At 72.3% G+C, this 56673-nt stretch carries 51 protein-coding genes and 1 pseudogene (1 of these 52 only partly in view); 28 read left to right on the top strand and 24 right to left on the bottom strand.

Annotation, left to right across the window (positions count from 1 at the left end; genetic code table 11):
* Both ABZT12_RS29895 and ABZT12_RS29890 read left to right on the top strand, forming a co-directional pair.
* Positions 1-700, top strand: a pseudogene (locus ABZT12_RS29895) (BTAD domain-containing putative transcriptional regulator); its annotated part reaches 17 nt to the left of the window's first position; the annotation flags it as partial.
* 144 nt (positions 701-844) lie between these two features.
* Positions 845-2053, top strand: a complete 1209-nt coding sequence (locus ABZT12_RS29890) for an MsnO8 family LLM class oxidoreductase (protein ID WP_356390295.1) — start codon at positions 845-847, stop codon at positions 2051-2053.
* A 102-nt stretch (positions 2054-2155) separates the two neighbouring features.
* Here ABZT12_RS29890 and ABZT12_RS29885 read toward each other — a convergent pair whose 3' ends face one another.
* Positions 2156-3472, bottom strand: a complete 1317-nt coding sequence (locus tag ABZT12_RS29885) for a hypothetical protein (protein WP_356390243.1) — start codon at positions 3470-3472, stop codon at positions 2156-2158.
* A 294-nt stretch (positions 3473-3766) separates the two neighbouring features.
* Between ABZT12_RS29885 and ABZT12_RS29880 the strand changes: the two genes are divergently transcribed.
* Both ABZT12_RS29880 and ABZT12_RS29875 read left to right on the top strand, forming a co-directional pair.
* Positions 3767-4624, top strand: a complete 858-nt coding sequence (locus ABZT12_RS29880) for a formylglycine-generating enzyme family protein (protein ID WP_356390241.1) — start codon at positions 3767-3769, stop codon at positions 4622-4624.
* A 29-nt stretch (positions 4625-4653) separates the two neighbouring features.
* Positions 4654-5943 carry a cation:proton antiporter gene (locus ABZT12_RS29875; protein WP_356390239.1) on the top strand — a complete coding sequence of 430 codons (1290 nt, stop codon included), beginning with the start codon at positions 4654-4656 and terminating at the stop codon, positions 5941-5943.
* Here ABZT12_RS29875 and ABZT12_RS29870 read toward each other — a convergent pair.
* The gene (locus ABZT12_RS29870) at positions 5937-6590 is read right to left on the bottom strand and encodes a hypothetical protein (protein WP_356390238.1); all 654 of its coding nucleotides are present in this window, start codon (positions 6588-6590) and stop codon (positions 5937-5939) included. The genes ABZT12_RS29875 and ABZT12_RS29870 overlap by 7 nt on opposite strands.
* 187 nt (positions 6591-6777) lie before the next feature.
* On the opposite strand from ABZT12_RS29870, the gene ABZT12_RS29865 reads away from it, so the two are divergent.
* The 3 genes from ABZT12_RS29865 to ABZT12_RS29855 all read left to right on the top strand — a co-directional run bounded on the left by ABZT12_RS29865 (position 6778) and on the right by ABZT12_RS29855 (position 10257).
* Complete coding sequence (locus tag ABZT12_RS29865) at positions 6778-9465, top strand: LuxR C-terminal-related transcriptional regulator (RefSeq protein WP_356390236.1); 2688 nt, start codon at positions 6778-6780, stop codon at positions 9463-9465.
* A gap of 103 nt (positions 9466-9568) precedes the next feature.
* On the top strand, positions 9569-9766 hold the full coding sequence (locus tag ABZT12_RS29860; protein WP_356390234.1) for a hypothetical protein: 198 nt from the start codon (positions 9569-9571) through the stop codon (positions 9764-9766).
* Between the two features lie 218 nt (positions 9767-9984).
* Positions 9985-10257 carry a hypothetical protein gene (locus ABZT12_RS29855; protein WP_356390232.1) on the top strand — a complete coding sequence of 91 codons (273 nt, stop codon included), beginning with the start codon at positions 9985-9987 and terminating at the stop codon, positions 10255-10257.
* A 41-nt stretch (positions 10258-10298) separates the two neighbouring features.
* Here the strand turns inward: ABZT12_RS29855 and ABZT12_RS29850 are convergent, their stop codons facing one another.
* From ABZT12_RS29850 to ABZT12_RS29840, 3 genes are all read right to left on the bottom strand, one after another.
* A complete protein-coding gene (locus tag ABZT12_RS29850; protein ID WP_356390230.1) occupies positions 10299-10637 on the bottom strand; it encodes an RICIN domain-containing protein in 339 nt (112 codons plus the stop codon).
* 978 nt (positions 10638-11615) lie between these two features.
* Complete coding sequence (locus ABZT12_RS29845; protein WP_356390293.1) at positions 11616-12419, bottom strand: SAM-dependent methyltransferase; 804 nt, start codon at positions 12417-12419, stop codon at positions 11616-11618.
* A gap of 230 nt (positions 12420-12649) precedes the next feature.
* Positions 12650-14080: an amino acid permease gene (locus ABZT12_RS29840; RefSeq protein WP_356390228.1), complete on the bottom strand. Its 1431-nt coding sequence runs from the start codon at positions 14078-14080 to the stop codon at positions 12650-12652.
* Between the two features lie 174 nt (positions 14081-14254).
* Here ABZT12_RS29840 and ABZT12_RS29835 point away from each other — a divergent pair, with 174 nt between their 5' ends.
* The gene (locus ABZT12_RS29835; RefSeq protein WP_356390226.1) at positions 14255-15001 is read left to right on the top strand and encodes a GntR family transcriptional regulator; all 747 of its coding nucleotides are present in this window, start codon (positions 14255-14257) and stop codon (positions 14999-15001) included.
* Between the two features lie 93 nt (positions 15002-15094).
* On the top strand, positions 15095-16567 hold the full coding sequence (locus ABZT12_RS29830) for an APC family permease (RefSeq protein WP_356390225.1): 1473 nt from the start codon (positions 15095-15097) through the stop codon (positions 16565-16567).
* A gap of 71 nt (positions 16568-16638) precedes the next feature.
* Here ABZT12_RS29830 and ABZT12_RS29825 read toward each other — a convergent pair whose 3' ends face one another.
* The gene (locus tag ABZT12_RS29825) at positions 16639-17118 is read right to left on the bottom strand and encodes an NUDIX domain-containing protein (RefSeq protein WP_356390223.1); all 480 of its coding nucleotides are present in this window, start codon (positions 17116-17118) and stop codon (positions 16639-16641) included.
* Positions 17119-17168: 50 nt separating this feature from the next.
* Positions 17169-18785 carry an apolipoprotein N-acyltransferase gene (lnt, locus tag ABZT12_RS29820; RefSeq protein WP_356390221.1) on the bottom strand — a complete coding sequence of 539 codons (1617 nt, stop codon included), beginning with the start codon at positions 18783-18785 and terminating at the stop codon, positions 17169-17171.
* Positions 18786-19016: 231 nt separating this feature from the next.
* Here lnt and ABZT12_RS29815 point away from each other — a divergent pair, with 231 nt between their 5' ends.
* Entirely contained in the window at positions 19017-20093 is a 1077-nt protein-coding gene (locus ABZT12_RS29815; RefSeq protein WP_356390219.1) for a hypothetical protein, read from the top strand.
* A 15-nt stretch (positions 20094-20108) separates the two neighbouring features.
* Here ABZT12_RS29815 and ABZT12_RS29810 read toward each other — a convergent pair whose 3' ends face one another.
* Together ABZT12_RS29810 and ABZT12_RS29805 are read right to left on the bottom strand one after the other, a co-directional pair.
* Positions 20109-20654 carry a hypothetical protein gene (locus tag ABZT12_RS29810; protein WP_356390217.1) on the bottom strand — a complete coding sequence of 182 codons (546 nt, stop codon included), beginning with the start codon at positions 20652-20654 and terminating at the stop codon, positions 20109-20111.
* 105 nt (positions 20655-20759) lie between these two features.
* On the bottom strand, positions 20760-21545 hold the full coding sequence (locus tag ABZT12_RS29805; RefSeq protein WP_356390215.1) for an aspartate/glutamate racemase family protein: 786 nt from the start codon (positions 21543-21545) through the stop codon (positions 20760-20762).
* A gap of 39 nt (positions 21546-21584) precedes the next feature.
* On the opposite strand from ABZT12_RS29805, the gene ABZT12_RS29800 reads away from it, so the two are divergent.
* Positions 21585-22838: a glycosyltransferase gene (locus ABZT12_RS29800; protein ID WP_356390213.1), complete on the top strand. Its 1254-nt coding sequence runs from the start codon at positions 21585-21587 to the stop codon at positions 22836-22838.
* 4 nt (positions 22839-22842) lie between these two features.
* Here the strand turns inward: ABZT12_RS29800 and ABZT12_RS29795 are convergent, their stop codons facing one another.
* A complete protein-coding gene (locus ABZT12_RS29795) occupies positions 22843-24165 on the bottom strand; it encodes a TerD family protein (protein WP_356390291.1) in 1323 nt (440 codons plus the stop codon).
* A gap of 309 nt (positions 24166-24474) precedes the next feature.
* Between ABZT12_RS29795 and ABZT12_RS29790 the strand changes: the two genes are divergently transcribed.
* The 3 genes from ABZT12_RS29790 to ABZT12_RS29780 all read left to right on the top strand — a co-directional run bounded on the left by ABZT12_RS29790 (position 24475) and on the right by ABZT12_RS29780 (position 28389).
* Positions 24475-24903, top strand: a complete 429-nt coding sequence (locus ABZT12_RS29790; RefSeq protein ID WP_356390211.1) for a DUF6643 family protein — start codon at positions 24475-24477, stop codon at positions 24901-24903.
* Positions 24904-25235: 332 nt separating this feature from the next.
* Complete coding sequence (locus tag ABZT12_RS29785) at positions 25236-25841, top strand: hypothetical protein (RefSeq protein ID WP_356390209.1); 606 nt, start codon at positions 25236-25238, stop codon at positions 25839-25841.
* 112 nt (positions 25842-25953) lie between these two features.
* Positions 25954-28389: a right-handed parallel beta-helix repeat-containing protein gene (locus ABZT12_RS29780; RefSeq protein WP_356390207.1), complete on the top strand. Its 2436-nt coding sequence runs from the start codon at positions 25954-25956 to the stop codon at positions 28387-28389.
* Here ABZT12_RS29780 and ABZT12_RS29775 read toward each other — a convergent pair.
* The gene (locus tag ABZT12_RS29775) at positions 28359-30701 is read right to left on the bottom strand and encodes a hypothetical protein (RefSeq protein WP_356390205.1); all 2343 of its coding nucleotides are present in this window, start codon (positions 30699-30701) and stop codon (positions 28359-28361) included. The genes ABZT12_RS29780 and ABZT12_RS29775 overlap by 31 nt on opposite strands.
* Before the next feature lie 291 nt (positions 30702-30992).
* Here ABZT12_RS29775 and ABZT12_RS29770 point away from each other — a divergent pair, with 291 nt between their 5' ends.
* Both ABZT12_RS29770 and ABZT12_RS29765 read left to right on the top strand, forming a co-directional pair.
* Positions 30993-31832, top strand: coding sequence for a DeoR/GlpR family DNA-binding transcription regulator (locus ABZT12_RS29770; RefSeq protein ID WP_356390203.1), 840 nt, complete (start codon positions 30993-30995; stop codon positions 31830-31832).
* 66 nt (positions 31833-31898) lie between these two features.
* Positions 31899-32372, top strand: a complete 474-nt coding sequence (locus tag ABZT12_RS29765; RefSeq protein WP_356390201.1) for an SRPBCC family protein — start codon at positions 31899-31901, stop codon at positions 32370-32372.
* Positions 32373-32501: 129 nt separating this feature from the next.
* Here the strand turns inward: ABZT12_RS29765 and ABZT12_RS29760 are convergent, their stop codons facing one another.
* Positions 32502-33626 (bottom strand): PLP-dependent cysteine synthase family protein, encoded by a 1125-nt coding sequence (locus ABZT12_RS29760; RefSeq protein WP_356390199.1) that lies wholly within the window; start codon positions 33624-33626, stop codon positions 32502-32504.
* 336 nt (positions 33627-33962) lie between these two features.
* Between ABZT12_RS29760 and ABZT12_RS29755 the strand changes: the two genes are divergently transcribed.
* Together ABZT12_RS29755 and ABZT12_RS29750 are read left to right on the top strand one after the other, a co-directional pair.
* Complete coding sequence (locus ABZT12_RS29755) at positions 33963-34286, top strand: hypothetical protein (RefSeq protein WP_356390197.1); 324 nt, start codon at positions 33963-33965, stop codon at positions 34284-34286.
* Positions 34287-34522: 236 nt separating this feature from the next.
* The gene (locus tag ABZT12_RS29750) at positions 34523-35080 is read left to right on the top strand and encodes an ATP-binding protein (protein WP_356390195.1); all 558 of its coding nucleotides are present in this window, start codon (positions 34523-34525) and stop codon (positions 35078-35080) included.
* Positions 35081-35383: 303 nt separating this feature from the next.
* Here the strand turns inward: ABZT12_RS29750 and ABZT12_RS29745 are convergent, their stop codons facing one another.
* On the bottom strand, positions 35384-35677 hold the full coding sequence (locus ABZT12_RS29745; protein WP_356390193.1) for an SHOCT domain-containing protein: 294 nt from the start codon (positions 35675-35677) through the stop codon (positions 35384-35386).
* Between the two features lie 200 nt (positions 35678-35877).
* Between ABZT12_RS29745 and ABZT12_RS29740 the strand changes: the two genes are divergently transcribed.
* The 3 genes from ABZT12_RS29740 (at position 35878) to ABZT12_RS29730 (ending at position 38067) form a co-directional block, all read left to right on the top strand.
* Entirely contained in the window at positions 35878-36453 is a 576-nt protein-coding gene (locus ABZT12_RS29740) for a TetR/AcrR family transcriptional regulator (RefSeq protein WP_356390191.1), read from the top strand.
* A gap of 124 nt (positions 36454-36577) precedes the next feature.
* A complete protein-coding gene (locus ABZT12_RS29735) occupies positions 36578-37162 on the top strand; it encodes a DUF4865 family protein (protein ID WP_356390289.1) in 585 nt (194 codons plus the stop codon).
* Positions 37159-38067: a phosphotriesterase gene (locus ABZT12_RS29730; RefSeq protein WP_356390287.1), complete on the top strand. Its 909-nt coding sequence runs from the start codon at positions 37159-37161 to the stop codon at positions 38065-38067. Before ABZT12_RS29735 ends, ABZT12_RS29730 begins: the two co-directional genes overlap by 4 nt.
* A 112-nt stretch (positions 38068-38179) precedes the next feature.
* Here the strand turns inward: ABZT12_RS29730 and ABZT12_RS29725 are convergent, their stop codons facing one another.
* The 4 genes from ABZT12_RS29725 to ABZT12_RS29710 form a co-directional block, all read right to left on the bottom strand.
* Complete coding sequence (locus tag ABZT12_RS29725) at positions 38180-39373, bottom strand: SPFH domain-containing protein (protein ID WP_356390189.1); 1194 nt, start codon at positions 39371-39373, stop codon at positions 38180-38182.
* A 10-nt stretch (positions 39374-39383) separates the two neighbouring features.
* Positions 39384-39635, bottom strand: a complete 252-nt coding sequence (locus tag ABZT12_RS29720) for a hypothetical protein (RefSeq protein ID WP_356390187.1) — start codon at positions 39633-39635, stop codon at positions 39384-39386.
* 119 nt (positions 39636-39754) lie between these two features.
* Positions 39755-40993, bottom strand: a complete 1239-nt coding sequence (locus ABZT12_RS29715) for an ROK family protein (RefSeq protein WP_356390185.1) — start codon at positions 40991-40993, stop codon at positions 39755-39757.
* A 48-nt stretch (positions 40994-41041) separates the two neighbouring features.
* Positions 41042-41692: an alpha-ketoglutarate-dependent dioxygenase AlkB gene (locus ABZT12_RS29710; RefSeq protein WP_356390183.1), complete on the bottom strand. Its 651-nt coding sequence runs from the start codon at positions 41690-41692 to the stop codon at positions 41042-41044.
* A gap of 67 nt (positions 41693-41759) precedes the next feature.
* Here ABZT12_RS29710 and ABZT12_RS29705 point away from each other — a divergent pair, with 67 nt between their 5' ends.
* A complete protein-coding gene (locus ABZT12_RS29705) occupies positions 41760-42893 on the top strand; it encodes a methyltransferase (protein WP_356390181.1) in 1134 nt (377 codons plus the stop codon).
* Between the two features lie 127 nt (positions 42894-43020).
* Here ABZT12_RS29705 and ABZT12_RS29700 read toward each other — a convergent pair whose 3' ends face one another.
* Both ABZT12_RS29700 and ABZT12_RS29695 read right to left on the bottom strand, forming a co-directional pair.
* Positions 43021-43638, bottom strand: a complete 618-nt coding sequence (locus ABZT12_RS29700) for an NAD(P)-binding domain-containing protein (RefSeq protein WP_356390179.1) — start codon at positions 43636-43638, stop codon at positions 43021-43023.
* A 232-nt stretch (positions 43639-43870) separates the two neighbouring features.
* Positions 43871-44605: an SDR family oxidoreductase gene (locus ABZT12_RS29695; RefSeq protein WP_356390286.1), complete on the bottom strand. Its 735-nt coding sequence runs from the start codon at positions 44603-44605 to the stop codon at positions 43871-43873.
* A gap of 125 nt (positions 44606-44730) precedes the next feature.
* Between ABZT12_RS29695 and ABZT12_RS29690 the strand changes: the two genes are divergently transcribed.
* A complete protein-coding gene (locus tag ABZT12_RS29690) occupies positions 44731-45330 on the top strand; it encodes a helix-turn-helix domain-containing protein (RefSeq protein WP_356390178.1) in 600 nt (199 codons plus the stop codon).
* A gap of 278 nt (positions 45331-45608) precedes the next feature.
* Here ABZT12_RS29690 and ABZT12_RS29685 read toward each other — a convergent pair whose 3' ends face one another.
* Both ABZT12_RS29685 and ABZT12_RS29680 read right to left on the bottom strand, forming a co-directional pair.
* The gene (locus ABZT12_RS29685; RefSeq protein WP_356390176.1) at positions 45609-46499 is read right to left on the bottom strand and encodes a class II fructose-bisphosphate aldolase; all 891 of its coding nucleotides are present in this window, start codon (positions 46497-46499) and stop codon (positions 45609-45611) included.
* A gap of 22 nt (positions 46500-46521) precedes the next feature.
* Positions 46522-47403 (bottom strand): SIS domain-containing protein, encoded by an 882-nt coding sequence (locus ABZT12_RS29680; protein WP_356390174.1) that lies wholly within the window; start codon positions 47401-47403, stop codon positions 46522-46524.
* A 128-nt stretch (positions 47404-47531) separates the two neighbouring features.
* On the opposite strand from ABZT12_RS29680, the gene ABZT12_RS29675 reads away from it, so the two are divergent.
* Positions 47532-48311: a DeoR/GlpR family DNA-binding transcription regulator gene (locus ABZT12_RS29675; protein WP_356390171.1), complete on the top strand. Its 780-nt coding sequence runs from the start codon at positions 47532-47534 to the stop codon at positions 48309-48311.
* A gap of 52 nt (positions 48312-48363) precedes the next feature.
* Here the strand turns inward: ABZT12_RS29675 and ABZT12_RS29670 are convergent, their stop codons facing one another.
* Complete coding sequence (locus ABZT12_RS29670) at positions 48364-48816, bottom strand: phospholipase (protein ID WP_356390170.1); 453 nt, start codon at positions 48814-48816, stop codon at positions 48364-48366.
* 180 nt (positions 48817-48996) lie between these two features.
* Positions 48997-50001: a LacI family DNA-binding transcriptional regulator gene (locus tag ABZT12_RS29665; protein ID WP_356390284.1), complete on the bottom strand. Its 1005-nt coding sequence runs from the start codon at positions 49999-50001 to the stop codon at positions 48997-48999.
* A 295-nt stretch (positions 50002-50296) separates the two neighbouring features.
* Here ABZT12_RS29665 and ABZT12_RS29660 point away from each other — a divergent pair, with 295 nt between their 5' ends.
* The 4 genes from ABZT12_RS29660 (at position 50297) to ABZT12_RS29645 (ending at position 55748) form a co-directional block, all read left to right on the top strand.
* Entirely contained in the window at positions 50297-51223 is a 927-nt protein-coding gene (locus ABZT12_RS29660; protein ID WP_356390168.1) for a sugar ABC transporter permease, read from the top strand.
* A 3-nt stretch (positions 51224-51226) separates the two neighbouring features.
* The gene (locus ABZT12_RS29655; RefSeq protein WP_356390166.1) at positions 51227-52174 is read left to right on the top strand and encodes a carbohydrate ABC transporter permease; all 948 of its coding nucleotides are present in this window, start codon (positions 51227-51229) and stop codon (positions 52172-52174) included.
* A gap of 75 nt (positions 52175-52249) precedes the next feature.
* Positions 52250-53590 carry a sugar ABC transporter substrate-binding protein gene (locus ABZT12_RS29650; RefSeq protein WP_356390164.1) on the top strand — a complete coding sequence of 447 codons (1341 nt, stop codon included), beginning with the start codon at positions 52250-52252 and terminating at the stop codon, positions 53588-53590.
* A 106-nt stretch (positions 53591-53696) separates the two neighbouring features.
* A complete protein-coding gene (locus tag ABZT12_RS29645) occupies positions 53697-55748 on the top strand; it encodes a beta-galactosidase (protein WP_356390162.1) in 2052 nt (683 codons plus the stop codon).
* Positions 55749-55820: 72 nt separating this feature from the next.
* Here ABZT12_RS29645 and ABZT12_RS29640 read toward each other — a convergent pair whose 3' ends face one another.
* A complete protein-coding gene (locus ABZT12_RS29640; RefSeq protein WP_356390160.1) occupies positions 55821-56414 on the bottom strand; it encodes a TetR family transcriptional regulator in 594 nt (197 codons plus the stop codon).
* Positions 56415-56673: the final 259 nt, after the last annotated feature.

Here is a 56673-nt window from a genome sequence, read left to right as displayed (position 1 = left end):
GGTTGGTCACTGCATTCGGCGAATTATCCGTGCGGGACGACGGGACCGGCCCGGCCGATCTCGGCGGGCCGAAACCGCGTCTGTTATTGGCCCTGTTCGTCAGCCAGGCCAACAACGTCTTATCGGTCGACGCCCTCATCGACGCCCTCTGGGCCGGCCGGCCGCCGCGGACCGCGAGAACCTCCAGGTCTACGTCTCCCGCCTGCGACGCGTGCTGGGCGGTCGGCTGACCCACACGCCGGGCGGATATCTCCTGCGGCTCGACCCGTCGGAGTGCGACCTGCTGCGGTTCGAGGAACTGGCCCGGATCGGCAGGCGGCGTACCCGTGACGGAGAGACGGAATCGGCCTGCGACGCGCTCGTCGGTGCCCTCGAACTCTGGCAGGGCCGACCGCTGACGGAGTTCGGCGACGTGCCGTATCTGACCGCGGCGGTGGACCGGCTCCAGGAAATGCAGGTGTCGGCCCGGGAGTAATGGGCCGAGTTGGAGAACGACCGTGGCCGCCACGGGCTCGTGCTCGACCGGCTCCAGGAACACGTCGTCTGCCATCCCCTGCGCGAACGGCTCGCCGCCGCGTGGATCACGGCGCTCGCGGCGACCGGCCGGCAGAGCGAGGCCGCGGCCCACTTCGACACCGTACGACGGGCGCTGGCAGGGGAGTTGGGGGTGGCGCCGGGGCCCGCGCTGACGGTGCTGCACCGGCGCCTCCTGGCGGCACCCGGGCCCGGCCGTCGTACCGGACCGGGCAATCAACTGCCCCGCGACGTGCCCGACTTCGTGGGCCGGGCCGACGAAGTACAGCGTGCGCTCGGGTACTTCCGCGCCCGTCGGGAGGGCGGGGTCATGGTCGTCTCCGGGCCGGTCGGCGTGGGCAAGTCCGCGTTCGCCGTCCACGTGGCCCATCTGCTCGCCGACACCTTCCCGGACGGCCTGATCATGACCGAGCTCGGCAACCGCCCACTGGGTTCGGTCCTGCGGGCGCTGCTGGACAGCGTCGGCCTGCCGGGGCCGCAGAACGTCGGACAGGCCTTGGCCCGGTGGCGCGCCTGGGTCGCGGACCGGCGGATTCTGCTCGTGCTGGACGACGCCGTGGGCCAGCAGACCGCCCTGGCGCTGCTGCCCGGCTCCGGTGCCAGCTGCACTGTCGTCACCAGCCGGTACCGGCTCAGCGGCCTGGCAGCCGTGGCGCGGGTGGAGCTCGCCCCGTTCCGGGAGGCGGAGGCGACCGAACTGCTCGGCCGCGTCGTCGGGTTCGGTCGGGTGATGAGTGAGCAGTTCGCCGTACTTCAGTCGCTGCACGAGGACCGGATCGACCTCGGCGTCGGCCGCGCGACCGGCGGCACGGACAGCGGCACCCTCCTCGACCGCGCCCTGCGCCGGCCGCCGCAGGCACGCGCGGAGTTCCCCCAACTCCTGGACGAGCTCGTCGGTTTCCTCTACGGCCGCTGGCCGGGCGGGCACGCCTTCGAGGACCTGGAACTCTCCCCGGCGCTGCCGGTACCGCCCGGCGTGTTCGTCCTGGGCACCTCGGAGAACGGCGCCCGCGTCGCCGCCGCGCGCGGGCTGCCCTTCGCCTACGGTGCCCACCTCGGGCCCAAGTCCCGCCCCGCGTCCCTGGACCGCTACCGGTCGGCCTTCGCGCCCGGCCCGCTCGGTGCGAGCCCGTACGTCATCGCGTCCGTCAACGTCCAGTGCGCGGAGACCGACGCGGAGGCCGAGCGACTCGCCCACGACACCGCCGCCGCCCGGTTCCGGCAGAAACCCACGGCGACGTTCCCGGAGGCCGCCCTGCCCGAGCCTCGGGAGCGGTACCTGATCGGCAGGATGATGGACGACCTGCGACTCGTCCACGGCGGCCCGGCCACCGTCGCCGCCGGCCTACTGAGACTGGCCGCCTCGCTGGGAGCCGACGAGATCATGCTCGTCCCCTACGACATCACCGCCGCCGACCGCGCCCGCACCCTGCGCCTGACGGCCGCGGCCTGGCCGAGTCCGCCGGAACGCGGCCGGTCCCGTGCCGCCGACCGGGAGGGCCGGCCCGCGGTCTCCTGAGCGCGTCCGGGGACGGGCCACCCTCGGCCGTCCGTCAGCTCCGGGTGGCAGGTGTACCGACCGACCGGAGGCAGGCGCGGACACCCCGCCCGGCCGTCCGTCTCACCGGCCGGGGCGCGGGCCGGCGGATGCGGGGTTCCCCGCCCGTGTCCCGCGGCCGGCTGCCGCCACGAGGGCGATCAGCGCCAGTACGGCCAGGAGGATGAGCACCAGCAGCAGCACGGTCAGGACCGTGGGGTGATTCCACAGGGCGAACAGCAGGGCCAGCACGAGCAGGACGCCGACAGTGAGGAGGCGCCGGTGATCGGCCGTCCACGCGCCCGCGCGGCCGGTGTGGATGTCGTGGGTGCCCGCCCAGTGGGCCGCGGAGCCGGCGGCGCGCTCGGAGGTGCCCCGGACGGCGCGTGCCCCCCGGCCGGGCCCCACGAAGTACGCGCCGAGGGCGACGACCACGCCGAGCACGATGACGGTGCGCAGCGTGACCCGCAGGAAGTGCAGGAGGTGGTCGAAGATCGCCGCCGCGGCCGCCTCCGACTGCACCTGCGCCGGCAGATGGTCCAGGTAGTAGTGGCGGACGACGACCAGGGCGATGGCGACGATCAGGGCGGCCCCGGCGGCGCCCAGGGCCGTCTTCGCCAGAGCGCGCCTGCGCCGGTGGGCGAGGAGGACGCCGGCTGCCCCCAGGACGACGGTCAGCACCGGCATCCAGGTGCCGATCACGTCGAGGGCGTGCGCGGCGCCCTGGGCGCGTTTGAGCTGGCCGGACTGGAAGAGCACCATCTGTTTGTCGACGGCCGGGATGTGCGAGGCCGGTGCCACACCTGCGTCGACGAGCTCCTGCTTGACCCGGTCGACCGCGGTGCCGACGTCGAGGGTCACGGTGCCGTCCGCGACGCCGACCGCCCCGCGTCCTTTCCCGGTCAGAGCGTGCACCACAGCCGCGTGCGCGGCCCGGTTGGCCGACGTCCACACCTTCTCGAACCTGTCACTCTTGACGAAGCGCGTCGCCACCTTGTCCGCGGCGCCGGTCACGGCCGCGTTCAGCTGGGGGGCCAGGCCCTTCACCGCCTGGACCGCCGTGGGCGGCAGGCCCTGCGACTGCAACCACGCCGCCAGTTCGGCGGTGGCCCGCTTGCCGTCGACCCGCACGTCGACGGCGTGGACGAGACGGTTGTGCACGGCCTCCTCGATCGCGGGATCGGAGGCGAGCGGTCTGACCGTGGCGACGTAACGGTCCGTGTCGAGGGCGATGTCGTGCACCCAGACGGTCAGTACCGATACGGGGACCAGAACGCAGGCGAGGACGATCAGAACCGCCGAGGCCGCCTTCCGCACGGTCCGGGCGGCCGTGTGCGACCGGCCGCGCGAGGGTGGACCCTCCTGGGCAGGACCGTGCGATGGCTCCCGCGGGCTGGCCATTCTTTCCTCCAGGCTTGAGGCGCGGCCCGTTCGTGCCTGCCGCTCGTACCCATTCCTCCTGATCGCCGCCGACGCGGCATCCCGGGGTGCGCCATCCGGAGTCCCCCGTGTCGGTGCCGAGTGCTGAGGCGGCAGGTCCGATCATGTGCGGGTCGGTACGTTCGCTTCTGATGGGCGCCCTATGTCGGAGAATGGACCAGGCAGGCGGTGCTGCACCCCGTCCCGGGGTGAACCGCCGCGACCGGTGAGCGAAGGGGGCCGACCGCGTCGCCGGACGGCGCGTGCGCGGTCGGCATGGTGCGCGTCCCGGGCGGTTCGTTCCTGATGGGGGCGGAAGACGACTGGGCTGTGCCCGGGGACGGAGAGGGTTCGGTGCACCCGGTCCGCCTCGGGTCGTTCTGGATCGACCGCTGCACCGTCACCAACGCGGAGTTCGAGGACTTCGCCGACGCGACCGGACACCGCACGGATGCCGAACGGTACGGCTGGTCGTTCGTCTTCGCCGGGCTGCTGCCGGACGACTTCCCCGACACCCGGGCCGTCGTCGAGGCCCCCTGGTGGCGGCAGGTGCACGGGGCGAGCTGGCGCCGGCCCGAGGGCCCCGCCTCCGAGGTGCGCGACCGTGCCGGGCATCCGGTCGTCCACGTCTCGTGGCACGACGCCGCCGCCTACGCCGCCTGGGCGGGCAAGCGGCTGCCGACCGAGGCGGAGTGGGAGTACGCCGCCCGCGGCCCTCTCGCCCGGGCGGTGTTTCCCTGGGGCGACGAACTGGAGCCCGGCGGCGGGCACTTGATGAACATGTGGCAGGGCACCTGTCCCTGCCACAACTCCGTCGCGGACGGCTGGTACGGCACGGTGCCCGTCACCGCGTACCCGCCGAACGGCTACGGCCTGCACCTGATGTGCGGCAACGTCTGGGAGTGCTGTGCGGACCGGTACTCGCCCGCCTCCTACGCGCGCAGCCCGCAGGACGGGCCGCGCGGCCCGTCGCTGGGCGTGCGGCGGGTGCTCCGCGGCGGGTCCTACCTGTGCCACGCCTCCTACTGCCGCCGCTACCGCGTCGCCGCACGCGGCTCCAGCACACCCGGCAGCGGCACCGGCAACCAGGGCTTCCGCTGCGCCCGCGACGACACCCCGGCGAGGTCACGGTGAGCGGCGCCGGCGCGTGGACCGGGGCTGCCGTGGCCGCCGTCACGGCGGGGTACGCACTCCTCTCCCGGCGGCTGGCCACGACCGCCGTGTCGGCGCCGATGGTGTTCGCCGGCTTCGGCGTGGCCCTCGGTCCGGTCGGGCTGGGCCTGCTCGACGTGGGGCACGACGCGGAACCGGTGCTCACCCTGGTCGAAGCGAGCCTGACGCTCGTGCTGCTGACCGACGCGATGACCGTACGCCGGCAGGATCTGCGCGTCGGCGGATTCCTCCCCGGCCGGCTGCTGGGGATCGGGCTGCCGTTGACGATCGGGGCCGGCTGGCTCCTGGCGTGGCCCCTGCTGCCAGGGCTGACGGCGTGGGAACTGGCGCTGGTCGGGACGATCCTGGCGCCGACCGACGCCGCCCTGGGCAAGACCGCTGTCTCCAGCCCGCGGGTCCCCCCGCTGGTGCGCAACGGTCTGAACGTCGAGAGCGGCCTCAACGACGGTATGGCGCTGCCCTTCTTCCTGCTGTTCCTCGCCACCCTGTCCGGAAGCCACGCCTCGCGCGAGGGCACGGCCGGAGTGTTCTGGCGCGCCCTCGTCGTCAGCACCGCGCTGGGGCTGGCGGTCGGCATGCTCGGCGGGCTGCTGCTGTCCTGGTCGTGCGGGCGGGGCTGGGTCAGCCGCGAGTGGCGGCAGATCTACGTCCTGGCCGTGGCGGCGGGCTCGTACACGCTGGCCGTCGTCGTCGACGGGAGCGGCTTCATCGCCGCCTGGGTGACCGGCTTCGCCTTCGGTGTCTCCCAGCGACGGACCACGGCTACGGATCTGCCGGACGAGAGCGCGGACACGGCCGAACTCGCCGAGCAACTCGCCGGATTCCTGGCCTCGTTGAGCTTTCTGGTCTTCGGTGCCGTGCTGCTCGGTCCGACTCTTGAGCACCTGAACTGGCGGATCCTGACGTACGCCGTGCTGAGTCTCACCGTGGTCCGGATGCTGCCCGTCGCCCTCTCCCTGGCCGGGAGCCGCCTGGCCCTTCCCACGGTCGCCTACATCGGGTGGTTCGGGCCCCGCGGACTGGCCTCCGTCGTCTTCGGGCTGCTCATGGTGGAGGAACACGTCCCCGGGGTACAGCTTTTGGGCCGGGTCGTGGCGGTCACCGTGGCGCTGAGCATTCTGGTGCACGGCCTCTCCGCGGTCGTGCTCGTGGACCGGTACGGCGCCTGGTACGGAAAGGCCGCGGCGGGGCGGCCGGGTCTGCGTGAGGGGCTCCCCGAAGCGGACTCGGCCGCGCGGCGGGGCACGGACGGGCCGGAGAGGCGCAGGCCTCGTCACTGACGTCCCATGGCGATACGGATCCGGTCCTCGGGTCGGATGAAGTGGTCCGCGTCGTTGGGCCCGGTGTCGACCCGCACCCAGTGGATGTCACCGGTGAACGCGCCGTCCGGGCTCACGTGGTCGGGAGCGACCGGCGTGCCGGTGTCCACGCCCACGTCGGCGGTCTCGTCGGCGGAGAACAGGAACGGCAGCGTGTGCTCGACGCGGCCCTCGCCCACGCGGTCGCCGTCGTAGTACAGCGAGACGGAGCCGCCCTTGCCCAAGCCGCCGGCGTCGTAGGCGAACTCCCTGCGGAGGCGATCTCCGCGGTGACGGCGAACGACTTGTTCTTGACGTTCAGCAGACTGCTCTCGGTCAGCCGGCCCATGCGGTCGTAGAGCAACTGGTGGTCGGAGCCCACGAGTTCGGGCCCACATGTCGTCGTCGAAGGCGACCTGGGTGCCGGTGACCACCCAGGGCGTGCGGTGCTTGGTGACCGCGGACCAGCCCCTGTGGTAGATGCCCCGGTTGCCGAACACCTCGAAGTACTGCTGGTCGTGTCGCTCGAGTGCGTCGGCCTCGGTGAAGGAGCAGAGCATCGAGACGCCCTCCATCGGCGACTGCTGCACCCCGAGCTCATCCCGGAAGGCCACGCTCTCGCCGCTCACACCGTGCGGGTCGGTGCGCTCCGGCGCCTCACCCGCCTGGGATGACGAAGCGCGGCACGGCGCCGGCGAGCGGCTGTCACGGGCGGCTGACCAGCATCCTTTGCGGCGTCCCCGGGCCGGGGCGATGCTCGATCCGTAGGCGCCTACGGATTACTGGGACTACGAGCTGCGGTGCTGTATGAGTGCCATGCCCCGTCCGACCTCCGGCGGACACCGGAACCTCGCTGCCGAACGCCTGACGCCGAACGGTGATCCCCTCCTGGCGGCGCGGTTCAGCGTGCCGGCCCTCCCGGCCACGTTCGTCCACAGGCCACGGCTGGTGGAACGGCTGGCCGCGGGCCCGCACACGCCCGTGACCCTCGTCGACGGGCCCGCCGGAGCGGGCAAGACCCTGCTGGCGGCGGAGTGGATCACCGGGGAGGGCGCACCCGGCCGGTGGGCGTGGCTGACCGTGGAACCCGAGGACAACGGCCCCGGTGTCTTCTGGACCTGCGTACTGGAGGCCTTGCGGCGGCGCGGTATCGGTCCGCCCGACGACGTCGGCAGCCCCGCCCGCCCCGACGAGGTGGACCACACGCTGCTCGCCCGGATCGCGGCGCACCTCAGTCGGCTGCCGGAGCCCGTCGTCCTGGTACTCGACGAGTTCGACCACGTGGCAGGCTCCGCCGAGGTCGCCGACGAACTCCGCTACGTGCTCCGCCACGTGGGCGACGGACTCCGCCTGGTCATCATCAGCCGTACGGAGCCGCAGCTGCCGTTGCACCGCTACCGCGCGGCCGGCCACATCACCGAGATCCGCGGCGCCGACCTGGCGTTCACGCCCCGAGAGACGACCGAGCTGCTGCACCGGCATGGCGTGCGGCTCTCGGAGCAGGGCGTCAGGGCGCTGACCGAGCGGACCGAGGGCTGGGCCGTCGGGCTGCGGCTCTGCGTTCTCGCCGCGCAGCAGGCCGACGACGTGGACACCTTCCTGAAGGAGTTCGAAGCGGGCCGGAGCACCCTCGCCGACTTCCTCCTCGCCGAGGTCCTCGACACCCAGTCGGCCCGAACCCAGGACCTGATGCTGCGCACCAGCATCCTGGAACAGATCCACCCCGCCCTCGCCAACGCCCTCACGGGCCGCGACGACGCGGACGCGATCCTCGCCGGACTCCAGCGCGCGAACGCGTTCGTCGAGCCCCTCGGTCACTCGTGGTACCGGCTCCACCCCCTGTTCGCCGAGATCCTCCGGGTGCACCTACGGGTCCGGTGCCCGGGGAGCGAACCCGGGCTGCACCGCGAGGCCGCCCGGTGGCTCACCGAGGCGGGGCTGTACGCCGAGGCCCTGCCGCACGCGGCGGAGGGCGGAGACTGGGAGCGCACGGCGAACCAGTTCGTCGAGGAGCTGGCGATCGGGCAACTGCTCACCGGCCTGGACGCCGAACGTCTGGACCGGCTCTTCGCGCAGATGCCGCCGGACACCCCCGGCCCCGCAGCGGATCTGATCCGCACCGCCCGTCAGCTGACCCGCCATGACGTCGACCGCGGGCTCGACCACCTGCGCCGCGCCCAGGAGCGCCTGCACGACGACAAGCCCGCCTTCGCGGCTCACCGGCTGAGCTGCGCGCTGTTGCGCGTACTCGCCGCCCGCATGACCGGCTCGGCCGAGTCGGCCGAGGCCGCGGCCAGAGACGTGGAGTCGGCGGAACGGGCCATCCCCGCCGAGCGTCTGGATTCCCACCCCGAACTGCGCGCGCTGATGCTCACCGACCTGGGTTCGGCCCAGCTGTGGGCCGGCCGCCTCGACGCCGCCCGGGCGAGTCTGTCCCGGGCCGCGCGATCGAGTGCCGGTCCGGGCACCGCGTTCCTCCGGCACGAGTGTCTGGGCCGCCTGGCCCTGATCGACACCCTGCGGGGCTGGCCCGACCACGCCGAGAGGCACGCCGGGGAGGCGGTCGCCGAAGCGGAGCGCGGCGGCCTGTCCCCCGCCGCCCGCGCCGGAGTCGCGCAGCTCGCGCTGGCCGCCGTCGCCCTCGACCGCGACGAACTGACCGCCACGCGGGCCCACCTCGATCAGGCCGCCACCACCTCCGCCGCCTCGCACGACCCCATCGTCCGCGTCGGACTGGCCCTGCTGCGCTCCCGCCTGCTGCTCGCCGAAGGCCGTCCGAAGGCGGCGCTGCACCTCCTCGACGACGTGCACGACGCGCACCCCGCCGTCGAGCCCTCGCCGTGGGTCCAGGACCGGACCACGCTGACCAGGGCCACCGCGCTCCTTGCGGAAGGCCGCCCGGAAGCCGCCATCGAGGTCCTGGAAGAAGGAGGGACCGCCGGGCCGGAGAGCGTGGTGACGGCGGCCCGCGCCCAACTCGCCGTCGGTGCCGGGGAGAAGGCGCTCCGTCTGCTCAACGACCTCCCGGCCGGAGAGGGCGACGGGCCCGCCATCAGAGCCAGAGTGCTGCTGGGGAAGGCACAGGCCGCGGACGCGCTGGGCAACGACTCCGCGGCGCGGCGGCTGACCGCGAGAGCCCTGTCCGTGGCCCGGCCCGGGCAGCTCAGGCGGCCCTTCCTGGAGGCCGGACCGTGGCTGCCGCGCCTGGTGCGCCGCGGGCCCGCGCTCACTCAGGGGCACGACTGGCTGCCGCCCGCTCTCGTGGGACACGTTCCTGCGCGGGCGCCCGAGCCGCCCCCCGCCTTCATCGCCGAGCCCCTCAGCGAACGTGAGCGGGAGGTACTGGAACGGCTGGCGCAGACCATGTCCACGATGGAGATCGCCGCCGACCTCTACCTGTCGGTCAACACCGTCAAGACCCATCTCAAGAGCGTCTACCGCAAGCTGGCCGCGACCCGGCGCAGTGAAGCCGTGCGTCACGCCCGGGAGTTGCGCCTCCTGTGAGACGGCTCGGTCACCTGGGACAGGTGATGCCGCGCACGGTCCGGCGGTCCCACCATGGACGGTGAGGGGGAAGAGACGCCGTACGAGTGCGAGAGAAGCGCGCATGCGGTACGAGATCCGCGTCGACGGGGAGATGTCCCCCACCATGACCGAGGCGTTCCCGGAGTGGGAGAGCCGCGTCATGGCGGGGCAGACCGTGCTGTTCGGCCAGGTCACCGATGCGGAGCGGCTGTACGGGCTGCTGACCCGCTTCCAGTCACTGGGGTTGCGCGTGGTGGAGATGCGCCGCCTGCCGGAGTGATCCGCCCCCTCGTGCCACGTCCGCGTTCCTACGGCGGTCACGCCGGCCTCGGCCTTCGCGTACGCGGGGTCGGCCAGGCAGCCGTGGTCGTGGATGCCTGCGGGGCCTGCGGATCACCCGGTACGGGTGGCGTCGCCGACGGCCTGATGGAGGCACCCTGGAAGAGAAGGGCTCGTTCGAGCCGCGCACCACGCGTTGTGTGACCAGGAGGCTGAGCCATGGCGACGGATCTCGTTCCCCGGACGGTGAGTCTCGCGGACGCGCTGGCGGCCGTCGAAGCCGCGTACGGCCAGCTGAACGCCACCGCCGGTACCGACGAGCGGTCGCTGGAGCGACTGCACCACTGCGCCGAGGAGCTGGTCCGGGCGACCGCCCAGCACGGCCCCGGAGCCATCCGCCTGGAGGAGCCGTGGAACCTGCCGGAGCGGCTGCGTCAGCGCTACCTCGCGGCGGATCACGGCGCCCACTGGATCGAGCGGCACTGCGGGTGACGCGCGGGTGACACGACCGGCCGGAGAGGCGGGTGGCGCCGTCAGCCGCCGCTCCACTTCTGGTTGTCCGAGCCGGCGCACGTCCACAGTTGGAGTCGCGTGCCGTTGCCGGTGCCCAGATCCTTGACGTCGACGCACTTGTCGGCCTCGGTGTCGACCAGGTCGTCCGCGGAGTTGAGGCGGAACCGCTGGGCTCCGGTGCCGTCGCAGCCGACGAGGTCGATCACCGCGCCGTCGTTCCGTGAACCCCCTTGTACGTCCATGCACTTGCCCAGCGCGCGGACCGTTCCGTCGGAGGCGAACCGCCACTTCTGCCGGGCGGTGCCGGTGCAGTCCCAGATCTGCAGCGGTGTGTTGTCCGCCGTGTCCCCGTCCGTCACGTCGATACAACGGCCGGAGGCGTGGCCCCGGATCGGTACCCCCACGGCGGCGGTGCCGGTCCCCGCAGCGGAGTGCTTCGCCGAACTGCCCTGTCCCGTACCGGCGTTCGTGGTGTCGCCGTGTTTCGGGGGCTTGGCGGAGCCGGATTTCGTGCCGGTGCCCGGTGAACCGCCGACCGGTTTCGGCTGCCCGTTGGACTGCGGGGCGTCGGTCCCGCCGGCGCGGGGGGGCGGTGGACGTTCCGGAGGGCACGGCCCCGGACGTGCCGGAGAGGCCGTCCCCGTTCCGGGCACCGTCGAGAGCCGCGTCCGGCGCGGTACCGACCGTCGACGAACGCCCGTCGCTGTCGTCACCGCCGCCGATGAGGAACGGTGCCGCGGCCAGCACCACCCCGACGACGGCGGCCCCGGCCAGTAGTCCCTTGCGGCGCCGCGGGGAGGGGCCGGGGGCGACCGGGGCGGCGGCGCCAACAGCGTTTCGGGCGAACGGTGTTGAGGAGGCCGGCGGGCGCACGCCACCGTCTTGAGCGGGCGCGGTGAGCGCCGCGAACTCGGCCGCCGCCACCGACATGGGCGGCGGCTCTGTGCCGAGGTCGGGCGCGGCTGCCGTCTCGGGTGCCGGTTCGGCGGCGGGACCCAGCGCGGCGGCGGCCTCGGCTATCGCCGACGGCTGTCTCGATCTGCGCGGCAGGAGCAGCGGCGCGCCGTCGGACCGTCCGGCCCGGGTCGGGACGGCCTCCGCCGTCGGATCCTCGGAGGGGGGCGGGCCGTCCGTCATGTCACCCTTTCAGTAGGGAAGTCGATGGTCGCGCGAGGTGGCGGCCCGGGAGGCACGGCGTCCCCGTGCGCGACGACCCGCGACCCCGACGCTCTCTCCCCACACTGTGCGGGCGGAGCTTGGAACGGACTTGGAGTCCACTGGGTGCCCAACGCGGGATGCTGGATGCGGGGTGTGGGGTGTGGGGAAGCGGGTGCCGCTCACGGTTTGCGGGCGACCCCCACGTAGAGCGGGATCCGTGCACCGTCGTCGTCCTGTCCGCCGGGCTCGGGGTGCCAGAGCGCGCCGAGTTGGATGCCGGGGCCGACGAGGTCGAGTCCGTCGAAGAACCTGGCGAACTCGGCGCGGGACCGCACCTGCGCGGCGGTCCCCCCGGCACGGTAGACCTCGACGACCCGTTCCCACGCCTCGGGATCGAAGTCTCCGGTCGCGTGGGAGAGCGCCAGATGGCTTCCCGGCGCCAGCGCGTCGAGCAGCTCGGCCACGATCCGGTACGGGTCGTCCTCGTCCGCGACCAGGTGCAGCAGCGCCACCAGGGAGAGGGCGACCGGCCGGCTGAGGTCGAGGGTCTCCCGGGCCGCGGCGAGGATCCGCCCCGGGTCCCTGAAGTCGGCCCGGACGAAGGCGGTCCGGCCCTCCGGGGTGCTGTGCAGCAACGCCTGTGCGTGCCGGAGGACGATCGGGTCGTTGTCGGCGTACACCACGCGGGCGGCGGGTGTGACGGCCTGCACGATCTGATGGAGGTTGGGTTCGGTCGGTATGCCGGTGCCGATGTCGAGGAACTGGCGGATTCCCCGCCCGGCCAGCAGTCGTGCGGCGCGATGCATGAAGTCGCGGTTGGTCTTGGCCATCTTCTCCACGGCGGGGAAGAACGAGATGACCTGTTCGGCGGCTTTCCAGTCGACGGGGTAGTTGTCCTTGCCGCCGAGGAAGTAGTCGTACATACGCGCCGACTGGGGTCTGCCGGTGTCGATGCCGTCCGCGCCGAAGTCCGCTTCCGCCACTCCGCCCTCGCCCTCAAGTCCCTTCGGATACTTGGCCGTTGAGCAGTGTTCCACACCCGGGGCGTCACCACCGGGGTGGTCGGCGAGGGCTGGTGCCGCGCCTCGGAGACCACGGCACGTACCCACGTACCCACCTACCCGTGGTGCGGTGCCGGATTCCGCCAGGCCTGTTATCGAGCCCCGCGGACGCGCGTCCGCGGGGCTCGGGAACAGGGGTTCAGGACTGGGATTCAGGACTGGGCTGTGACCTCGGCGCTCCGTACCCGGTCGCGGACCAGTCGGCCGCGGATCAGCGCGACGGCCACGACCGCCGCGGCCACCAGGGTGGAGAGCACCACCTGGTCGCGTCCGCCGCCGTCGGCGGTGTCGGTGAGCATGTAGCCCAGCACGAAGGTGATCAGGGCGATGGAGGCCCAGGTCAGGTACGGGTACAGCCACATCCTGACGACCAGCTTCTCCGGCGACTCCCGCTCGATGATCTTCCGCATCCGCAGCTGGGAGAAACAGATCACCAGCCAGACGAACAGGGCGATCGCACCGGAGGAGTTGAGCAGGAACTGGAAGACGGTGTCGGGCCAGAGGTAGTTGAAGGCGACCGCGACGAAGCCGAACACGACCGAGGCGAGGATCGCCGTCTGCGGCACGCCGCGGTGGGTGACACGGCCGAAGGGGGCGGGGGCGTCGCTGCGCCGGCCGAGCGAGAAGGCCATCCGGGAGGCCGTGTAGAGGCCGGAGTTGAGGCAGGACAGCACCGAGGTCAGCACGATGGCGTTCATGATCTGGGCGGCGTGCGGGATGCCGATGGAGCTGAGGGCGGCGACGTAGGAGCCGTCCTTGAGGATCGCCGGGTCGTCCCAGCGCAGCAGGGACACCACGATCAGGATCGAGCCCAGGTAAAAGACGGCGATCCGCCAGATGACGCTGTTGGTGGCCTTGGTGACCGCGGCGCGCGGGTCCTGGGACTCGCCCGCGGCGAGCGTGACGATCTCGCTGCCCATGAAGGAGAAGACCACCATCAGTACGCCGGTGAGGATGGCGCCGGGTCCGTGCGGCAGGAATCCGCCGTGGGAGGTCAGGTAGGAGAAGCCGGACGCCGGGTGGTCCGAGCCCGGCAGCAGGCCGAAGACGGCGAGGGCGCCGACCACGATGAACGCGGCGATCGCGACGACCTTGATGCCGGCGAACCAGAACTCGAACTCGCCGTAGGAGCTGACCGAGGCCAGGTTGCTGGCGGTGAGCACGACCATCACGATCAGCGCCCAGCCCCACTGCGGGACCGCCGGGAGCCAGCCGGCCAGGATCTTGGCGCCCGCGGTCGCCTCCACCGCGAGGACCACGACCCAGAAGAACCAGTAGAGCCAGCCGATCGTGAAGCCGGCCCAGCGGCCGAGCGCGCGGTCCGCGTAGGCGGAGAACGAGCCGGACGTGGGGTTGGCCGCCGCCATCTCGCCGAGCATGCGCATGACGAGGACGACGAGGAGTCCCACGAGGGCGTAGGAGACGAGGATGCCGGGGCCCGCGGCGGCGATGCCGGAGCCGGAGCCGACGAACAGGCCGGCGCCGATGACACCGCCGATGGCGATCATCGACAGATGGCGGTTCTTCAGGCCTGCCTTGAGGCCGGGTTCGCTGGGCGGACTCTGGGGGAGCGTTGAGGTCATCTCGACATCCAGGGGGAGAGGGGGGACGGGTGCCGGGAGGCGAAATTAGTTCACTACGATCCAAAAAAACAAGACTTGTTTAAGTGTTCATCTTGCTCTATTTTCCGAGCAGGGCCGAGCGGCCCGTTCCCGCGGTGGCTGCCGCCCGGCTCACCAGGCCGTTAGGGTGGCGTCGTGGTGAACCCAGGGGGCAAGTTCGGGCCCTACAACCAGCCAGGTCCCACGCGGTCCGAGGCCGTCTCCGACATGCGGGACGCCCGCCCGCTCTCCGGCCGGAGCCAGACCGGAGCGGAACTCGTGCGGGCCCGGATCGCCCTGCGCGTACGGCTGGGGTCCCTGTCACCGGGCGACCGGCTGCCGGACACCGGCGTCCTCGCCGAGGAGCTGGGGATCAGTGAGATCACCGTGCGCCGCGCGCTGGAGGGCATGTGCCAGGACGGTCTGCTCGACCGGCGGCGCGGCCGGGCCGGCGGCACCTTCGTCGCGCAGGGCTGGGCCAGGGTCGTCACGCTGCTTTACGACGCCGACGAGGCGGCCTCCCTCGACGCCTTCCATCTGCTGCTCGAATGCGGTCTCGTGGCGCACGGCGCGGGCGAGCTGCCGGCCGGCCGGCTCGCCGGGCTGCGCGCGCTGGTCGACCAGACGGACCTGGCGGACGACCCCGCCCGGCTGCTCGAACTGGAGACCCGCTTCCACCTCGACCTCGCCGAAACGCTGGGTGGCGCGGGGATGCGGGAGCTCACCGGCGACCTCATCGGCCGGCTGTGCCTGCTGCGGCCCGCGCCGTCACCCGCCGTCGTACGGGACCGCAACCGCTGCCACGCCGACCTGCTCACCGAACTCGGCCGTGGCGCCATGGACCCGGCCGTACGGGCGGTCAAGGCGCACCACCAGGCACACCAGCGGATCCACCCGGGCTGACGGCCGATCGCACCGGTCCCCGACCGCCCACGCCCCGGCACCGCGGCCCGCCCCACACCCTCAAGTGCCGCACACCGCAAAGGAGTTGCCGTCATGCCCGACCCCGCAGCCGTCGGCCCCTCGCCGACGCCCGGCCCCGCCGGCAGCGCGCCCCAGCGCCTGCGCGGCGGTGTCCTCGGCATGGCCGACATCGCCGCCGCCACGATGGCCAACGTCGGGCCGGCCATGAGCTTCTTCTTCGGCTTCGCCTTCCTCGGCACCACCGCCGGCATCGCCTCCCCGCTGACGATCGTGGCCGCCGGCATCGCGGTCGCCCTGCTGGGCAACACCCTCGCCCAGTTCTCCCGGGCCCACCCCTCCGCGGGCAGCTTCATCACCTTCGTGGGCAAGACCTTCGGACCGGTCAGCGCGGTGACCACGGCCCTGCTGGCGGGGCTGGGCTACATCATCGCGATGGCCTCCGTGATCGCCATCTCGGGCGGGTTCGTCCAGATCACGCTGCACTACTACACCGGCGTCGACCTGCCGTGGATCCTCTGGACGCTGCTGCTGACCGGGCTCTCGGTGGTGCTGATGCTGCGCGGGGTGGTGGTCTCCACCAAGTGGGCCGGCTACTTCTTCGGGGTGGAGATGCTCGTCCTCGTCGTGGTCTCGGTCGCGGCGATCGTCCGGCACCGGGGCGGTCTCTCCGCGGCCCCCTTCCTGCCGCACCACCTCCACCACGGCCTCAGCGGTCTCGCGGCGGGCTTCCCGCTGGCCGTCTACCTCTTCATCGGCTGGGAGAACTCGGCGGCGCTCGCGGAGGAGACCCAGAACCCCCGGCGCAACGTCGGCCGCGCCGTGTTCTTCTCCATCGCCATCATGACGGTGAGCTACATCGTCTTCTCCTACGCCACCGTCACCGGCTTCGACTACGACGTGGCCCGGCTCGGAGAGGCCCGCATCCCGTTCGTCGACGTCGCCCACGACACGCTCGGCGCCCTCGCCTTCGTCGCGTACGTCGGCGGGCTGACCTCCACCCTCGGTGTGCTGATCTCCGGCATCAACTCCCAGGCCCGTCTGGTGTTCAACGCGGGCCGCGAGGGTCTTCTCCCGTCCTTCTTCGGCTATGTGCACCCCACCCGCCGCACCCCGACCAACGCGATCGTCACCTTCGCCGCCACCTCGCTGCTGATCATCGGCGGCTGGGGACTGGGCCACGTCCTGGGGCCGGGCGGCGGCCCGATGAACCCGGTGGTCTTCTTCACCGAGTCCTCCAGCCTGGGCGCCATCCTGATCCTGCTGGTGTACCTCGCGTCCAACATCGCGCTGCCGCTGTACTACCGCAGATACCGGCCGCAGGAGTTCCGCGTCGTCCGCCACCTGGTGCTGCCCGCGTGCGGCGCCCTGGCCATCCTGGTCCCGCTCTACTACCTCGCCAAGCCCGGACAGCCCGCGCCGTACAGCTGGTTCCCCTACGCGGCGCTCGCCGCCCTGCTCGGCGCCGTCGCCTACGCCGCCCGGCTGGTCCGCCGCGACCCCGGCCTCGCGGAGCGGGTCGGGTCGGTGGTCGCCGACGCGGAATGAACACCTCGGTGGGCAGCGGCAGTTGAGACCGCCGGCGCCGGCCGGCTCGGGTATGCGCGGGGGCCGTCGGCTCAGTCGGCGGTCGGCATGCCGAACCAGGTGGGCGCGTCGGACATGGCCTGCTTGATCCGGAACAGCTGGCATTCGCTCATCGCGGGCAGCGCGTCCACGTCGAACCAGCCCACCTGCAACGACTCGTCGTCGTTCACGACCGCCTCACCGCCGACGGCCCGGCAACGGAAGGTGATGTCCATGAACTGGCAGACGTCGCCGTTGGGATAGTCGACCGGCTTCCCCGCCTCGACCAGAACGACCCGCTCCGCCACACACTCCACGGCGGTCTCCTCGTACACCTCGCGCACCGCGCACTCAGCGGGCTGCTCGCCGGGCTCGGGGATGCCGCCGAGCACCGCCCACTCGTGGTTGTCCGCGCGCTGTCCCAGCAGCACCCGGCCCGCCTCGTCGAAGACGACGGCGCTCACCCCCGGCAGCCACAGCAGCTGCCGGCCGGCCGAGGCCCGGATCGTACGGATGAAATCAGGAGTAGCCATGGAGCGACCCTAACGGGCGGCCCCACGGCCCCTCCGGCGAACTCCTGGACCTACGGCTGCCCGTCCGCCGCGCGCCGCCCGCGCACACCGGCGGCGACCGCCCACCCCAGGCCGCCCGCCGCGATCAGCACGAGCGCCAGCTCGGGCAGGATGCCGAGCCGGGTGGCGGGGGTCTCCGAGGAGCGCAGGGGCACCTTCTGGACCAGCACGGCGGGCACGAACATGCCCGTCCTCCGCGTGATCCTGCCGTCCGGCATGATGACGGCGCTGACACCGCTGGTGACCGGCACGGTGACGGTCCGGCTGTGCTCGACGGCGCGGACCCGGGACATCGCGAGCTGCTGGTAGGTCATCTCGCTGCGGTCGAAGGTGGCGTTGTTGCTCGGTACGGAGATCAGCTGCGCGCCGTCGGTGACCTCGGAGCGCACGGCCCAGTCGAAGGCGGCCTCGTAGCAGGTGACCAGGCCGACCCTGGCGCCGTTCATGCTGAACACGCCCGGCTCGGTGCCCCGGCTGAAGTCCTGGCGGACCATGGTGGTCCAGTTCTTGTTGATGGCCCCGAGGAGCGAGCGCATCGGCAGGTACTCGCCGAACGGCTGGACCTGCCGCTTGTCGTAGGTGTCGGTCGGGCCTTTCACCGGGTCCCACAGGATCTGCTCGTTGTAGAGCCTGCCGCGCCGCTCGACGACACCGCCCACCGAGATGGGCGCGCCGATCGCCTTGGCGGCCTGGTCGATGACGGTGTACGCGTCGGCGTTGGCGAACGGATCGACGTCGGAGGAGTTCTCCGGCCACAGCACCAGGTCGGGCCGGGGCGTCCTGCCCGCCTTGACCTCGGCGGCCAGCCGCAGGGTCTCCTTGACGTGGTAGTCGAGGACGGCCCGCCGCTGGGCGTTGAACTCCAGGCCGGAGCGGGGCACGTTGCCCTGGATGACCGCGACCGTGGTGGTGCCGTCCTCCGCCTCGTCGCTCACCAGGGAGCGCGCCGCAAGGGCGCCCACCACCGGGACGGCGACGCTCAGCACGGCCACGGCCGCGGCCGCGCGCCGTACGGAACGGGTCCGCCGGGTCTCCAGGACCACGCGCACGACCTCGTGCAGGCCGAAGCCGCAGAGGACGACGGCGAAACCGAGGACCGGGGTGCCGCCGACCGCGGCGAGCGGCAGGAAGACGCCGTCCGCCTGGCCGAACGCGATCTTGCCCCAGGGGAAACCGTGGAAGGGGACACGCGCGCGTACCGCCTCGCCGGCGATCCACAGGGCGGCGGCCCACAGCGGCCGGCCCGGCAGCTTCGACACCGCGGCGATGCCCGCGCCGACCAGCGCGACGAAGACCGCCTCCGCCGCGACCAGCGCCAGCCAGGGCCCGGGGCCGACCTCCACGCCGGTCCACACCAGCAGCGGCAGCAGGAAGCCGAGCCCGAAGAGGTAGCCGAGGCCGAGGGCCGCCTTCCAGCTCCGGCCGCGCAGCACCGCCCCGAAACAGGCGAAGGCGGGCAGCGCCAGCCACCACAGGGTGCGTGGCGGGAAACTGACGTAGAGCAGCACTCCGGAGAGCGCGGCTGCGGCGGCCGGGACCAGGCGGACGGGCCAGGAGACACGCGGGACGGGTGCGCTCCGCGGCTCCAGCTGGTCCGACTCGTCCGCGGAAGGTGCGGTGACGGTCACCCGGGGAGTCTACGGCGGGCGGCGACGGCGCCGACAGCACGGTCGAGATCGCGGCACAGGACACCCGTTCCTCAGAAGGCACACCGTTTCTGCGCGACTTGTCCACAAACGGGCCGACAGCCGTTACGGTGTGCCGGAGCCTCTGCCGCGCCCGCTCAAGGCCTGGTCGGCAGGGGTCCGTGACAGGCCGGGGGCGGTCGGGTTCGGGGGGCGACGGTGGGGTGCACGGAGATGCGCACGGCGGCCGGTACGGAGTCCGACGGTTCGGACGGTGAGAGACGGAACGGGTCCGACGCGGCGGGGATCGTGGTCCTCGGGGCCGCTGCCGCGTGGTCGCTGATCACCGCGGCCGCGCATGACGGGCGCCCCGAGGGATTCCTGCTCGCCGTACTGGCGGTGTCCGCCGGGTACGCGTCGGGCCGGATCTCCGGAGCGCTGCTGCCGGTCGCCGCGCCCGGTGCCGGCGCGTTGGCCGGAATCGGTCTGGCGGTCGCGGAGCCGAAATTCGCGCCGGGGCCCCAGTTCGCCGTACCGCTCGGGCAAGCGGGCGCCACGGCGGCGCTGCTGACGCTCTCCGCCGGGGCCGCGTGCTGTGCGGCCCGGTCCGCCCGGACTCCGGCGCCACGGCTCGCCCTGTGGCTGCTCGCGGCCGGCGCGGCGGTGACGGCGGCCGTGCTCGGCTCGGCCGTCGGATTCACCCTGTGCACGGCGGTGGTGCTGTGCTCGTCGGCGGCCGGCCGGACCGGCCGCCGTGGTCTCGGGCTCGCGGGCCTGGGCCTGGTCACCGCGCTGGTGACCGCGGCGATCTGGGCGGTCGCCGCGGACGCGCTGCCGGACGGACTCACCGCGTCCCTCATGGGCCGGCTGACACCGCACCGGGTCCGGCTGTGGCGGGACGCGCTGCACCTGGCCCAGGGCGACCAGGGTCTCGGCGTCGGGCCGGGGCGGTTCGGCGAGCTGAGCTCCACAGCGGCCCAGGCACTGCCGCCGGACGGCAAGCCGCACTCCGCGCTGCTTCAACTGGCCGCCGAACAGGGGCTGTTGGGGGTGGTTCTGCTGGCGGCGGCGTTCTGCTGGGTGCTGTACGCGCTGTGGCGCAGTCCGCGCTCCACCCCGGTCGCGCTCTCCGCGGGAGCCGCCCTGACCGGGCTCGCGGTGATCGTCTCGGTGGGGGACGCGCTCAGCTTCACGACGGTGTCGGTGGGCGCGGGCCTGCTGGCCGGAGTGGCCACCGCCCGTCCGCTCGTCGACGGCGCACCTCAGCACACGGCGGACGCACGCGCGCGTGGCGTACGGCCGACCCCGTGACCGGACGTGGTCCGGTCAGCGCCCCCCACCGGGGGTGCGCGGCTTCAGACGGTCGGTGATGATCCGCACGGCGGCCTCCGCGTCGTCCACGGTGATCGTGAAGGTGTGACCGTCCCAGAGGCTCAGCAGGATGCCCTCACCCCGGCGTACGACGACGGCGGTGCCCTTCTCGGGCCGCCAGCGGTAGCCCCAGCCGCCCCAGTGGCGCGGGGTCACGTGCGGGACGAACTCGGCGCCCGCGACACTGTCGAGCGGGATGCGCCGGCGCGGCACCCCGATGTGGCCGCAGCGCACCTCCAGGCACTCCGTGTCCACCTTCAGGGCGACGTGCACGAAGGCGAGCGTGCCGAAGAGCATGAGCAGTCCGGCCGCGATACAGCCGACGACCGACATGACGAGAGCGAGGATGCCGGACGTCCATGCGGAGTCCACGGCCAGCTCGATACCGAGCGCCATACAGGCGGCACCGCCGAGCGCCAGCAGCCACTGGAACCGGTTGGTGGCGCGACCGATCCAGATCTCGGTCTGCGGGGTGACTTCGTCGTGGGGGTCGTCCCTCATGGTTATGAGGTTACTCAGGTTTCGCCGCGCGGGTACGGCGTCACACAGGGTGACCGCACCGCACCACCGGTCCGCGGAGGGCGGGCGTCCGCTTCCGCGGGGCGGTCAGCGGGCGGGGGCGACGGCCTGGAGGAGACGGCCTTCCGCGTAGGCCAGCGCGGGAGTGGGCAGCTCGCCCTCGCGCCCGTTCAGCAGGACCGTCAGGGTTCCGTCGGCCGCCGCGTCGGGGGCGGCACGCTCGCCGATCCGGCGCAACGCCTGGGCCGCCACCGCTCCCGCGGAGCAGTGCAGGACGAGCGGCGGGATTCCGGAGCGCCACAGGGCCGCACGGATGCGCTCGGCGACCAGTTCGTAGTGGGTGCAGCCCAGGACGACGGTCGTCACCTCGTCGGGGGTCAGCGCCGCGGCCGCCGCGACGGCTGCGTCGACGGCCGCCTCGTCCGCGTGCTCCACGGCCTCCGCCAGACCCCAGCACGGGACCTCGGTCACCGGCACTCCGCCGGCGAAGTCCGCGATCAGACCGCGCTGGTAGGGGCTGCCGGTGGTGGCGGGCGTCGCCCAGATGGCGACGGGACCGCCGCCGGCCGCGGCCGGCTTGATCGCCGGGACCGTGCCGATCACCGGAATCGCCGGCTCCAGGCGCTCCCGCAGGGCGGTCAGGGCGTGCACGGTCGCCGTGTTGCAGCCGACGATCAGCGCGTCCGGCCCGTGGGCGGCGGCGGCCTCGGCGACGGCCAGCGCGCGTTCGGTGAGGTCCGCGGGCGTCCTCGGCCCCCAGGGCATGCCGTCGGGGTCCAGGGAGAGCACCAGATCCGCGTCGGGGCGCAGCCGCCGTACCGCGGCGGTGGCCGCCAGCAGGCCGATCCCGGAGTCCATCAGCGCGATCTTCACCCGGCCACGATAGACGATGCCCTCCGGCGGCCCGGCCCCGTGGGGCAGACTGCGCCCGTGAGCGCCATCGTGTGGACCGCCGCCGCATCACTCGCCGCCTGGCTGTGGCTCCTGTTCTGCCAGGGCTTCTTCTGGCGCACCGACGTCCGGCTGCCGGAGCGCGGGGACGACGACGGAGCCGACTGGCCCTACGTCTGTGTCGTGGTCCCGGCCCGGGACGAGGCAGCCGTGCTGCCCGCCGGCCTGCCGTCGCTGCTCGCCCAGGACTATCCCGGGCGGGCGGAGGTCTTCCTGGTCGACGACGGCAGCTCGGACGGCACCGGACAGCTCGCCCTCGACCTGGCACTCCTGCACGGCGGGCTGCCGCTCACCGTGGCCTCGCCCGGCGAACCGCCGGCGGGCTGGACGGGCAAGCTGTGGGCCGTACGGCACGGCATCGGCCTGGCACGCGCGCGTGGCACCGCCCGCGCCGGGCGCCCCGCGTACCTGCTGCTGACGGACGCGGACATCGCGCACGCGCCGGACAGTCTGCGGGAGTTGGTGGCCGCGGCCCGCACGGGCGGTTTCGACCTCGTCTCCCAGATGGCGCGGCTGCGGGTGGAGAGCGTCTGGGAGCGGCTGGTGGTGCCGGCGTTCGTGTACTTCTTCGCCCAGCTCTACCCGTTCCGCCGGATCGCCCGGCCGGGGACGCGGACCGCGGCGGCGGCGGGCGGCTGTGTCCTGCTGCGGACGGAGACGGCCGAGCGGGCGCGCGTCCCGGACGCCATCCGGCACGCCGTGATCGACGACGTGGCGCTCGCGCGGGCGGTGAAGGGTGCCGGGGGCCGGGTCTGGCTGGGGCTCGCCGACCGGGTGGACAGCGTGCGGCCCTACCCGCGTCTGCACGACCTGTGGCGGATGGTGTCGCGCAGCGCCTACGCCCAGCTCCGGCACAGTCCCGTGCTGCTCCTCGGCACGGTCGCCGGCCTCACGCTCGTCTACCTGGTGCCGCCCGTGGCACTGTGCGCGGGCCTGGCCGCCGGCGGCGCGGCGACGGCGCTGCTCGGCGGCGCGGCCTGGCTGGTGATGGCGGGGACGTACGTGCCGATGCTCCGTTACTACCGCCAGCCGGTGTGGCTCGCTCCCCTGCTGCCGTTCACCGCCTTCCTCTACCTCCTGATGACGGTGGATTCCGCGGTGCAGCACTACCGGGGGCGCGGCGCGGCCTGGAAGGGCCGCACCTACGCGCGCCCGGACACCGCCGGAACCTCCGGGAACTTCGGGAACACCGGGGATGTCGAGGACGGGGCCTGAGCGGTCACTTGCGGCCCGGGGTCCAGTTCATGCCCCACCCGTAGACACGGTCGACGGTCCGCTGCGGGCTGACCCCGCGGTCGGGCACCAGGTAGCGGGCCTCGCGCTGGACGACGAGGTCGCCTCCGGTGTTGGTGATCAGCGCCAGCGCGCACACCGTGGAGGGGACCGTGCACTCGTCCAGCGAGAAGTCGATCGCGGCGCCGAACTGCGGCTGGAGGGTGACCGTGGCGTGCAGGTCGGCGAAGGAGCGCGCGCCTTCGTAGATGGTCACGAAGACGAGGATGCGCCGGAAGTCCTGCTTGCGGTCGAGGTTGACGGTGAGGTTCTCGCCGCTCTCCACCGCCCCGGTGCGGTCGTCGCCGTCGAGGTGGATGTACGGCGGCCCCTGGAAGTTGCCGTAGGCGTTGCCGAGGGCCTGGACGACTCCCTTGCGGCCGTCCGAGAGTTCGTAGAGGGCGCACAGGTCCAGGTCGAGGTCCGCGTGCATCGCGACGGCGCGGCCCCGTTTGCTGCCCCAGCCCGAAAACTGCTTGCGCACCTCCCAGTTGAGGTTCACGCGCATGGAGCCCGACGTGCCGCCCTGCTTGGCCAGCGAGACCGAGGGGGCCGCCTTGGTGAGCGTCACCTTGCTCAGCCGGACGGGGGCGGCGGGCGGGGGTGGCGGGGTGACCGGGGGCGCGACGGGCGGCGGCACGGTCACGGGCGGCAGGACGGGCGGCGGCAGGTCGACGGGCAGACCGGCGGGCGGCGGGAGGTTCACCGGAGGCCCAACAAGCTTCGCTGGGGCGGCGGTTGAGGTCCGCTGCGGTTCGTCCACGGAGATCCCGAAGTCGGTCGCCAGGCCTTCGAGTCCGCTGCTGTAGCCCTGGCCGACGGCACGGAACTTCCAGGCGCCCTGGCGTCGGTAGAACTCGCCGAGCACGAAGGCCGTCTCGACCGTGGCGCCCGCGCTGTCGAAACGGGCGACGACACCGTTGGCGGCGGCGTCCCGCACCTCGATCGAGAGGTCCGGCACCTGCCCGAACGTTCCGCCGTCCGCCGACGCCACCAGGACCACGGTCTCCACGGCGGGCTCCACGCGCGCGAGGTCGACGAGCAGGGTGTCGCTCACCCGTCCGCCGGTGGTGTTCTTGCCCTCGTGCCGGACCGCGCCCGAGGAGTGCGTCGGCTGGTTGTAGAAGACGAAGTCCCCGTCGGAGCGGACCTTTCTGCCCACCAGGAGCAGCGCGGAGGCGTCGGCGTCGGGGACACCCGGCCCGGACCGCCAGCCCACTTCGACGCGCAGCGCCGTCGTCGGCACCGGAGTGTTGGACCCCTTCGACATCGGCATGTCCGCCCCCATCACGTGTCACCGCGCCAGGACATGCCCTGGCCGCTCATCGATCGTCTTCGTCTTCGCCCGCGCGCACAACCTATTCCCCGGGACGGCCGAGGCCGATGAAGGGCACAGGGACATCGTCGGCCAACCACCGGTAACCCGCCAAAACCCAGGCCTTTACACGATCAGCACGCAACTCGCCGCCCTATTTTGCCAAGTTCGCTCGCATTGGGGATGGCGCAGCACGGCCGACCCGGAAAACAACCCTCTTATCGGTCTCCCCAACCGGCACATCGTGGGCTTAACTTATGTGCCATGACCTCCCCCCGCTCCACTTATGGCGGCGGCTACTACTCCGCCTCCTTCCCGGACACCCCGATCTACGACTCCCTCGTCGCCGAGCGGGGCACCCCCCAGATTGCTCCGATCCGGGTTCCCGCGGCGTACGACATGCCGGGCAGCAACCTGCCCGCCCTGCCTTCGTCGCTTCCCGCCCTCCCGGCGGGCCCGTCCCAGCCCTACGGTTATCCGCAGGCACAGCAGCCCGCCCCGCTGCAGCAGGCGCCCGCCGCGTACATCCCGCAGCAGACCGCGCCGCGCGGCTACCCCGGCCAACAGCCCCAGCAGCCACGGCCGATGGCCGCCCCCGCCGGCTACGAGGCGATGCGTCCCGCCTCTCCCCGGCCCGCCCCGGCGCCGTACCAGCAGGACCCGTACAGCAACCAGCAGTACCGCGGCTACTGATCGCTGCCGCCCCGCGCTGTCCGTGCCGTCCGGCACGATGAAGTGATGGGAAGAGGTCGTCACACGGCGGGACCAGCCGCGTCCCGCGCCGAACCGCCGCCGAGCCCGCGCCCGGCGGCGGTGTTTTTCTGCCCGCGCGCACCCGGCCGCCGACGGGTCGAAGAGGCGTCCGCCACAGGCGCCGCCGCCCGGGAACCCTGGCCCGGGGCCTGCTCGTTGGGATTTCTGAGAAGTTCATGAGGTCTGGTGAGAGGTGAGCCCTCCATCACGGGGTCCGCGCGTGAGCGGCTCGTCGAGGGGTTGGCGCGGAGCGGGAAGGCGGTGCGGGGACGGTGCGAGCGATCAGCGGTCTCTGGCGCTGGCGGCACAATCCGCTGCGCCGCGGGACCGACCTGGCCGAGGCGTGGATGGCCCTGGTGGTCCTGTTGGTGATCGGGGTCGCCGCGCCGGTGATCGGCGCTCTCGTGGGTTCGGCCGCACAGAGCGCTCTCCAGCGGTCCGTCCGCGAGGAGCACCAGGCCCGCCACCGGGTGACCGCCACGGTGGTCAAGCGGTTGGAGCGGGTCCAGCCGGACCCTGACCCCGACACCTCACTGACGCGCAACGTGCGCAGCCGGGTGCTCGCCGACTGGACCGCGCCGGACGGCACCGCGCACCACGGCCCGGTGACGACGAGCCTCAACTCCCCTCGCAAAGGTGACCACTTCACGCTCTGGACGGACCCGTACGGCCGCATAGTGGCCCGCCCGCTGGACTCGGCGACGGCGACCACCCACGCCGTGCTCGCCGGTTTCGGCGCGGCGCTGCTGACCGCCGGGCTCGTCGACGGCGGCAGACGGTTCGTGCTGTGGCGCATGGTCCGCGGCAGGTACGCCCGTTGGGACCGGGCGTGGGAGCGCGCGGGCCCGGACTGGGGCAGGACCGGCACCGGCAGCTGACCCGACCGCCTGCCGCCTCTGGTCAACCCACCGCCCGCACGCACGCTACGGTGGACCGGCCGAGGCAATCGGCATCAACCCGCGTACGACGAGGTGGGGGCACGGCAACGCCATGGCACAGGGCACGGTCCAGGTGACGCACACCGGTACATCGCGGTGGCGGCGCCGCACGGGTGAGTACGCGTCGCTCGCCGCCGCCCTGGAGGCCGCGGCCGACGGTGACGTGCTCACCATCGCCCCCGGCACCTACCGGGAGAACCTCGTCGTCCAGCGGCCGGTGACCCTGCGCGGCCCCGAGGGTATGCCCGGTTCCGTGCGCATCGCGCCCCTGGACGGTGTGCCGTTGACGGTGTGCGCCTCGGCCGTCGTCCAGGACCTGCACGTGGAGGGCCAGGACGCGGCGGCGCCCGCCCTGCTCGTCGAGGAGGGCACCCCGGAGCTGACGGACCTCCGCATCGTCACCCGGTCCGCGGCCGGCATCGAGGTGCGCGGCGGCGCCCGGCCGACCGTCCGCCGCTGCACCGTCGACAACCCGGCCGGCATCGGCATCGCCGTACTCGACGGCGGGGGCGGGGTGTTCGAGGAGTGCGAGGTGGTGGCGGCCGGCCAGGCCGGTGTCGCCGTCCGGGCCGGCGGCCATCCCCGTCTGGAGCGCTGCCGGGTCCACCACACCTCGGGCGTGGGTCTCTCCGTCACGGGCGAGAACTCCGCGCTGGAGGCGGTGGGTTGTGAGGTCTACGAGGTGCGGGGCAGCGGTGTCCAGGTCACCGCGCGGGCCACCGCCCACCTCACGGACTGCGATGTGCACCGCACGACGGCGGACGGCGTCACGCTCGACACGGACGCCGTGCTGACGCTCGCCGACTGCCGCATCCACGACATCCCGGAGAACGCGGTGGACCTGCGTTCGCGTTCCGTGCTGACGCTGACCCGCACGACGGTGCGTCAGTTCGGCCGCAACGGACTGTCGGTGTGGGACCCGGGCACGCGCGTGGACGCCAACCAGTGCGAGATCTTCGACAGCACGGGCGACTATCCGGCGGTGTGGGTCAGCGACGGCGCCACCGCGGTCCTCGACGCCTGCCGGGTGCACGACGTACCGGACGCGCTCTTCGTGCTCGACCGCGGCTCGCGCGTCGACGTCGTCGACAGCGATCTCTCCCAGGTGCGCAACACGGCCGTGTCGGTGAGCGACGGCGCCACCGCGCAGCTCGACGACTGCCGGATCCGGGACGCGGCCACGGGCGCGTGGTTCCGGGACCACGGCAGCGGCGGCACCCTCAACAACTGCACGGTGGACGGCACCCAGACCGGCGTGATCGTCACCAAGGGCGCCGACCCCACCCTTGAGCGCTGCACGGTCGACTCCCCCGCCGAGGCCGGTTTCTACGTGTCGGCGGGCGGCCGGGGCAGCTTCGTCGGCTGCCGGGTGACGGGCAGCGGCGGCTACGGCTTCCATGTGCTCGACGGCTGCCGTACGACGCTGAGGAAGTGCCGCACCGAGCGGTGCGCGCGCGGTGGCTACGAGTTCGCGGACGCCGGTCCCGACGCGGCGCCCGGCACCGGCCCGGTCGTGGAGGAGTGCACCAGCGACGAGAGCGGTACGGTGCGGCCGCCCGCCGCGCGCGAACCGGCCGTGGAGACGGCGAACCAGACGGCGGGCCTGCTGGGTTCGATCCCGGGACAGCGGGCCGCCGAGCCGGAGCCGGTGATCCCCGCCGCCCCGGAGCGGGAGGCCCGCTCGTCCCAGGACGTCCTCGGTGAACTCGACACGCTGGTCGGGCTGGACAGCGTCAAGCGCGAAGTGCGGGCCCTCACCGACATGATCGAGGTGGGCCGCCGCCGCCAGCAGGCCGGCCTCAAGGCGGCCTCCGTCAAACGCCACCTGATCTTCACCGGCTCCCCCGGCACCGGCAAGACGACGGTCGCCCGGCTCTACGGCGAGATCCTCGCCTCCCTCGGGGTGCTGGAGAAGGGGCATCTCGTCGAGGTGTCCCGGGTGGACCTGGTCGGTGAGCACATCGGCTCCACGGCGATCCGCACCCAGGAGGCCTTCGACCGGGCGCGCGGTGGGGTGCTCTTCATCGACGAGGCGTACGCGCTCTCCCCGGAGGACTCCGGCCGTGACTTCGGCAAAGAGGCGATCGACACGCTGGTGAAGCTGATGGAGGACCAGCGGGACGCGGTCGTGGTGATCGTCGCGGGCTACACGGCGGAGATGGAGCGGTTCCTCTCGGTCAACCCCGGTGTGGCGTCCCGTTTCTCACGGACCATCACCTTCAGCGACTACACCCCCGATGAGCTGCTCAGGATCGTGGAGCAGCAGGCCGAGGAGCACGAGTACCGGCTGGCGGAGGGTACGGCGGACGCGTTGCGGAAGTACTTCACGGTGATCCCGAAGGGCGCCGCGTTCGGCAACGGCCGTACCGCGCGCCAGACTTTCGAGGCCATGGTGGAGCGGCACGCGAGCCGGGTCGCCCACGTCGAGGAGCCCAGCAAGGACGAACTCACGCTGCTCTACGCGGAGGACCTGCCCGAGCTGCCCTGAGCGGGTACCTCGGGCGGCCCCAACCGGGCCAGCAGGCGCGCCCGTTCCTCGGCGAAGGCCGGGTCGGCCTGGTAGTCGGAGTGGCCGAGGATCGGCGCGGGCAGCGGGTGTCTCTCCGTACGGCCGTACGCCAGTGGGTCCTTGAGAGGGGCCCGGTCCACCTCGGGGCCGTGGTCGCCCAGTAGTCGCACCGGTCCGCCGATCGGGTCGGTGAGGCGGTACAGGTTGCGCCAGCAGTCGACCTCGCGGTGCAGCCGGGACAGCGCGGCCGGACCGAAGTGGGCCGGGAACCAGCGGCCGTAGAGCCGCTCCAGGGGGCAGCCGTAGGTGAGCAGGGCGACGCGTCCGCGTTCGGCGGGTGCGAGCTGCCAGGCCGCCGCCGCGGCGAGGACACTGCCCTGGGAGTGGCCGGAGATGACGAGCCGGCCGCCCGTGGCGCGGGTCCAGGTCGCCATCCGCCAGGTCAGGTCGGGCACCGCGCGCTCCGCGTAGCAGGGCGGGGCGAAGGGGTGGGCGGCGCGCGGCCAGAAGGTGCCGACGTCCCAGAGGATGCCGATGGTGCGCCGCGCGGAGGCGTCCTTGTAGGCACGGCGGCCCCAGGTGACGAACAGGATGAAGCCGAGTCCGCTGAGCCAGGAGCCCAGCGCCTGGGAGGTCTCGGCGGCGGCGCCCACCAGGACGTACGTCTGGCGGGTGGCCGCGACCGGCGCCTTGGCGGTCGTCAGGGCGCCGACGAGGGCTCCGGCGCCCATCAGCAGGGTCGCGGTCGCGGTGACGGCGACGAGCAGCGGGCCCCGGTCGGTGAGGGCGGCCAGGGCGCGGGTGGTCGCGATGCGTGCGGTGCGGGCCGGGTCGGCCGGCTCGCCCGGGTGGTCGTCGGCCACGGCGCGCAGTTCGGCGCGGCGCAGTCGCCAGGTGCGGCGGCCCAGCCCGGCGCAGAGGACGAGGACGACGAGGAGCAGGGCCGGGATCACGGACGCCTGCCAGGTCAGGAGAACGGGCGGTCCCGCGAGGGAGGTTCCGGTGCCGTCGAGCCAGTCGGAGACGCGCTGTGACACACCGCCGGACATCACCCCGCCGAGCGCGCAGGCGAGCATCGCCACCGCCGGTCCGCCGAGCCCGCGCAGGACGGCGCGCCGGTCCGGGCGGGTGCGGTACAGGCTGTGGGCGACCGTGCCGAGGAGGACGACCAGGGCCCCCTGGGCGAGGGTGATGCCGTCGAAGGCCGCCTCGCCGGGCAGCCGTCCGGACGATCGCCACTCCGGGCGGGACCAGCCGGCGTAGAGCGCGGCGAGGGCGAGCAGGAGGAGGGCGCCGAGGGGCAGTCGGCGCACGAGACCGCGGTCGAGCTTCTTGTCGAGACGGTTCTCGCTGCGGCCCCGGCGGCAGACCACGTAGACGACGAAGACGGCGGCCCCGAACAGGGCGGTCTCCAGGAGGGCGCCCACGGCGTGCAGGGTGCGGGGGCCGGCGGCCCCGGCGTCGTACCGGGCCGTCGGGACGGTGAGGGCCGCGGCGACGGTGAGCAGGCCGGCGGCCGTGTGGGCGGCGCGCAGCCGGGCCACCAGCCGGCGGCCGTACCAGAATCCGGGCCGGTCGAGCGAGGTGCGGCCGGTCCGCTCATCGGGCGCGGGGCCGCGGCTCATCGGCCGCTGGGACTCGTAGGCGCTCCAGGTGCGGTGGGAGAGGTACCAGAGCAGGGCGGTGAGCGCGGTCGGTACCAGGGAGGCGAGGGCGAGCCGGCGGCCGGGCGGGCTCCACCAGCCGGCGCGCGCGCCGGCGGGCGAGAGGAAGCCGAGCCAAGCGTGCCGGGCGGCGCAGGCGCGCGCGCCGGCGCACTGCCAGGCCGTCAGGTCGAGGGCGACCTCACAGGCGGCCGCGACGAGCAGCACCGTCAGGGTCAGCCCCGCGAGCCGCACCAACAGGCCGTAGAAGCGCACGGTCCGGGGCCGGCCGCGGGCGTCCGGGCGCATCCAGTGCGCGAGGTTGACGACCATGAAGGGGAGCAGCAACAGCCACAGGGCGCGGGCGCCGTTGCCGGAGGTGAGGTTGCACCAGACGTACGCCTCCGGGATGGGGCGGCCGGCCCGGTCGCCCGGCCGCGCTTCCGCGTCGACGTCGAGGGCGCGCCGGAAGACGGCCGCCGTGTCGTCGCCGCTGATCCGCACCGTGCGGGGGTCGCCGAGCATCTTCTCGGGTGTGGTGCCCCCCACGCCGTGGACCAGGAGTTCCAGGGCGGGCTCGGCCTTCTCGGACCGCCCGGCGGGGTCATCGGCCCCGGCCGTGGCGGGGCGTTGCTGCGCGCGCTCCACCGTTTCGCACTTCTTCCGTGCCGCAACCGTCGGTCTCTGTCCGTGCGACCCCAGGATCACGGCGCGGGGCCGGGTGTGCACCGGTTGTCACGCAATCTCCCCGAGACGGGTGACGTACGGGGGACCGATGATGCCCGAATGACATGTGCGCGTCGAGGCAGGCGGTGGGACGGCCCGTACCACGGCGTGCGAGGATGGGGCGTCCGCGCACCGCAGCCGGGAAGAACGTGCTGGCCGGAGCAGGTGCCACGGGCGAGTCGAACGGGTGGCGGCGAAAGGACCGGAGCGTACGTGAGCGAGAATCAGAACCTCCTCGCGGAGCAGCGGCGCGCCCTGATCCTCGACGAGGTCCGGCGTCGCGGCGGTGTCCGGGTCAACGAACTGACCAAGAAGCTCGGCGTGTCGGACATGACCGTGCGCCGCGATCTCGACGCGCTGGCCCGGCAGGGCGTGCTGGAGAAGGTGCACGGCGGCGCGGTGCCGGTGGTCGAGGCGAGCACGCACGAGCCGGGCTTCGAGGCCAAGTCGGGTCTGGAGCTGACCGCCAAGGAGAACATCGCGCGGGCCGCGGCCCGGCTGGTGACCCCGGGTACGGCGATCGCGCTGTCGGGCGGTACGACGACCTACGCCCTGGCGCAGCAGCTGCTCGAGGTCCCCGATCTCACCGTGGTCACCAACTCGGTACGGGTGGCCGATGTCTTCCACGCGGCGCAGCGCAGCTCGGGCCAGCGGCCGGGTACGGCGACGGTGGTGCTGACCGGCGGGGTGCGGACCCCCTCCGACTCGCTGGTGGGGCCGGTGGCCGACCAGGCGATCGCCGCGCTCCACTTCGATGTGCTGTTCCTCGGCGTGCACGGCATATCGGTGGAGGCGGGCCTCTCGACGCCGAACCTCGCCGAGGCCGAGACCAATCGCAGGCTGGTGCAGTCGGCGCGCCGGGTCGTGGTGGTCGCCGACCACACCAAGTGGGGGACGGTGGGCCTGAGTTCGTTCGCCGCGCTGGACCAGGTCGACACGCTGGTGACCGACGCCGGGCTGCCGGCCGAGGCGCGCGCGGAGATATCGGAACAGCTGCGCCGGCTGATCGTCGCGGGCGAACCCGGTGACCCCGGTGACACGGAAGACATCTGACGGGCAGTCAGCTAGGGTGACGCTGCTTCCGGCCCGAACTCCGGTTCCGCAGAGGAGGTTTCGCCCATGGCTCACCGTCTGCGCCCGGTGGGGATCGACTTCGTCGACACCGCGCCCGTACGCCTGGTCTTCACGCGGGAGATCACCGCTCCGCCCGAGGCGGTGTTCCGCTCGCTCGCCGAGGACGTGCCCGGCTGGAGCGAGTGGTTCGGCGCGGTGCGGCGCGCGCGGCCGACCGACGACGGGGCGGGTCGCGAGATCCGGCTCGTCGGCGGCACCCGGTTCGAGGAGACGATCCTCGCCGCGAAGGGCCCCGAGGTGTACGCCTACCGCGTCGACGTGACCAACGCGCCCGGCGCCCGCGCCCTGGCCGAGGAGTGGCGACTCACCCCGGCCGGTACCGGCACGCTGGTGCGGTGGACGTTCGCCGCCGACGGGACGGCGCCGTTCAGGATCGTCCTGAAGTCGGCGCGGGCGGGGCTCGGGCGGGCGTTCAGGGAAGCGGTGACGGCACTGGACCACCGGCTGACGCGGGAGTGACGCGGGAGTGACATGAGGGCCGGGCACGGTCGGCCCACTCAACCCCTTCGTCAGGCAACGCAGTTGGGGTTACGTCCCAGGGGTGGGCCGGTCGTCTGCCGGGGTACGCCCCCCTTTTCGGCGCCCGGCTCAGTCCGTCCAGACGCCCGTCGCCAGCAGCGACGCGATGGCCGTCGTGTACGGCGTGATGTCGAGGCCCTGTCCGGCCAGCCACGCGTCCGAGTAGTACTTGTCGAGGTAGCGGTCGCCCGGGTCGCACAGCAGGGTGACCACGCTTCCCCGCCGCCCCGCCGCCACCATCTCCGCGACGATCTTCAGCGCGCTCCACAGGCCGGTGCCCGTGGAACCGCCCGCCTTGCGGCCGATGGCCTGTTCCAGTGCCCGTACGGCGGCGACACTGGCCGCGTCCGGGACCTTCATCATGCGGTCGACGGCACCGGGCACGAAGCTCGGCTCCATGCGCGGTCTGCCGATGCCCTCGATACGCGAGCCGCAGTCGCAGGTGACGTCCGGATCGCCGCTGGTCCAGCCTTCGAAGAAACACGAGTTCTCCGGGTCGGCGACACAGACACGGGTGTCGTACTGCATGTAGTGGACGTAGCGGGCGAGGGTCGCGGAGGTACCGCCGGTGCCCGCCGTGGCGACGATCCACGCGGGTTCCGGGAACCGCTCCAACTTCAGCTGGCGGAAGATGGATTCGGCGATGTTGTTGTTGCCGCGCCAGTCCGTGGCCCGTTCCGCGTAGGTGAACTGGTCCATGTAGTGACCGCCGGTCTCGGCCGCGAGGCGGACCGACTCCTCGTACATCAGGCGCGAGTCGTCCACGAAGTGGCACTGCCCGCCGTGGAATTCGATGAGCCGGCACTTCTCGGCGCTCGTCGTGCGGGGCATCACCGCGATGAACGGCACACCGATCAGCCCCGCGAAATAGGCTTCGGAGACGGCGGTTGAGCCACTGGACGCCTCGATCACCGGGCGGCCGGGCCGGATCCAGCCGTTGCAGAGACCGTAGAGGAAGAGCGAGCGGGCCAGTCGGTGTTTGAGGCTTCCCGTGGGGTGGGTGGACTCGTCCTTCAGGTACAGGTCGATCCCCCACTTCTCCGGCAGCGGGAACCGGAGCAGGTGTGTGTCGGCCGAACGGTTCGCGTCCGCCTGCACCTTGCGGACAGCCTCTTTCAGCCAGTCTCGGTAGGCGGTGTCGCTGCGGTCGACATCGAGGGTGGCGTCGGTCCGGCTCTGTGGGGTGGTGCTCACGTCGGGGCTCCTTACGCTTCGCGCCGACGGCTCACGCGGCCGACGCTCCGATCATAAGCACCTTCCGCACGCTTCTCACCTGCATAAACACCCCTTTGGGCAGGCCAAAGGGACGCCTGGGGCGGGCCGGCCGGGAAGCTCGGGGGGCGCACGCGCGCGCGAGTGCTCCGGGTGCCGGCCGTGACCGGGTCGTGCGCACTGGTGCTCCGCGCCGCAGACGGGCAGACTGCACCGGAGCGGGACGAACGTCCCGAACGGGGGCGCACACTGGATCACCACAGGCGCCGGATCGCGACCCGCGCGTATTCCGGCGAGGCGCACAAGGGGGCGGGAAGCATGGCGGAGCCGGAGTTCACGGCCATGGGCGTGGGGATCGGCAAGCGGCTGCGGTCGCTCACCCGGGCCGGCCAGGTCCGTATCAACGACGGCCGGCTGGAGTTGCTGACCAGCTACGGCAGCGAGATAGACAGCGCGCCGGTGCAGGCGGTGCGCGCCTCCAAGCCGTGGTTCGCCCCGGAGGACCGGGCGTTGGCCGATCTCAACGGCAAGCGATATCTGCTGACGTTGAACGAGCGCGACCCCGCTCCGGGTGAGCCGGGGCCGCCCGCGGCGCGCCGGTTCATCGACGCCGTACGCAAGGCGGCGGGCCGGGACGGCTGAGCCCGCCCGAGGTGTGAGCCCCCTTCGTACATCAGGGTGCGGTCCCGCCGCTCCTGTCGGCCAGGAGTTGCGGTCGCGCATCCCCTGAGCCACGCTGTCCTCACGTCACTCTGGGTTTACCGGCGACTACGCTGCGAACCAGCCCGCCGGCCATAGCAGCAGACGGTCGTTGCACGCGATGCCTGCTGCATCCGTACTCCGTGTTCTTCCGGACCTCTCGTCGGGGAGTCGCAGCTGTGATGAGTCATCCGAGCAGGCATTGCGCGGTGGAGCTCCAGGCTCTGCCGTCGCGGATCGGCCAGGTCCGCAGAATCCTTTCTGCGCAGTTGCGCTACTGGCATCTGGAGCCTCTGATCGACCGGGCCGCGCTCGGTGTGACAGAGCTGTTGACCAACGTCCACCGGCATGCCGAACCCGACAAGATCTGCACCGTCGAGATCGAACTGTCCCTGGACCACCTCATGGTCTCCGTACGCGACCACGACCCCCGACTCCCGGTGGTGGAGGACATCGGCGACGTCGCACCCCTCGCCACCTGCGGGCGCGGGCTGGCGATGGTGGCCGCGGTGAGCGAGAGCTGGGGTGTGCGGCCGGACGGCGACTCCGGGAAGGTCGTGTGGTTCACGCTGCCCGCCGTGGCGCCCGTGGCGGTGCCCGCGCTGGCGACACCGGACCGGCCAGCGCGCCGCACACCGGCCGAGAAGCCCGCGCCCCTGTTCGTGGCCGAGGTGGAGCACACGGTCGACGCGGGACGCCGGACCAACGCTCCCGCTCGGTCGGCCGTTGTCGGCTGACCGGGCGGTGAGATGAGCCGGCCGGCCGCCGTCATACCGCTCAACCAGGGCCGTGGCAGCGGGCGTTCACCTACCAGGCGGCCGAGTGCGGTGACACGGGATCCGGGGCCGGACCGAGGTCGCACTCGGTGATGTGCCGCCGTACCGGGACATCACGTCGATGGCCTTCGTACGACCGGCCCGGCTCCGTGGGCGCGAGGGACGACACCCTCGTCCGCGTGCGCGCTACAGGAACCGGGGCCGGGCCGAGATGCGCCGGGCGAGACCATGACCGTGCCCGCCCGTGTCCGTCCGGGGGCGGCGTCAGGCCTCGACGCCGCCCCTGCCCGCGCGGCCGAACTGTTCGTCCAGTACGGAGAGCCGCCGCCAGTACTCGTCCTCGTCGATCTCGCCGGAGGCGAAGCGGCGGCCGAGCACGGCGATCGGCGAGTCACCGGTGGGCCGGCCGTCGAACGACGGTCGCCAGGGGCCACGGCGACCGCGCCACGCGGTGCGGCGCAGAACGGTCACCACGCCGATCACGACGGCCGCCCAGATCAGCGGGAAGAAGAGGACCAAAGGGCCGGGGCCGCCGTGCCAGTTCGCCAGGTTCTGCATCTCGAACTCATCTCCCAGGTGGATCGTCCGGTGTTTTCCGTGCTGCTTCGAGACTCGCCCCGGGAGGGGGCCCGGGTCGTCGTACGGCCAGCGGCACCGCGTCTACCTCCTGCGGAGTACGCGCCCCGGTTCCTGGCTGCCACCCGGGACGGGCGATGGACGCTCCGACGTCTGTAACTACCAGTATGTACAGTGGGGGTATGAGCACCCCGGAGAGACTGATCGAGTCCACCCGCGAGCTGCTGTGGGACCGCGGCTACGTCGGCACCAGCCCCAAGGCGATCCTGGAACGCGCGGGCGCCGGGCAGGGCAGCATGTACCACCACTTCAAGGGCAAGCCGGACCTCGCCCTGGCCGCGATCCGGAAGACGGCCGAGGAGTTGCGGGCCACCACGGGTGCGGTACTCGACGGTCCGGGTACGCCGTACGAACGCGTCGAGGCGTATCTGCGGCGCGAGCGTGACGTACTGCGGGGCTGTCCGCTCGGGCGGCTGACCATGGACCCGGACGTCGTCGCCAGCGCGGCGCTGCGCGAGCCGGTCGACGAGACGCTCGACTGGATCCTGGAGCGGCTCGCCGGGTTGATCGAAGAGGGGCAGGAACAGGGCCAGTTCGCCGCCTCGCTCGACGGCGAGGCGATCGCCGCGACGATCCTCTCGACGGTGCAGGGCGGCTACGTGCTGGCCCGCGCCTCGGGTTCACCCGCCGCCTTCGACACCGCCGTTCGCGGGCTGCTCTCCCTGCTGTCGCCCCAACAGCCGTCATTCGCGGCCTAGTTGACGTGCGCCCCTGCGGCCTCGTGACGCGACTCGCGGTCGTGCGGCCTACCGGCAGACGGCACCATCACCGACCGTCACGCAGACGTGGAGCTGCGGACCACCCCGCCCGAGGAGGCACCCCCTGCACGCCATGCAGTACGAACTCACCCTGCCCGCCGACTACGACATGGACATCGTCCGGAGCCGGGTCGCACGGGTCGGGCATCTGCTCGACGACTGGGAGGGCCTCGGTCTCAAGGCGTACCTGCTGCGCGACCGCGGCGTTCACGGCTCACCGGTCAACCAGTACGCGCCCTTCTACCTGTGGAACACCGTGGAGGGCATGAACTCCTTCCTGTGGGGCGGCCCGTTCCAGGGGCTCGCCGACGACTTCGGGCGCCCCGCCGTACACCAGTGGACGGGCCTGTCCTACGACGAGGGGGGCGCCGCCGGCTCCCCCGCCGCCGTGGCGGTGCGCCGGCGGTTGCCGGTGCCGGCGGCCGCTGAGCTCGGAGAGGTCATGGCGGACGCGGTGCGCGAGACCGGGCGGCTGGCAGCCGAGGACGGTGTGGTGGCCGCGGCGGCGGCTGTCGACACGCGCCGCTGGGAGGTGGTGCACTTCTCGCTCTGGGAGCACGACACACCGAAGGCCGAGGGGGACGTGTTCCAGGTGCTGCACGTGTCGGCGCCGGGCAGGGGCGCGCTGCCCCGGGGCCGGCAGTGGTGACGGCCGTCCGTACGGTGCTCGGCGATGTCCCCCCGGAGAGTCTGGGAGTGTGTGACGCGCACGACCACCTCTTCTTCGGCAGCCCCCGACTCCCGGGCCAGGAGCTGCGGAAGCTGTCGGCCGCACGGGGCGAGCTGACCGCGTTCCGAGAACTGGGCGGGGGCGGGGTCGTGCAGTGGACCCCGTACGGGCTGGGGCGGCGGGCCGCCGATCTGCCCGCCCTGTCCCGGGAGACCGGGGTGCAGGTGGTCGCCGCGACCGGGCTGCACCAGGCCGTCCACTACGCCGACGACACGCTCGCGGAGCTGCGCTGCGGACTCACGGACGTGTTCGTGTCCGAACTGACCGAGGGCATCGGCACATCGGGGGTCCGCGCGGGGCTCGTCAAGGTCGCCGGCGGGTTCCACCACCTCGACGCACACGCCCGCTGGACGATGATCGCGGCGGCCGAGGCCCATCACGCGACGGACGCCCCGATCGCGGTCCACCTGGAACTGGGCACCGGCGCGCTCGACGTACTGGACCTGCTGTGCGGGGAGTTGGAGGTGCCGCCGCAGCGGGTGATCCTCGGGCACCTCAACCGCTCCCCCGACCCGGTGGTGCACCGCGAGGCGGCGATGTCCGGTTGCTATCTGGCATTTGACGGTCCGTCACGCGCGAACCACGCCACCGACTGGCGCATGCCGGACTCCGTACGCGCCCTCGCCGACGCCGGGTTCGGCGAGCGGCTGCTCCTCGGCGGTGACACCACGACCGCAGCCGCCCGTTCGGTCAACGGCGGCCCGGGAATGCCGTATCTGCTGCGCCGGGTACGGCCGCGGCTGGCCCATGAGTTGGGCGAGGAGCTGGCACGGCGAGTCTTCACGGAGAACCCGGCCAGGGCGTTCGCCGCCGCCTGGCGGTGAAGGTACCTGACGGACCGTCACGCAAATGGGAGGGCGCCCGGACCGGCCTCGGCGGCGTGCTCGCCGCCGAGGCCGTCACGGTCAGGGTGTCCGCCCCGGGGAAGGCGGGCGGTCAGCGGTCGATGTCGACCGGGCCGTCACCGCCGTTGCGCTTGTCGTTGCCGTCCTTCTTCGCCTGGAGCTGGAGCAGGGTGGCCGCCGTGTCGGGGCGGCGGCCCTCGTTCTCGTTGCCGTTCAGGTTCTGGCGGACCGAGTCGAGGATCGTCAGCCCCTGGGAGACCAGGCCGGCGGCGATCTCACCGAGGCCGTCCGCGCCGTTGAGGACGTTGACGTTGGCGCCCGCGAGGCCGCCCGCCGCCTCCTTCACGATCTGCGGGAGCTGGTCGATCAGCATCCGGTCCAGCGCCACCCGGTCGTAGGAGGACGCGGCCTCGGCCTGGATCTTCATGCGCTGCGCCTCCGCGTTGGCGAGCAGCCGGATCCGCTCGGCCTCGGCCTCGGCGGGCTTCACGACCTCCGCCACCAGCTGCTGCTGGCGGAGCTTGGCCTGGCGTTCGGCCAGCTCCGTCTGGGCGGCGAGCACCTCCTGCTGGGCGTGCGCCTGCGCCAGCGGTCCGGCCTGCGCGGCCTGCGCCTGGGCGCGGTCCACCTCGGCCGAGTACTCCGCCTGGACGACGGCGGTCTGCCGGGCGTACTCGGCCTGGTTGCGGGCCGCCACCTGCTGCGCCTCGGCCGACGCCTGGGTGGCCTGAGCCTGCGCGATCTGCGCCTGCCGCTGGATGGCCGCCTTGTGCGGGGCGGACATCGCGTCGATGTAGCCGACCTCGCCGTCGTCGATCGACTGGATCTGCAGCGAGTCGACGATCAGGCCGATCTTCGCCATCTCGGTCTTCGAGGTGTCCAGCACCTCGGCGGCGAGCTTCTGCCGCTCGGTGACGATCTCCTCGACCGTCATCGAGCCGATGATGGAGCGCAGGTGTCCGGCGAAGATGCGGCCGGTCAGCACCGACATCTGGTCCTGGTCGGAGAGGAACCGCTGGCCCGCGTTGATGATGCTCTCGGTGTCGTTGCCCACCTTGAACGCGATGACCGCGCGCACGTTGAGGGCGATGCCCTGACGGGTCACACAGGTCTCGGTGACCTCCGCCTCGCACATCGCCAGCGTCAGGAAACGCGTCTTACGGAAGACCGGCAGCACGAACTTGCCGTGCCCTGTCACCACTCGGAACGGCGCGCCCCCCAGTCCCCGCCTGCCCCCCGAGATCAGCATCGCCTCGTCGGGCGCGGGAACGCGGTATCCGAACATGTCCTGCTCCTTACTCTGCGCCGGCGGGATCGCCGCCCAGCGCGTCCAATGGATCCGCCCACTCGATGACGTAGACAGCGCGACATCCACGGGACTCGATCACGAGCACCGTGGCCCCCGTGGGCAGGGGATCATCCGACCAGGCGAGGAAGGTTTCGGAGCCGCCCCTGACCCGCACGAGTATCTCGCCGGGACCCGCTGGTCCACGGGTGCCGATGATCACCTCTCCCGTGCAACCGATCACGGCGTCGTCCTGCGGCATCACCGGCCGCCTCCATCCTCTGGCCTTCGATTTCCGACGATAGACCCACTCGGGTCGCGGGCCCAACGGGGCCGGCGACACCCATTCGCGGGGTGTCGCCCGGCGGACCCGGAGCGGCGTCAGGAAAGGGCGCCCAACGGGTCGTCGAGAACGGGCTGCCACGCCAACTCGGCCGCTCCGACCAGGCTGTTGTGGTCCAGCGTGCAGGCGAGGATGGGCACGCCGCCGCTCTGCCCCCACAGGCTGCGGTCGGCGACCACGGCACGCAGCCGCATCGGGTCCGCGTCCAGGAGGGTGCGGTGGAGTCCGCCGAGGATGATCCGGTCCGGGTTGAGGATGTTGACCAGGCCGGCCAGGCCGAGCCCGAGCCGGTCGATCAGGGCCTCGGCGGCCCCGCGGACGACCGGATCGTCGTAGTGGTCGCGGATCAGCTCGTTGGAGTGCTGGAGCAGGGAGACCTCGGGACCGGGGTCACGGCCGACGGCGGTGAGGAACGCCAACGGGTCGGCCTCGACGTCGAGGCAGCCGCGGCTGCCGCAGTGGCAGGGGCGGCCCTCGGGGTTCACGGTGAGGTGGCCGACTTCGAGGGCGAGGCCCGAACTGCCCGTGTGCAGACGGCCGTCGAGCACCAGCGCACCACCCACGCCGCGGTGTCCGGTCGCCACGCAGAGCAGGTCGCGGGCGCCGCGGCCCGCTCCGTGCCGGTGCTCGGCGAGCGCGGCGAGGTTGACGTCGTTCCCGGCGAACGCGGGTCCGGTGAGGCCCGCCGCGCGCACGCACGCGTCGAAGATCCGGCGCACCGGGGCGCCCGCCGGCCAGGCCAGGTGCAGGGGGTTGAGCGCCAGGCCGTCCGGTTCGGCGACGGCGGACGGTACGGCGAGCCCGGCGCCGACGCAGCGCAGCCCCGTCGTACGCAGCAGTTCGGCACCGGCCTCGACGACCGAGCCGAGCACCTTCGCCGGATCGGCGTCGACGGTCTCGCAGCCGGGCGCGGTCGCCACGATCCGCCCGCCGAGCCCGACCAGCGCGGCCCGGAACCCGTCCGCGTGCACCTGGGCGGCGAGCGCCACGGGCCCGTCCTCGGCGATCTCCAGCCGGTGCGAGGGGCGCCCCTGCGAGCCCGCCGCCGCGCCGGGCCGGGCGTCCACCCTGATCAGCCCCAGCGCCTCCAGCTCGGCGGCGACCGCGCCGGCCGTCGCCCGGGTCACCCCGAGTTCGGCGGTGAGCACGGCCCGGGTCGGCGCCCGTCCGGTGTGCACGAGCTCCAACGCGGGCCCGAGCGCGCCGCGCCCGCGGTCCAACCGCGTCCTTGAGGTGGTCCCATCCCCCGCCGGCCGGGGGTCCGCCGTGCCGCTCATGGGGGCGAGTCTCCCATGATCCGCAAGCCGGACGACCGGCGCGGCGGGCTAGAGCCCACTGACCCGTAGCGTGATGTTCAGCCGTCCGGTCAGCCCCAACTCGGGCGGTGCCGTGCCCGGATGGACCTTCAATACGCCGTGGTGGGCGAGCCGGGACGGGCCGCCGAAGACGAAGAGGTCACCGCTGCGCAGTTCCACGTCCGTGTAGGGCCTGCTCCGGGTCTCGGGGTTGCCGAACCGGAAGACACAGCTGTCACCGAGGCTGAGCGACACCACGGGCGCGCCGGACCTCTCGTCGCTGTCCCGGTGCATTCCCATGCGGGCGTCACCGTCGTAGAAGTTGATCAGTGCGATGTCGTACGCCGTCCCCGTCGCCGCCTGCGGGCCGAGCGCGTCGGTCATCGCGTCCCGGCCCAGCTCGCCGAGCCAGGACGGGAAGGGCTTCACGGGGGTGCCGTCGCCGTCGACGACCGTGCGGGCGTAGGCGTACGGGTGCCAGTGCCAGCCGAGGCAGACCTGTCGGGCGGTCATCGTGCCGCCGCCGGGGGTGCGGACCGTGCGCAGTCCGGCGGGCGGGCGGGCCCACTCCCGGCAGGCGGCCAGCAGCTCGCCCTGCCCTCCGGCGTCGAGCCAGTCCGGGACGTGCACCGCGCCCGGCGCGACCTCCGTGCGGGCCCTGGGAAACAGCTCGGCAGACATGGGTCCATCCTGCACGAGCGGCCGTGATCAGCGGCTCCGCTAGCCTTGACCCACAATGGACGACTGTATGACGACTCCGTGGGGCGAACTCGCCCTGGCCCGTTTTCCCGAGGACCCGCGTGACCGGCTGCGGGCCTGGGACGCCTCCGACGAGTATCTGCTCCGTTATCTGGTGGACGAGCGGATCCCGCTCTCCGGCACCGTCGTGGTCGTCGGTGACCGCTGGGGCGCGCTGGTCACGGCGCTCGCGGAACACGGTCCGGTGCAGATCACGGACTCGTTCCTCACCCAGGAGGCGACCCGGGCCAACCTCGCGCGCGCCGCCGTCGCACCGGGCACCGTCCAGCTGCTGACCACGCAGGATCCGCCGCCGGAGCGGGTGGACGTGCTGCTGGTGCGGGTGCCGAAGAGCCTCGCGCTGCTGGAGGACCAACTGCTGCGGCTGGCACCCGCCGTCCACCCGGAGACGGTCGTCGTCGGTACCGGCATGGTGAAGGAGATCCACACCTCGACGCTGAAGCTGTTCGAGCGGATCCTCGGCCCGACCCGGACGTCCCTCGCCGAGAAGAAGGCCCGGCTGATCCACTGCGTGCCGAAGCCGTCCGCGGTGCGTCCCGCCAGTCCGTGGCCGCACAGCTACGCCCTGCCCGACGGCATCGGTACGGTCTCCGGGCGGACCGTCGTCAACCACGCGGGCGTGTTCTGCGCGGAGCGCCTCGACGTCGGCACCCGTTTCCTCCTTCAGCACCTGCCCGCTGTCCGGGGCGTGGGACGGATCGTGGACCTCGGTTGCGGCAACGGTGTGGTGGGTACGGCGGTCGCGCTGGCCGATCCGACGGCCGAGGTGCTCTTCGTCGACGAGTCGTTCCAGGCCGTGGCGTCGGCGGAGGCGACGTACAAGGCCAACGGCGTTCCCGGGCACGCGGAGTTCCGGGTCGGGGACGGGCTCGCCGGCGTCGCGGCCGAGAGCGTGGACCTGGTGCTCACCAACCCGCCGTTCCACTCGCACCAGGCGACGACCGACGCGACGGCGTGGCGGATGTTCACCGGGGCCCGCCGCGCGCTGCGGCCGGGCGGCGAACTGTGGGTGATCGGCAACCGGCACCTCGGCTACCACGTCAAACTGAAACGCCTCTTCGGCAACAGCCAACTGGTCGCCAGCGACGCCAAGTTCGTGGTGCTGAAGGCGGTCAAGCGGTAGGCGTACGGGGAAGCCGTCGGAGCCCGCAGCGGTGTCCGACCGTGCGGAGAACGACCCTTTCGGATCGGCGCCCAGCGCTACCGACCGGAGCAGGACCGGAGGGTCGGGCGGGGACGCGTGCGAACCCTCAGAGGACCTCGGCGCCCAAGGCGATGTCGAAGCCGGCGCCGTTGCGTGCCAGGCCCACCAGGAGGATGCCGGCCCATTCAAGGGCGTGGGCCATCTCCAGCCCTCCCGCGTCGAGGGCCCGCAGGTCCAAGCTCTCCACGAACGCCGCGACACGCGCCTTCGTCTCGGGGCTGTCACCGGCGAAGAACACGTCCACGGGTTTGTCCTCGGCGAGGACGCCGCGGAGGATCGAATTGAACGCCTTCACGACGTGTGCGCCCTGGGGGGCGACGGCGGCGATCTGCTGGGACACCGAGTTGCCCGCGGTGGTCGTGAGTCCGCTTGCGTCGGCGTTGAACGGGTTGGTGATGTCGACGAGGATCTTGCCGGCCAGCGCATCGCCGTAGTGCGCGACCACATCGACCGCGCCGGTGTACAGGACGGCCACGATGACGATGTCACCCGCCGGCCTTGCGCCGAACGTGCCGACGGTGGCTCCGTTGCCGAGCTGGTCGGCGAGTGCCTGAGCCTTGGCGGCGTCGCGGCTCATGAGCTCGATGGTGTGGCCGTGCTTCGCCGCCCGGGTGCCGATGGCGGTGGCCATGTTGCCCGAGCCGATGATGCTGAGGGTGGTCATGACGTGTGTTCCCTTGCTGGGTGTGGGTCACTTGGTCGGGGAGGGGGCGTTGCCGGCGAACCGGGCCGGGGTGTCGAAGGTTCGCCTGCGCCCAGGGGTCGGATCGGGCCGCTGACGACCTGGTCGACGGGCCCGGGCCGGCCGGCCTCGTGGTGGCGCCGGGTGCCGCGCCGGACCTCCGGGCCGGCGCCCGGCCTGCGCGGCGCGGCGCTGACGGCCACCAGCGACGCGCTCAGATGACCGTGGTGCCGCCGTCGACCACCAGCTCCATGCCGTTGACGTAGCTCGAGTCGTCCGAGGCGAGGAACAGCGCGGTCGACGCGATCTCTTCAGGGCGGCCCATCTCTCGCCGCGGGATCACGGATTCGAACCGCGCCTTCATCTGCTCGTCCATGACCTGCTCCAGAATCGGTGTGGCGACCTGGCCGGGGGTCAGCACGTTCACCCGGATCCTCCTGTCCCTCAACTCGGACACCCACACCCGTGCGTAGGCGGGCAGCACGGCCTTGCTCGCCGCGTACACGCTCCAGTCGGGGTAGCCCCGGAGCGACGCGTTCGACCCGGTCATGAGGATCGAGCCGCCATCGTTGAACAGCGGCAGCGCCTTCTGGACCGTGAAGAGCGTGCCACGCGCGTTCAGCGAGAAGGCGGCATCGAACTGCTCCTCGGTGATCTCGCCGAGCCTGCCCTGTTCGCCCGTCCCGGCACTGGCCCACAACACGTCGACCGTGCCCTTCTCCTGCCTGACCCTCTCGAACAAGCGGTCCAGATCATCGAGGTCGGCCGCATCGCCCTGCACGCCGGTGACGTTCCGGCCGATCAGCTTGACGGCCTCGTCCAGCGCGTCCTTCCGCCGGCCCGTGATGAAGACGTGAGCTCCCTCATCGACGAACAACTTCGCACCGGCCAGCGCCATCCCGCTGGTCGCGCCGGTGATCACCGCAACCTTGCCATCGAGCTTTCCCACGATCACTCCATTCACCTGCCGTGCCGATGTTAAGTACACCGAGCTGCGTACTTAACGTAGCGAACGGCCGCGCGGGGTGCAAGCTATGCACACCGAGCGGTACCCACGTGGGCTACGCTGGGCCTGTGACAGATCTGGAGAAGGGGCCGCGAGGCCTGCGTCGCGGCAGGGGCGCACGTGAGCGCATCCTCAGCGCGTCGCGACAGCTGTTCCGCGAGCAAGGCATCAACTGCACCGGCATGGACCAGCTCTGCGCGGTGGCCGAGGTGTCCAAGCGCACGCTTTACCAGCACTTCACCGGCAAGGACGACCTGATCGCCGAGTGCCTACGCCGATTCGATCCCGACATCCTGCCCGAAGTGTTCGACCGCACCGACCTCACACCTCGCGAACGACTCCTCGCCCCGTTCGACGTGCACTCGCCCCTGTGCCCCTTCATCGCGGCGGCCGTCGAGATCCCCGACCCGGGCCACCCGGCCCGCGTACACGCCCGCGACTACAAACGAGGCTTCGCCGCCCGGCTCGCCGATACCGCCCGCGAGGCCGGCGCCACCAACCCCGAACAGCTCGGCGAGCAACTGGCGCTGCTCCTGGACGGCGCCTCGGCCCGCGGCCGAGTCCTCAACACCGAAGCGTTCACCACCGCCGCCGCCATCGCGGCCGTCCTCGTCGACAACGCCATCCCCACGGCAGCGGCACCGGCCGGCGCGAGCGCTGTCGAGTAGCACGGCCAGGCCGACGAGGACGACGAAGCCGGCCGGGGCGGCGCCCCACGTTCCGGTCCGTGGCACCGTTGCCGAGCACCCCGGCCAGGGCCACCTCCTCGACCGCGGCACCGAGCACGGAACACGGAGCGGGTGTGAGCGGAAAGCCTCATCGAGCCGAGCAGCGCGCGAGGACCGCGGCGGCGACTGAACAGGCCTGGGGCGCGGCACCCCCAGATCGCGCACGGGGCGGCGCCCGCCCGCTCGGCGCCCGCCCCTCCCGGGTGACCGGCCCGGTCCTACGAGTCGACGGCGGCGCGCGGGCGGGGGCCGGGTCCGGCCGTGCCGAGCACGCGGATGACACGGGCCACCGTCTCCGCCATCGCCTCCCGGCCCACGCCGAGGTACGCGCGTGAGTCGACCGCGTCCGGGTGGGCGGCGAGGAAGTCCCGGATCGCGCCCGTCATCGCGATGTTGAGGGCCGTACCGACGTTGATCTTGGTGATGCCGCCGGTGACGGCGGCGGTCAGTTCGCCGTCGGGGAGGCCCGAGGAGCCGTGCAGGACGAGCGGGACGTCCAGGGCGGCGGCGAGGCGTTTGAGCAGGTCGTGGTCGAGGGCGGCGGTGCGGGTGGTCATGGCGTGGGTGCTGCCGATGGCGACGGCCAGGGCGTCCACGCCGGAGTCGGCCACGAAGGCCCGTGCCGCGGCGGGGTCGGTGCGGGCGCCGGGCGCGTGCGCGTCCAGCGGGGGTCCGCCACGCTTGCCGCCGATCTCCCCCAACTCGGCCTCGATCCACAGCCCTTGGGAGTGCGCCCAGTCGGCGGCGGCCCGGGTCGCGGCGAGGTTCTCGGCGTAGGGCAGCCCGGCCGCGTCGTACATCACGGAGCTGAAACCGGCGGTGGCGGCCTGCCGCAGCAGTGCGTCGCTCTGGACATGGTCCAGGTGCAACGCGACGGGTACGCGGGCCCGTTCGGCCGCGGCGACGGCGGCGCGGGCGAGCGGGAGGAGCCGTCCGCCACGGAACGCGACCGCGTTCTCGCTGACTTGGAGGACGACGGGTGTACCGGCGGTCTCCGCGCCGGTGATGACGGCCTCGACGTGTTCGAGCGTGATGATGTTGAACGCGGCGACGGCGGAGCGGGTTTCGGCGGCACGGGTGAGGAGTGCGCCGGTGGTCGCGAGGGGCACGGGCCTGTCCTTTGCCGGGGTGTCAGGGGGCGAGGATCACCGAGCGGGTGAGGTGGCGCGGCCGGTCGGGGTCGAGCCCCCGGGCGGCGGCGACAGCGACCGCGAGCCGCTGGGCGCGGACCAGTTCGGCGAGCGGGTCCAGGCCGCCCTCGATCCACAACCCGCCGGTGTCCCGCACCTGTTGGGCCAGTCCCTCGGGGGCCTCGCCGAACATCCAGGTGGCGGTGCCGGGGCTGGTGACGCTGATCGGCCCGTGCCGGTACTCCATCGCCGGGTACGCCTCGGTCCAGGCGAGCGCGGCCTCGCGCATCTTGAGGCCGGCCTCGTTGGCGAGGCCGACGGTCCAGCCGCGCCCGAGGAAGGTGAACTGGGTGCAGTCCACGAGCTGTTGGGGCAGGGCGGTGGCGAGGGCGGTGCGGGCGTCGGCGACGACGGCGTCGGTGTGCAGTCCCAGGTGGGCGCGGAGCAGGGTGAGCGCGGTGGTCGCGAACCGGGTCTGCACGACGGAGCGTTCGTCGGCGAAGCCGAGGACGACGACCTCGTCGGCGGCGTGCAGGACGGGCGTCTCGGGGTCGGCGGTGATCGCGGTGGTGCGGGTGCGCCCCTTCAACCGGCGCAGCAGGTCGAGGACTTCGGTGGTGGTGCCGGAGCGGGTGAGGGCGACGACCCGGTCGTAGGCGCGGCCGTCCGGGTACTCCGAGGCGGCGAAGGCGTCGGTCTCGCCCTGGCCGCCGCCTTCGCGCAGCGCGGCGACCGCCTGGGCCATGAAGTACGAGGTGCCGCAGCCGACGACCGCCACCCGCTCCCCCGGCGCCGGCAGCGCCCGGACGTGGTCGGCGGCCTCCGTCGCGGCGCGGGTCCAGCAGTCGGGCTGGCTGTTCAGCTCGTCCTCGACATGGGTCATGCCGTATACCCCTCTCGTCGACGCGTGCTCGTTCCTGCAAGATATAGCGGCTTTTCGAGCACAATCAAGCATCAGGAGTCGATCAGGGTGCGTTAGGGTCGCGAGGGAGTCGAGGAACGGAGGCGGGCATGTCGCGCGACGCCCGGTGGAAGACGCTGCTGGAGCTGCTCGTCGAGCGCGGCCGGCTGGATGTCGAGGAGGCGGCGGCCGACCTGGGGGTCTCCGCCGCGACCGTCCGCCGCGACTTCGACCAGCTCGCCGAGCAGCAGATGCTGGTGCGCACCCGGGGCGGCGCCGTCGTGCACGGCGTCTCCTACGAACTGCCGCTGCGCTACAAGACCGCGCGGCACGCCTCCGAGAAGCAGCGCATCGCCAAGGCGGTGGCCGGCCTGGTCGCACCCGGCGAGGCGGTCGGGCTGACCGGCGGCACCACCACGACCGAGGTGGCCCGCGCCCTGGCCGTACGGAGCGATCTGGCGTCCGGATCACCGGCTTTGACCATCGTCACCAACGCGCTCAACATCGCCAACGAACTCGCGGTACGGCCGCAGTTCAAGATCGTGGTGACCGGCGGGGTGGCGCGCCCGCAGTCGTACGAGCTCGTCGGCCCGCTCGCGGACGGGGTGTTGGGGCAGATCACCCTCGACGTGGCCGTGCTCGGGGTGGTCGCTTTCGACGTGACGCACGGCGCTGCGGCCCATGACGAGGCGGAGGCCGGGATCAACCGGCTGCTGTGCGAGCGCGCCGAACGGGTGGTGGTGGCGGCCGACTCCAGCAAGCTGGGGCGGCGGGCGTTCGCCCGGATCTGCGCCACGGAGTCGGTGGACACGCTGGTGACGGACGCGGCGGCGGAGCGGGACGCGGTGCGGCGGTTCGAGGAGGCCGGGCTGCGGGTCGTCACGGTGTGACCGGGTCGGCCACCGGGAGCGGATGGTGGTCCGCTCCCGGCGCCGGGGCGGCTCAGCCGAAGGCCTTGACCGCCTGGTAGTAGGTCCACGCGGTGCCGTCGCAGGCGGTCTTCGTCGCCCCTCCGTAGGCGGCGCAGACGCGCTTGAGGTCCTCGTATAAGGCGCTGTCCAGGCGGGACTTGTTGGCGCTGAAGGCGCCCGCCGCCTTGTAGTTGCGGTAGCCGAAGTCGTGGCGGGCGCAGGAGGTCGAGAAGGGGAAGCCGAAGGGGTTGTCCGGGGAGTCGGAGCAGTAGTCGGTGGACCAGTCGAAGGCGTACGAGGACCAGGCGGTCTGGTTGGCGCGGGCGGCGGCCCACACGCTGTAGCTCGACGCGCCGGTCTGGGTCCAACTCGTCAGGACCTGGGGCTTGTCGGCGGGGGCGGCGGTGGCGGCCGTGGCGGTGGCGGCGACGGTCATCAGGGCCAGCGCCGAGGCGGCGAGACCGGTGGCGAGTCTTCGGTGCATCCGGACACCTCCATGAGGCTGCGACCCGTCCCTCGGATCACAGGTTCATGACAAGATGATCGGCGCGCCGGCCGTCGCTTCACACCTCCCCTGCCCGAATGGGTCGTCAACTCTGGGGTGTGGCGGCGAAACGGGACGTGAACCCGGGACCACACCCCTACTCGTGGACCAACTCGGCCACTAGCGCGGCCCGTTGACGACGGGCCGCGGGGGCGCCGTGCTGTCGCGTATCACGAGCTTGGTGGGCACGAGCGTCGTGCCGTGCTCCGTCCCGTGCTGCCGCATCCGCCTCAACACGCCCTCCACGCACAGACGTCCGACCTCGGCGAAGTCCTGGTGGACGGTGGTCAGCGGCGGCAGGAAGGAGCCGGCCTCCGGGATGTCGTCGAAGCCGATGACACTGACGTCCTCGGGGATCCGGCGACCGCGCTCGTGCAGGGCCCGCAACAGCCCCAGCGCCATCTGGTCGTTGGCCGCGAACACCGCCGTACAGTCGGCCTGTCGGGCCAGGTCGAGGCCGATGCGGTAGCCGGACTCCGCCGACCAGTCGCCGCGCACCACCTCCGGTACCGGCCGCTGCGCGTCGGCGAGTTCGGCGCGCCAGGCGTCGGCGCGGCGCTGGGCCGCGAAGGACTCCTCGGGGCCGGCCAGATGCCAGACCGTGCGATGGCCGAGGTCCAGGAGATGGCGTACGGCGGCCCGGGCTCCGCCGTCCTGGTCGGTGTCGACCACGCTGTAGCGGTCGCCCGCGTCGGAGTCGGCGACGACGACCTGGACGTGCGGCGGCAGGGAGATGGTCGCCGCGTCCAGCAGGTGCACCTCCATGATGGCGATGACCGCGTCGACGGCCAGCTCGCCGAGGCGCGAGAAGGCCCCGCGCACCTCGTCCTGGGTGGGGACCGCGACCGGCAGCAGCGTCACGGCGTACCCCTCCTGCGCCGCCGAGGTGGCGATCGCCTCCAGGGTGCGCATGTTGCCCGTGGTGGAGAGGTTGAAGGTGATCACGCCGATGGTGCGGAACTCCCCGCGCTTGAGGGCCCGGGCGGCGCTGTTCGGCCGGTAGCCCAGTTCCTTCATGGCGGCGAGGACCTGCTGCCGGGTCTCCTCGTTCACCCCCGCGTAACCGTTGGACACGCGGGAGACCGTCTGCGAGGAGACCCCGGCCAGGCGTGCGACGTCCGCCATCGACGCGCTCGGGGCGCGGCGCGCGACCCGCTTCCTGGCGCGTGTACGTGTCCCGTCCGTACCGGCCGAGGCACCGTCAGCTGTGTCCACCCGTCTCCCTCGTATATCGATCCGATTGCCTCGGTCATGGTTTCCGCAAACGACCCTTGACCACCGACATTGGGGCAGTGTAGACATGCCGCCATCAGATGTTTACGTAAACATAACAGGCCGAGGCCGCCTTGGACCGTGATGTTTACGCAACCATCGCGACGGCGTGAGACGCCGGTTCCGAGATGGACGAGCGAGGAACTACATGACGACCCTTCAGCCCCCCGCGGCCGCGACCCGGCCACCGATCCCGCCGCCGGCGAAGCGGGACCGCCGCTCCTGGACGGGGTGGGGTTTCATCGGCCCCTTCGCCGTGGTCTTCGCCTTCGTCTTCCTGGCTCCGATCGTGTACTCGGTCTATCTCAGCCTCTACCGCGACCAGCTCATCGGCGGCAACCACTTCGTCGGGCTGGACAACTACACCCAGGCGTTCCAGGACGACCAGTTCTGGTCCTCACTGGAGCGGGTCTCGCTCTTCCTGCTGGTCCAGGTGCCGATCATGCTCGGCATCGCGCTCTTCGTGGCCCTCGCCCTGGACAGCGGCCGGCTCTTCGGCCGGGACTTCTTCCGGATCTCGATCTTCCTGCCGTACGCCGTGCCCGCCGTGGTCGCCACCCTGATGTGGGGCTTCATGTACGGCACGCGGTTCGGGCTGGTGGGTGACATCAACAGCGCCTTCGACGTCACGCTGCCCGACCCGCTCTCCTCCGGCCTGGTCCTGGCGTCGATCGGCAACATCGTCACCTGGGAGTTCGTCGGCTACAACATGCTGATCTTCTACTCCGCGCTGCGGGTCATCCCGGCGTCGCTGTACGAGGCGGCCGAGATCGACGGCGCCGGACAGCTCCGGATCATCACGGCGATCAAACTCCCCGCGATCCGCGGCGCCCTGGTCATCGCGACGATCTTCTCGATCATCGGCAGCTTCCAGCTCTTCAACGAGCCGAGCATCCTGCGACCGCTGGCGCGCAACGCCATCACGACGGACTACACCCCGAACTTCTACACGTACTCACTGTCCTTCAACGGACAGCAGCACAACTACTCCGCGGCGGTCGCCATCATCATGGGGCTGATCACCATGGTCATCGCCTACGTCGTGCAGCTCCGCGGCATGCGCAAGGGAGCCTGAGCCATGAGCACCCCCGTCACCACAGCCTCCCCGTCGACGCCCGCCGCGTCCGGCCGCCGCACCAGGAGCGCGCCGCGGCTGCGCACGCCCCGCAAGCACTCCCCCGGGCGCCCCAAGCGCAGCGTCCTGCTGACCGTGCTCACCGGCCTGATCCTGGTCTACACCGTGGTGCCCCTGATCTGGCTGGTCATCAGCGCCACCAAGACGCAGACGGGGCTGGCCGATTCGCCCGGACTCTGGTTCAGCCACCACTTCGCGCTCTGGCAGAACATCCACGACACGTTCACCTACAACGACGGCATCTTCGTCCGCTGGCTGCTGAACACCCTGCTGTACGTCGTGCTCGGCGCCGGCGGCGCCACCTTCCTGGCGATCCTCGGCGGCTACGCGCTGGCGAAGTTCGACTTCCCCGGGAAGCGCGGCGTCTTCGCCGTGGTGATCGGCGCCGTGGCCGTCCCCGGCACGGCCCTCGCGGTGCCCACCTTCCTGATGTTCAGCAAGATGGGGCTGACGGACACACCGTGGGCGGTGATCATCCCCTCGCTGGTCTCGCCGTTCGGCCTCTACCTGATGTGGGTCTTCGCCACCGAAGCCATCCCCGTCGAACTCCTCGAAGCCGCCCGGATCGACGGAGCGGGCGAGGTGCGCACCTTCTTCCAGGTCTCCCTGCCGCTGCTGGCGCCCGGTGTGGTGACGGTCCTGCTCTTCACCACGGTCGCGACCTGGAACAACTACTTCCTGCCGCTGATCATGCTCAAGAACCCCGACTGGTATCCCCTGACGCTCGGTCTGGACGCCTGGAACTCCCAGGCCCAGACGATCGGCGGCGACGTGATCTTCAACCTGGTGATCACCGGTTCGCTGCTCACGATCGTGCCGCTGATCGCCGCGTTCCTGCTGCTGCAGAAGTACTGGCAGTCGGGGCTCGCCGCCGGAAGCGTCAAGGAATAACCCCCTTCAGACCCCCCGCAGTTCATCACCCTCACCCTCACCCTGTCCGACCCACGAAGAAGTGGAAGCACCTCCATGCGCAGAACAACCGGCCGCCTGCTGCGCGGTCTCGCCGCCCTCTCCGTCCTCGCCCTGGGAGCGACCGCCTGCGGGAGCTCGGACGACTCCGGCTCCAGCACGAAGGCCGTCTCCAGCGCCGACATCCAGGCGGCTCTCAAGAAGGGCGGCACCGTCACCGTCTGGTCGTGGGAGCCCACGCTGAAGACGGTCGCCGCCGACTTCCAGAAGAAGTACCCGAAGGTCAAGATCAACCTCGTCAGCGCGCGCTCCGGTGACAAGCACTACACCGCGCTGTCGAACGCGATCTCGGCCGGCAAGGGCGTCCCCGACGTCGCGCAGATCGAGTACTTCGCGCTCAGCCAGTACTCGCTGACGAAGGGTCTCAGCGACCTGGCCCCCTACGGCGCCTCGAAGCTGGCCTCGAAGTACACGGCCGGCCCCTGGAACGCCGTGAGCGACGGCGCCAAGGTCTACGGCCTGCCGATGGACTCCGGCCCGATGGCGATGTTCTACAACAAGAAGGTCTTCGACAAGTACAAGATCGCCGTCCCGACCACCTGGGACGAGTACCTGGTCGCGGCCCGCAAGCTGCACAAGGCCGACCCCAAGGCCTACATCGCCAACGACGCCGGCGACGCGGGCTTCACCACCAGCATGCTGTGGCAGGCCGGTTCGCGCCCCTACAAGGTCGACGGCACCAAGGTGAGCGTCAACTTCCAGGACGCGGGCGCCAAGAAGTACACCGAGACCTGGCAGAAGCTCATCGACGAGAAGCTCCTCGCGCCGATCAACGGCTGGACCGACGACTGGTACAAGGGCCTCGGTGACGGCACCATCGCCACCCTGACCACCGGTGCCTGGATGCCCGCCAACTTCGTCACCGGTGTGCCGAACGCCTCCGGCGACTGGCGCGCGGCCGCGATGCCGCAGTGGACCAAGGGCGGCAAGGCCAGCGCCGAGAACGGCGGCAGCTCCCTCACCCTGCCCGCGCTGGGCAAGAACAAGGAACTCGCGTACGCCTTCGTCGAGTACGCCAACTCCGGCGCCGGTGTGCAGACCCGCATCAGTGAGGGCGCCTTCCCGGCGACCAAGGCGGAACTGCAGTCCCCGTCGTTCCAGAACACCGAGTTCAAGTACTTCGGCGGCCAGAAGGCCAACCAGGTCTTCGCCCAGTCCGCGGCCGACGTCGCCTCCGACTGGTCGTACCTGCCCTTCCAGCAGTACGCCAACTCGATCTTCAACGACACCGTCGGCAAGGCGTACATCTCCGGCACCTCGCTGGCGGACGGTCTGAAGGCCTGGCAGGACGCCTCCGTCAAGTACGGCAACGAGCAGGGCTTCACCGTCTCCAAGTAGCAGTCGGCACCTCCTCGGGAGCCGCCGCCGCGCAGCGGTGCGGCGGCGGCCGCCCGCGGACCCCCACGCATCTCGCTCCACCTGTGCAGTAATCGGAAGGACCACCATGATCTCCACCCTCCAGTCCCGGCTTCCGCACGGGCCGGACGGTGAGCCCACCCCCCGACTCGCCTACGGCGCCGACTACAACCCCGAGCAGTGGCCGCGCGAGGTGTGGGAGGAGGACATCCGGCTGATGCGCGAGGCCGGCGTCACCGTCGTCTCGCTGGCGATCTTCTCCTGGGCCCGTATCCAACCGGCGCTGGACGAGTGGGACTTCGGCTGGCTCGACGAGATCATGGACCTGTTGCACGCGGGCGGCATCGAGGTCGACCTGGCCACCGCCACCGCCTCCCCGCCGCCCTGGCTCTCCACGGCACACCCGGAGATCCTCCCGGTGACCGCCTCCGGCGAGACCCTGTGGCCGGGGGGCCGGCAGCACTGGCGCCCCACGTCACCGGTCTTCCGCGACCACGCGCTGCGCCTGGTACGGAAGTTGGCGGAACGCTACGCGGACCACCCCGCCCTGGTGGCCTGGCACATCTCCAACGAGCTGGGCTGCCACAACGTCTACGACTACTCCGACGACGCGGCCCGCGCCTTCCGCGACTGGCTGCGCGCCCGGTACACCACCCTCGACGGCCTCAACCACGCCTGGGGCACGGCGTTCTGGTCCCAGCGGTACAGCGCCTGGGAGCAGATCCTGCCGCCCCGGCTGGCCGCCTCCTTCCCCAACCCCACGCAGCAGCTGGACTTCAAGCGGTTCTCCTCCGACGCGCTCAAGGAGTACCTGCGCGCGGAGCGCGACCTGCTGCGCGAGATCACGCCCACCGTGCCGGTCACCACCAACTTCATGGTGATGGGCAACACCAAGGGCATGAACTACGCCGACTGGGCGGCCGAGGTCGACTTCGTCTCCAACGACCACTACGTCACGCCCGGCCCGCAGGACCGCGACGAGCTGTCCTTCTCCGCGAACCTCGTCAGCGGTCTGGCCGGCGGGCGTCCGTGGGCCCTGATGGAGCACTCCACCAGTGCGGTCAACTGGCAGCCCGTGAACAAGGCCAAGCGGCCGGGCGAGCTGGCCCGTGACTCGCTGCTGCACGTCGGGCACGGCGCCGACGCGGTGTGCTTCTTCCAGTGGCGCCAGTCCGCGGCCGGTGCCGAGAAGTACCACTCGGCGATGGTCCCGCACGCCGGACCGGACAGTGACCTCTTCCGCGCGGTGACCGAACTCGGCCGTACGCTGCGGACGTTGGCCCCCGTCGCGGGCACCGAGCGGGAACCGGCCCGGGTCGGCGTCGTCTTCGACTGGGAGTCGTGGTGGGCGAGCGAACAGGACTCCCACCCCAACGACCGGCTCGACTACCGCCGGGAAGCGCTCGACTGGTACTCCGCCCTCCTCGCCCTGGGCGTCCGCGCCGACGTCGTCACCACCGCCACGCCCCTCGACCGCTACGACGTGCTGATCACCCCCGTGCTGCATCTGATCCCCGCCGCGCTGGGCAAGGAACTCACCCGGTACGTCGAGCAGGGCGGCCACCTGGTCACCACGTACTTCTCCGGTGTCGTGGACGAGAACGACCACATCTGGCTGGGCGGATACCCGGGCGCGCTGCGGGAGTTGCTCGGCATCCGCATCGAGGAGTTCGGCCCGCTGCTCGACGGCGAGACGGTCGGGCTGGAGGCGGACGGCACCGCGACGGGCACCCTGTGGACCGACCGGATCACGGTGACCGGCACCGACGTCGAGGTGCTGTCCCGCTACCGCGACGGCACGTACGCCGGCCGACCGGCCGTCACCCGCCGTACGGTGGGCCGGGGTTCGGCCTCCTACGTCTCGACGCGGCTGGGTCCCGACGGGCTCGCCGGCCTGCTGCCCACGCTGCTCGCGCCCGCCGGCGTCGAGAGTGAACTGCCGGACGCGGCAAGGGGAAGCGTCGAGCTGATCGTGCGCCGTGACGCCGGGGCCCGCTTCCTCTTCCTGGTCAACAGGACGGACGGAGCGGTGCCGTTGCCGGGTCTCACCGGTGAACTCCTGGTCGGGCACGCGGAGGAGGACGGCACGGTCGTCCTCTCCCCCCGGGACGTCGCCGTACTGCGACAGCCCGCCGTCTGAGAAGGAACCGGTGCCGTCGGTTCCCCTGCCGGGGGGGCCGACGGCACCGGTCTTTCTCGTGCCGCAGGGTGGTCAGCGGGCGGCTTGAACGGCGGCCCGGGTGAGCGTGCCGGCCGTGTGGACGATGCTGGTGACGGCTTCTTCGGGGTCGAGGCCGTGCAGGTCGGTCAGGCTGAAGAGGGCTTCGGCGCTGACGACCACGGCCAGGTCGCGCCTCAACTGGGCGCGGGCGGCGGGGGCCAGGCCGGTGAGCGGGGCCAGGGCGCTGTCGATCAGGCCGAAGCGCAGGCCGGGGCGGGCGGCGGCCTCGGCGGGCCGGACGACCGTCGCCGCGATCATGGCACGGACCACGCCCTGCCTGGCCAGCACATGGCGGAGCAGGAACTCGGTGGCGGCGGCCACCCGTTCCACCGCGTCCTCGGAGTCCGCGACCGAGGCGAGAGCCTCCTCCGGGGTGGGCAGTTGCCCCGCGATCGCCTCCCGCAGCAGGCTGAAGAGGTCGGGGAAGTAGCGGTAGGCCGTGGCCTCCGAGACCAGCGCCGCCCTGGCCACCTCCGGCATCGTCACCTCACGCCCGGTACGGCTCAGCTCCGCCGCGGCCGCCACGATGGCGTTACGCGTCCGCAGCTTCTGATTGGTCCTCCCCGCCGAACCCTGCGCTGCCATCGGTATCCCTCCCACATCTCGGGGACCCCTCCCCGCGGCGCGGGGTGAGTCTCGACTCCCATCATGTGAGCGCTCCCGCGTTACACGATGCGAGCGCTCTGCTCTCATGAAACCATGCCCTCATCAGCGGCGGTCCGTGAGTCCGGCCCCGCCCCCCCCGGCCGCCGCGCGGTGCCACGGCCGCCGTGCGCCGGGCCCCGCGGCCCGGGGGGGGCGGGGGGGGGGGGCGCGGGCCCCGGGGCGGGGGGGCTCGGGGGGC

The organism is Streptomyces sp. NPDC005423 (assembly GCF_040606415.1).
Classification (GTDB): domain Bacteria; phylum Actinomycetota; class Actinomycetes; order Streptomycetales; family Streptomycetaceae; genus Streptomyces.
Note: the sequence above shows the minus strand (reverse complement) of the source record. Positions and strands in the feature narration are given on the sequence as shown.

Excerpts from the sequence above, each read along its gene's own strand:
- ABZT12_RS29700 (WP_356390179.1), bottom strand. The coding sequence starts at position 43,638 with ATGACCACCCTCAGCATCATCGGCTCGGGCAACATGGCCACCGCCATC.
- ABZT12_RS29660 (WP_356390168.1), top strand. The coding sequence starts at position 50,297 with ATGACGACCCTTCAGCCCCCCGCGGCCGCGACCCGGCCACCGATCCCG.
- ABZT12_RS29815 (WP_356390219.1), top strand. The coding sequence starts at position 19,017 with ATGCGCACGGCGGCCGGTACGGAGTCCGACGGTTCGGACGGTGAGAGA.
- ABZT12_RS29665 (WP_356390284.1), bottom strand. The coding sequence starts at position 50,001 with ATGGCGGACGTCGCACGCCTGGCCGGGGTCTCCTCGCAGACGGTCTCC.
- ABZT12_RS29755 (WP_356390197.1), top strand. The coding sequence starts at position 33,963 with ATGGCGGAGCCGGAGTTCACGGCCATGGGCGTGGGGATCGGCAAGCGG.
- ABZT12_RS29825 (WP_356390223.1), bottom strand. The coding sequence starts at position 17,118 with ATGGCTACTCCTGATTTCATCCGTACGATCCGGGCCTCGGCCGGCCGG.
- ABZT12_RS29880 (WP_356390241.1), top strand. The coding sequence starts at position 3,767 with ATGGTGCGCGTCCCGGGCGGTTCGTTCCTGATGGGGGCGGAAGACGAC.
- ABZT12_RS29640 (WP_356390160.1), bottom strand. The coding sequence starts at position 56,414 with ATGGCAGCGCAGGGTTCGGCGGGGAGGACCAATCAGAAGCTGCGGACG.
- ABZT12_RS29765 (WP_356390201.1), top strand. The coding sequence starts at position 31,899 with ATGGCTCACCGTCTGCGCCCGGTGGGGATCGACTTCGTCGACACCGCG.
- ABZT12_RS29810 (WP_356390217.1), bottom strand. The coding sequence starts at position 20,654 with ATGAGGGACGACCCCCACGACGAAGTCACCCCGCAGACCGAGATCTGG.
- ABZT12_RS29890 (WP_356390295.1), top strand. The coding sequence starts at position 845 with ATGGTCGTCTCCGGGCCGGTCGGCGTGGGCAAGTCCGCGTTCGCCGTC.
- ABZT12_RS29865 (WP_356390236.1), top strand. The coding sequence starts at position 6,778 with ATGCCCCGTCCGACCTCCGGCGGACACCGGAACCTCGCTGCCGAACGC.
- ABZT12_RS29655 (WP_356390166.1), top strand. The coding sequence starts at position 51,227 with ATGAGCACCCCCGTCACCACAGCCTCCCCGTCGACGCCCGCCGCGTCC.
- ABZT12_RS29740 (WP_356390191.1), top strand. The coding sequence starts at position 35,878 with ATGAGCACCCCGGAGAGACTGATCGAGTCCACCCGCGAGCTGCTGTGG.
- ABZT12_RS29860 (WP_356390234.1), top strand. The coding sequence starts at position 9,569 with ATGCGGTACGAGATCCGCGTCGACGGGGAGATGTCCCCCACCATGACC.
- ABZT12_RS29720 (WP_356390187.1), bottom strand. The coding sequence starts at position 39,635 with ATGCCGCAGGACGACGCCGTGATCGGTTGCACGGGAGAGGTGATCATC.
- ABZT12_RS29650 (WP_356390164.1), top strand. The coding sequence starts at position 52,250 with ATGCGCAGAACAACCGGCCGCCTGCTGCGCGGTCTCGCCGCCCTCTCC.
- ABZT12_RS29670 (WP_356390170.1), bottom strand. The coding sequence starts at position 48,816 with ATGCACCGAAGACTCGCCACCGGTCTCGCCGCCTCGGCGCTGGCCCTG.
- ABZT12_RS29710 (WP_356390183.1), bottom strand. The coding sequence starts at position 41,692 with ATGTCTGCCGAGCTGTTTCCCAGGGCCCGCACGGAGGTCGCGCCGGGC.
- ABZT12_RS29780 (WP_356390207.1), top strand. The coding sequence starts at position 25,954 with ATGGCACAGGGCACGGTCCAGGTGACGCACACCGGTACATCGCGGTGG.
- ABZT12_RS29790 (WP_356390211.1), top strand. The coding sequence starts at position 24,475 with ATGACCTCCCCCCGCTCCACTTATGGCGGCGGCTACTACTCCGCCTCC.
- ABZT12_RS29795 (WP_356390291.1), bottom strand. The coding sequence starts at position 24,165 with ATGTCGAAGGGGTCCAACACTCCGGTGCCGACGACGGCGCTGCGCGTC.
- ABZT12_RS29855 (WP_356390232.1), top strand. The coding sequence starts at position 9,985 with ATGGCGACGGATCTCGTTCCCCGGACGGTGAGTCTCGCGGACGCGCTG.
- ABZT12_RS29725 (WP_356390189.1), bottom strand. The coding sequence starts at position 39,373 with ATGTTCGGATACCGCGTTCCCGCGCCCGACGAGGCGATGCTGATCTCG.
- ABZT12_RS29715 (WP_356390185.1), bottom strand. The coding sequence starts at position 40,993 with ATGAGCGGCACGGCGGACCCCCGGCCGGCGGGGGATGGGACCACCTCA.
- ABZT12_RS29830 (WP_356390225.1), top strand. The coding sequence starts at position 15,095 with ATGCCCGACCCCGCAGCCGTCGGCCCCTCGCCGACGCCCGGCCCCGCC.
- ABZT12_RS29885 (WP_356390243.1), bottom strand. The coding sequence starts at position 3,472 with ATGGCCAGCCCGCGGGAGCCATCGCACGGTCCTGCCCAGGAGGGTCCA.
- ABZT12_RS29680 (WP_356390174.1), bottom strand. The coding sequence starts at position 47,403 with ATGACCCATGTCGAGGACGAGCTGAACAGCCAGCCCGACTGCTGGACC.
- ABZT12_RS29705 (WP_356390181.1), top strand. The coding sequence starts at position 41,760 with ATGACGACTCCGTGGGGCGAACTCGCCCTGGCCCGTTTTCCCGAGGAC.
- ABZT12_RS29675 (WP_356390171.1), top strand. The coding sequence starts at position 47,532 with ATGTCGCGCGACGCCCGGTGGAAGACGCTGCTGGAGCTGCTCGTCGAG.
- ABZT12_RS29840 (WP_356390228.1), bottom strand. The coding sequence starts at position 14,080 with ATGACCTCAACGCTCCCCCAGAGTCCGCCCAGCGAACCCGGCCTCAAG.
- ABZT12_RS29745 (WP_356390193.1), bottom strand. The coding sequence starts at position 35,677 with ATGCAGAACCTGGCGAACTGGCACGGCGGCCCCGGCCCTTTGGTCCTC.
- ABZT12_RS29645 (WP_356390162.1), top strand. The coding sequence starts at position 53,697 with ATGATCTCCACCCTCCAGTCCCGGCTTCCGCACGGGCCGGACGGTGAG.